52 protein-coding genes and 1 tRNA gene (1 of these 53 only partly in view) are annotated in these 56,234 nt (G+C 66.9%); 25 read left to right on the top strand and 28 right to left on the bottom strand.

Going from position 1 to position 56,234, the window contains the following annotated elements; translation table 11 throughout:
• The first annotated feature begins 45 nt into the window (after nt 1-45).
• The 3 genes from HNO88_RS15595 to HNO88_RS15585 are packed head-to-tail and all read left to right on the top strand — an operon-like array spanning nt 46 to nt 2,743.
• Nucleotides 46-1,470 (top strand): sigma-54-dependent transcriptional regulator, encoded by a 1,425-nt coding sequence (locus HNO88_RS15595; RefSeq protein ID WP_184247525.1) that lies wholly within the window; start codon nt 46-48, stop codon nt 1,468-1,470.
• 38 nt (nt 1,471-1,508) lie between these two features.
• Nucleotides 1,509-1,970, top strand: coding sequence for a nuclear transport factor 2 family protein (locus HNO88_RS15590; RefSeq protein WP_184247522.1), 462 nt, complete (start codon nt 1,509-1,511; stop codon nt 1,968-1,970).
• Nucleotides 1,967-2,743 carry an SDR family NAD(P)-dependent oxidoreductase gene (locus tag HNO88_RS15585; RefSeq protein ID WP_184247520.1) on the top strand — a complete coding sequence of 259 codons (777 nt, stop codon included), beginning with the start codon at nt 1,967-1,969 and terminating at the stop codon, nt 2,741-2,743. Before HNO88_RS15590 ends, HNO88_RS15585 begins: the two co-directional genes overlap by 4 nt.
• Before the next feature lie 91 nt (nt 2,744-2,834).
• On the opposite strand, the gene HNO88_RS15580 is transcribed toward HNO88_RS15585, so the two are convergent.
• The 5 genes from HNO88_RS15580 to rnhB form a co-directional block, all read right to left on the bottom strand.
• Complete coding sequence (locus tag HNO88_RS15580) at nt 2,835-3,179, bottom strand: hypothetical protein (protein ID WP_184247517.1); 345 nt, start codon at nt 3,177-3,179, stop codon at nt 2,835-2,837.
• A gap of 185 nt (nt 3,180-3,364) precedes the next feature.
• Complete coding sequence (gene folP, locus HNO88_RS15575) at nt 3,365-4,480, bottom strand: dihydropteroate synthase (RefSeq protein WP_184247514.1); 1,116 nt, start codon at nt 4,478-4,480, stop codon at nt 3,365-3,367.
• 10 nt (nt 4,481-4,490) lie between these two features.
• Complete coding sequence (locus HNO88_RS15570; protein ID WP_184247511.1) at nt 4,491-5,624, bottom strand: site-specific DNA-methyltransferase; 1,134 nt, start codon at nt 5,622-5,624, stop codon at nt 4,491-4,493.
• A gap of 97 nt (nt 5,625-5,721) precedes the next feature.
• A complete protein-coding gene (locus tag HNO88_RS15565) occupies nt 5,722-6,636 on the bottom strand; it encodes an oxidoreductase (RefSeq protein WP_184247508.1) in 915 nt (304 codons plus the stop codon).
• Nucleotides 6,633-7,283 (bottom strand): ribonuclease HII, encoded by a 651-nt coding sequence (gene rnhB / locus HNO88_RS15560; RefSeq protein WP_184247505.1) that lies wholly within the window; start codon nt 7,281-7,283, stop codon nt 6,633-6,635. The genes HNO88_RS15565 and rnhB overlap by 4 nt, the downstream gene beginning before the upstream one ends.
• A 14-nt stretch (nt 7,284-7,297) precedes the next feature.
• Between rnhB and HNO88_RS15555 the strand changes: the two genes are divergently transcribed.
• From HNO88_RS15555 to HNO88_RS15530, 6 genes are all read left to right on the top strand, one after another.
• Nucleotides 7,298-8,467, top strand: coding sequence for a PQQ-dependent sugar dehydrogenase (locus HNO88_RS15555; RefSeq protein ID WP_184247502.1), 1,170 nt, complete (start codon nt 7,298-7,300; stop codon nt 8,465-8,467).
• 41 nt (nt 8,468-8,508) lie between these two features.
• Nucleotides 8,509-9,024: a GNAT family N-acetyltransferase gene (locus HNO88_RS15550; protein WP_184247499.1), complete on the top strand. Its 516-nt coding sequence runs from the start codon at nt 8,509-8,511 to the stop codon at nt 9,022-9,024.
• A 138-nt stretch (nt 9,025-9,162) separates the two neighbouring features.
• The gene (locus HNO88_RS15545; RefSeq protein ID WP_184247497.1) at nt 9,163-9,708 is read left to right on the top strand and encodes a DUF1285 domain-containing protein; all 546 of its coding nucleotides are present in this window, start codon (nt 9,163-9,165) and stop codon (nt 9,706-9,708) included.
• On the top strand, nt 9,705-10,298 hold the full coding sequence (locus HNO88_RS15540; protein WP_184247494.1) for a CoA pyrophosphatase: 594 nt from the start codon (nt 9,705-9,707) through the stop codon (nt 10,296-10,298). The genes HNO88_RS15545 and HNO88_RS15540 overlap by 4 nt, the downstream gene beginning before the upstream one ends.
• Nucleotides 10,291-11,457 carry a CCA tRNA nucleotidyltransferase gene (locus tag HNO88_RS15535; protein WP_184247491.1) on the top strand — a complete coding sequence of 389 codons (1,167 nt, stop codon included), beginning with the start codon at nt 10,291-10,293 and terminating at the stop codon, nt 11,455-11,457. Before HNO88_RS15540 ends, HNO88_RS15535 begins: the two co-directional genes overlap by 8 nt.
• 341 nt (nt 11,458-11,798) lie before the next feature.
• Nucleotides 11,799-12,485 carry a retropepsin-like aspartic protease family protein gene (locus HNO88_RS15530; protein ID WP_184247487.1) on the top strand — a complete coding sequence of 229 codons (687 nt, stop codon included), beginning with the start codon at nt 11,799-11,801 and terminating at the stop codon, nt 12,483-12,485.
• A gap of 145 nt (nt 12,486-12,630) precedes the next feature.
• Here the strand turns inward: HNO88_RS15530 and parC are convergent, their stop codons facing one another.
• Nucleotides 12,631-14,913, bottom strand: a complete 2,283-nt coding sequence (parC, locus tag HNO88_RS15525; protein ID WP_184247485.1) for a DNA topoisomerase IV subunit A — start codon at nt 14,911-14,913, stop codon at nt 12,631-12,633.
• Between the two features lie 101 nt (nt 14,914-15,014).
• On the opposite strand from parC, the gene HNO88_RS15520 reads away from it, so the two are divergent.
• Complete coding sequence (locus HNO88_RS15520) at nt 15,015-15,563, top strand: type 1 glutamine amidotransferase domain-containing protein (RefSeq protein ID WP_184247482.1); 549 nt, start codon at nt 15,015-15,017, stop codon at nt 15,561-15,563.
• A gap of 162 nt (nt 15,564-15,725) precedes the next feature.
• On the opposite strand, the gene HNO88_RS15515 is transcribed toward HNO88_RS15520, so the two are convergent.
• Genes HNO88_RS15515 through HNO88_RS15505 form a run of 3 tightly spaced genes read right to left on the bottom strand, consistent with a single transcriptional unit; the run spans nt 15,726 to nt 18,173 of the window.
• Nucleotides 15,726-16,055, bottom strand: a complete 330-nt coding sequence (locus HNO88_RS15515) for a 2Fe-2S iron-sulfur cluster-binding protein (protein ID WP_184247479.1) — start codon at nt 16,053-16,055, stop codon at nt 15,726-15,728.
• 4 nt (nt 16,056-16,059) lie between these two features.
• Nucleotides 16,060-17,136, bottom strand: a complete 1,077-nt coding sequence (locus tag HNO88_RS15510; protein WP_184247475.1) for a cysteine desulfurase family protein — start codon at nt 17,134-17,136, stop codon at nt 16,060-16,062.
• Nucleotides 17,133-18,173: a cysteine desulfurase family protein gene (locus HNO88_RS15505; RefSeq protein WP_184247472.1), complete on the bottom strand. Its 1,041-nt coding sequence runs from the start codon at nt 18,171-18,173 to the stop codon at nt 17,133-17,135. Before HNO88_RS15505 ends, HNO88_RS15510 begins: the two co-directional genes overlap by 4 nt.
• A gap of 124 nt (nt 18,174-18,297) precedes the next feature.
• On the opposite strand from HNO88_RS15505, the gene HNO88_RS15500 reads away from it, so the two are divergent.
• The 4 genes from HNO88_RS15500 (at nt 18,298) to HNO88_RS15485 (ending at nt 21,713) form a co-directional block, all read left to right on the top strand.
• Nucleotides 18,298-18,954 (top strand): alpha/beta hydrolase, encoded by a 657-nt coding sequence (locus tag HNO88_RS15500; protein WP_184247469.1) that lies wholly within the window; start codon nt 18,298-18,300, stop codon nt 18,952-18,954.
• Between the two features lie 95 nt (nt 18,955-19,049).
• On the top strand, nt 19,050-20,276 hold the full coding sequence (gene argJ / locus HNO88_RS15495) for a bifunctional glutamate N-acetyltransferase/amino-acid acetyltransferase ArgJ (protein ID WP_184247465.1): 1,227 nt from the start codon (nt 19,050-19,052) through the stop codon (nt 20,274-20,276).
• 4 nt (nt 20,277-20,280) lie between these two features.
• A complete protein-coding gene (locus HNO88_RS15490; RefSeq protein WP_312857091.1) occupies nt 20,281-20,892 on the top strand; it encodes a glutathione S-transferase family protein in 612 nt (203 codons plus the stop codon).
• On the top strand, nt 20,889-21,713 hold the full coding sequence (locus HNO88_RS15485) for an inositol monophosphatase family protein (RefSeq protein WP_184247458.1): 825 nt from the start codon (nt 20,889-20,891) through the stop codon (nt 21,711-21,713). The genes HNO88_RS15490 and HNO88_RS15485 overlap by 4 nt, the downstream gene beginning before the upstream one ends.
• A 288-nt stretch (nt 21,714-22,001) precedes the next feature.
• Here HNO88_RS15485 and trxA read toward each other — a convergent pair whose 3' ends face one another.
• The 9 genes from trxA to HNO88_RS15440 all read right to left on the bottom strand — a co-directional run bounded on the left by trxA (nt 22,002) and on the right by HNO88_RS15440 (nt 36,062).
• Nucleotides 22,002-22,322, bottom strand: a complete 321-nt coding sequence (gene trxA / locus HNO88_RS15480) for a thioredoxin (RefSeq protein ID WP_184247455.1) — start codon at nt 22,320-22,322, stop codon at nt 22,002-22,004.
• Between the two features lie 77 nt (nt 22,323-22,399).
• A complete protein-coding gene (gene addA, locus HNO88_RS15475) occupies nt 22,400-25,897 on the bottom strand; it encodes a double-strand break repair helicase AddA (RefSeq protein ID WP_184247452.1) in 3,498 nt (1,165 codons plus the stop codon).
• The gene (locus tag HNO88_RS15470) at nt 25,894-28,884 is read right to left on the bottom strand and encodes a PD-(D/E)XK nuclease family protein (RefSeq protein ID WP_184247449.1); all 2,991 of its coding nucleotides are present in this window, start codon (nt 28,882-28,884) and stop codon (nt 25,894-25,896) included. The genes addA and HNO88_RS15470 overlap by 4 nt, the downstream gene beginning before the upstream one ends.
• A 170-nt stretch (nt 28,885-29,054) precedes the next feature.
• Nucleotides 29,055-29,777 (bottom strand): nucleotidyltransferase family protein, encoded by a 723-nt coding sequence (locus HNO88_RS15465; protein ID WP_184247446.1) that lies wholly within the window; start codon nt 29,775-29,777, stop codon nt 29,055-29,057.
• Nucleotides 29,774-30,754 carry an aminoglycoside phosphotransferase family protein gene (locus HNO88_RS15460; protein WP_184247443.1) on the bottom strand — a complete coding sequence of 327 codons (981 nt, stop codon included), beginning with the start codon at nt 30,752-30,754 and terminating at the stop codon, nt 29,774-29,776. The genes HNO88_RS15465 and HNO88_RS15460 overlap by 4 nt, the downstream gene beginning before the upstream one ends.
• A gap of 178 nt (nt 30,755-30,932) precedes the next feature.
• Nucleotides 30,933-31,379, bottom strand: coding sequence for a tRNA (adenosine(37)-N6)-threonylcarbamoyltransferase complex ATPase subunit type 1 TsaE (gene tsaE, locus HNO88_RS15455; protein WP_184247440.1), 447 nt, complete (start codon nt 31,377-31,379; stop codon nt 30,933-30,935).
• On the bottom strand, nt 31,376-33,730 hold the full coding sequence (locus HNO88_RS15450; RefSeq protein ID WP_184247438.1) for a sensor histidine kinase: 2,355 nt from the start codon (nt 33,728-33,730) through the stop codon (nt 31,376-31,378). Before HNO88_RS15450 ends, tsaE begins: the two co-directional genes overlap by 4 nt.
• 293 nt (nt 33,731-34,023) lie before the next feature.
• Nucleotides 34,024-35,442, bottom strand: a complete 1,419-nt coding sequence (ahcY, locus tag HNO88_RS15445) for an adenosylhomocysteinase (protein ID WP_184247435.1) — start codon at nt 35,440-35,442, stop codon at nt 34,024-34,026.
• Between the two features lie 128 nt (nt 35,443-35,570).
• Nucleotides 35,571-36,062 (bottom strand): S-adenosyl-L-homocysteine hydrolase, encoded by a 492-nt coding sequence (locus tag HNO88_RS15440; protein WP_184247432.1) that lies wholly within the window; start codon nt 36,060-36,062, stop codon nt 35,571-35,573.
• 173 nt (nt 36,063-36,235) lie between these two features.
• On the opposite strand from HNO88_RS15440, the gene HNO88_RS15435 reads away from it, so the two are divergent.
• Complete coding sequence (locus HNO88_RS15435) at nt 36,236-36,715, top strand: peroxiredoxin (RefSeq protein WP_184247430.1); 480 nt, start codon at nt 36,236-36,238, stop codon at nt 36,713-36,715.
• A 69-nt stretch (nt 36,716-36,784) separates the two neighbouring features.
• A complete protein-coding gene (locus HNO88_RS15430; RefSeq protein ID WP_184247428.1) occupies nt 36,785-37,465 on the top strand; it encodes an SDR family NAD(P)-dependent oxidoreductase in 681 nt (226 codons plus the stop codon).
• Between the two features lie 32 nt (nt 37,466-37,497).
• Here HNO88_RS15430 and HNO88_RS15425 read toward each other — a convergent pair whose 3' ends face one another.
• From HNO88_RS15425 to HNO88_RS15415, 3 genes are read right to left on the bottom strand one after another with little or no spacing between them, the layout of a single operon-like run.
• Nucleotides 37,498-38,955, bottom strand: coding sequence for a hypothetical protein (locus tag HNO88_RS15425; RefSeq protein WP_246381862.1), 1,458 nt, complete (start codon nt 38,953-38,955; stop codon nt 37,498-37,500).
• Nucleotides 38,956-39,010: 55 nt separating this feature from the next.
• Nucleotides 39,011-39,619 carry a GTP cyclohydrolase I FolE gene (folE, locus tag HNO88_RS15420; RefSeq protein ID WP_184247425.1) on the bottom strand — a complete coding sequence of 203 codons (609 nt, stop codon included), beginning with the start codon at nt 39,617-39,619 and terminating at the stop codon, nt 39,011-39,013.
• A complete protein-coding gene (locus HNO88_RS15415) occupies nt 39,616-41,157 on the bottom strand; it encodes a phospholipase D-like domain-containing protein (RefSeq protein ID WP_184247422.1) in 1,542 nt (513 codons plus the stop codon). Before HNO88_RS15415 ends, folE begins: the two co-directional genes overlap by 4 nt.
• 432 nt (nt 41,158-41,589) lie before the next feature.
• On the opposite strand from HNO88_RS15415, the gene HNO88_RS15410 reads away from it, so the two are divergent.
• A complete protein-coding gene (locus HNO88_RS15410; protein WP_184247420.1) occupies nt 41,590-42,234 on the top strand; it encodes a single stranded DNA-binding domain-containing protein in 645 nt (214 codons plus the stop codon).
• Nucleotides 42,235-42,365: 131 nt separating this feature from the next.
• On the opposite strand, the gene HNO88_RS15405 is transcribed toward HNO88_RS15410, so the two are convergent.
• Nucleotides 42,366-44,783 (bottom strand): TonB-dependent receptor, encoded by a 2,418-nt coding sequence (locus HNO88_RS15405; protein ID WP_184247417.1) that lies wholly within the window; start codon nt 44,781-44,783, stop codon nt 42,366-42,368.
• Between the two features lie 374 nt (nt 44,784-45,157).
• On the opposite strand from HNO88_RS15405, the gene istA reads away from it, so the two are divergent.
• Together istA and istB are read left to right on the top strand one after the other, a co-directional pair.
• Complete coding sequence (istA, locus tag HNO88_RS15400) at nt 45,158-46,669, top strand: IS21 family transposase (RefSeq protein ID WP_184247414.1); 1,512 nt, start codon at nt 45,158-45,160, stop codon at nt 46,667-46,669.
• Entirely contained in the window at nt 46,656-47,384 is a 729-nt protein-coding gene (gene istB, locus HNO88_RS15395; RefSeq protein WP_184247411.1) for an IS21-like element helper ATPase IstB, read from the top strand. The genes istA and istB overlap by 14 nt, the downstream gene beginning before the upstream one ends.
• A gap of 332 nt (nt 47,385-47,716) precedes the next feature.
• Here istB and HNO88_RS15390 read toward each other — a convergent pair.
• Both HNO88_RS15390 and HNO88_RS15385 read right to left on the bottom strand, forming a co-directional pair.
• Nucleotides 47,717-47,793: transfer RNA gene (locus HNO88_RS15390), tRNA-Arg, on the bottom strand.
• Nucleotides 47,794-47,837: 44 nt separating this feature from the next.
• Nucleotides 47,838-48,305, bottom strand: coding sequence for a (deoxy)nucleoside triphosphate pyrophosphohydrolase (locus tag HNO88_RS15385; RefSeq protein ID WP_312857090.1), 468 nt, complete (start codon nt 48,303-48,305; stop codon nt 47,838-47,840).
• Between the two features lie 73 nt (nt 48,306-48,378).
• On the opposite strand from HNO88_RS15385, the gene HNO88_RS15380 reads away from it, so the two are divergent.
• Nucleotides 48,379-48,540, top strand: coding sequence for a Flp family type IVb pilin (locus tag HNO88_RS15380; protein ID WP_246381860.1), 162 nt, complete (start codon nt 48,379-48,381; stop codon nt 48,538-48,540).
• A 99-nt stretch (nt 48,541-48,639) separates the two neighbouring features.
• Nucleotides 48,640-48,813 carry a Flp family type IVb pilin gene (locus HNO88_RS15375; protein ID WP_159866052.1) on the top strand — a complete coding sequence of 58 codons (174 nt, stop codon included), beginning with the start codon at nt 48,640-48,642 and terminating at the stop codon, nt 48,811-48,813.
• A gap of 69 nt (nt 48,814-48,882) precedes the next feature.
• Here HNO88_RS15375 and HNO88_RS15370 read toward each other — a convergent pair whose 3' ends face one another.
• The 4 genes from HNO88_RS15370 to HNO88_RS15355 form a co-directional block, all read right to left on the bottom strand.
• On the bottom strand, nt 48,883-50,355 hold the full coding sequence (locus HNO88_RS15370; RefSeq protein ID WP_184247597.1) for a M48 family metalloprotease: 1,473 nt from the start codon (nt 50,353-50,355) through the stop codon (nt 48,883-48,885).
• 80 nt (nt 50,356-50,435) lie between these two features.
• On the bottom strand, nt 50,436-51,317 hold the full coding sequence (locus tag HNO88_RS15365) for a tyrosine recombinase (protein WP_184247405.1): 882 nt from the start codon (nt 51,315-51,317) through the stop codon (nt 50,436-50,438).
• 46 nt (nt 51,318-51,363) lie between these two features.
• Nucleotides 51,364-53,238, bottom strand: a complete 1,875-nt coding sequence (locus tag HNO88_RS15360; RefSeq protein ID WP_184247401.1) for a hypothetical protein — start codon at nt 53,236-53,238, stop codon at nt 51,364-51,366.
• Nucleotides 53,235-53,405: a hypothetical protein gene (locus HNO88_RS15355; protein ID WP_184247397.1), complete on the bottom strand. Its 171-nt coding sequence runs from the start codon at nt 53,403-53,405 to the stop codon at nt 53,235-53,237. Before HNO88_RS15355 ends, HNO88_RS15360 begins: the two co-directional genes overlap by 4 nt.
• Before the next feature lie 57 nt (nt 53,406-53,462).
• On the opposite strand from HNO88_RS15355, the gene HNO88_RS15350 reads away from it, so the two are divergent.
• From HNO88_RS15350 to HNO88_RS15335, 4 genes are all read left to right on the top strand, one after another.
• A complete protein-coding gene (locus tag HNO88_RS15350) occupies nt 53,463-54,041 on the top strand; it encodes a shikimate kinase (protein ID WP_184247393.1) in 579 nt (192 codons plus the stop codon).
• Nucleotides 54,032-55,138 carry a 3-dehydroquinate synthase gene (aroB, locus tag HNO88_RS15345; protein ID WP_184247390.1) on the top strand — a complete coding sequence of 369 codons (1,107 nt, stop codon included), beginning with the start codon at nt 54,032-54,034 and terminating at the stop codon, nt 55,136-55,138. Before HNO88_RS15350 ends, aroB begins: the two co-directional genes overlap by 10 nt.
• Nucleotides 55,139-55,231: 93 nt before the next feature.
• Nucleotides 55,232-55,600, top strand: coding sequence for a PRC-barrel domain-containing protein (locus tag HNO88_RS15340; RefSeq protein ID WP_184247387.1), 369 nt, complete (start codon nt 55,232-55,234; stop codon nt 55,598-55,600).
• Between the two features lie 469 nt (nt 55,601-56,069).
• A protein-coding gene (locus HNO88_RS15335) for a peptide MFS transporter (protein WP_184247384.1) crosses the window boundary here: on the top strand, nt 56,070-56,234 show its start. The gene runs 1,203 nt beyond the window's last position; only the first 165 of its 1,368 coding nucleotides appear in the window; it begins with the start codon at nt 56,070-56,072; the stop codon falls past the right edge of the window.

Here is a 56,234-nt window from a genome sequence, read left to right as displayed (position 1 = left end):
CAGGCACCGTTCCGATCGGGGGCGAGGGCGACACCGCACATTACAATGGCCGAATTCGAACCACGCCTCCTCATGCTGATCGACGACGAGCCGGCACAGAGCCGCCTCGTCTCGGCGCTTGCCGCCCGCGAGGGTTGGCGCACGATCATCGCGCGGGATGCGGAGACGGCCATCGCCACGCTCGGCACGCGCCAGGGCATGCAGCTCAACGCCATCATCCTTGACCAGTGGGTGCCCGGCGACGATGCCTGCGCGCTGATCGCCGAACTCAAGGCACGCCGCCCTGCCCTGCCGATCCTGATGCTGACCGCCAGCACATCGCCGCTGCTGGCGGTGGAAGCGATGCGCTCTGGCGCGACCGACTACCTGATCAAGCCCGTCGCTCCGGACCGGCTGATGCAAGCCCTGCGTGTCGCCACCACGCAGGAGGCGCCGCGCGACGAGCTTGCTCCCCTGACCGAGAAGATGCCTTCCACGCCCGACTTCGAATCGATGATCGGCGCGGCGCCTACCTTCCGCAAGGCGCTGGCCGTCGCCGCGAAGGCTGCGCGCGGTCACGGTCCGGTGCTGATCGAGGGCGAGAGCGGGTCGGGCAAGGAGATGCTGATCCGCGCCATGCATGCGGCCAGCCCCCGCGCGAAGATGCCGCTGCGCATCGTCAACATCGGTGGCACTCCGGCGAACACCATCGAGTCCGTACTGTTCGGGCACGAGAAAGGCGCCTTTCCGGGTGCGTTCGACCGCCAGATCGGTGCGCTCCAGCATTGCGATGGCGCCACTCTCGCTCTCGACGAAATCGACCGCATGCCGCTCAGCGTGCAGGAGCGGTTGCTGGAATCGGTCAAGCGCGGCGACGTGCGGCCGATCGGCGTGCGCCACAGCTTCCGCATCGACGTGCGCCTGATCGCCGCCAGCAACGTGCCGCTGAAGGAACTGGTCGACGAAGGCCTGTTCCTGCCCGAACTGCACGAGGCGCTGTCGCAAGTCACCGTCACCCTCGCCCCCTTGCGCGAGCGGATCGGCGACATTCCTTCGCTCTCGCGCCATTTCCTCGCCCGCATCGGCGAGCAGCCGGGCCTGCGCGGACTGGGGATCACCGATGGCGCGCTCTCGCTCTTGGCCGCCTACGACTGGCCGGGCAACGTGCGCCAGCTCCAGGCCGTGCTGTTCCGCGCGGCGGTGTTCTGCGATGGTGACGCCCTCACGGCGGAAGACTTTCCACAGCTTCTCAACATCCTTGGCCCCACGCAGTCCACATCCTCATCCGCACCTGCGCAGAGCAGCTCTGGCGTGATGCTCTACACTGCGGACGGGAACCTGCGCCCGCTGGAGGAGATCGAGGCGGACGTGATCCGGCTGGCGATCGGGCTCTATCGCGGTCGCATGACAGAGGTTGCGCGACGCCTCGGCATCGGTCGGTCGACCCTGTACCGCAAGCTAAGCGAACTGGGCATCGACAACGCCGCCTGAGCCGTCCAGACCTTCCCGCAAGAGCAAGGAAGGGATGCATGGACACAAGCGAGCGCCTCGCTGCGACCGAGGCCATCCGCCAGGTCAAGTCGCGCTACTTTCGCGGCGTCGACAGTGGCGACGGCCTGCAGGTCCGCTCGATCCTCGCCGAGGATTGCGTGCTCGACTACATGGGCTGCTGTACCGACCCGGTCACCGGGATCGACCACATGCCAGCCATGAATGTGGTCATGCGCGGCCGAGAGAGTTGGCCGGTGCGTGAGGCGGTCGGCATGCAAGTGGTCTCGGTCCACCAAGGCCACGACCCCGACATCACAATCGAGGATGCTCGAAATGCGCGGGCAATCTGGTCGTTCACCGACCGCTTCTTCATGCCTCCAGGCGGCGCCTTTGCGCGTCTGACCGGCTGGGGACGCTATCACGAAACCTATACCGACCGCGGCGATGGCTGGAAGCTGCAGACCACCCGCATCGAGCGGCTGCGCGTGGAAGTCGCATGACGGCGGGCACGAGCTTCAACGGCCGCTCGGCGCTCGTCACCGGCGCGGCTTCGGGCATCGGTGCTGCGGTGGCTTGCGCCTTGAACGATGCCGGTATCGAGCGGCTGGTCCTGGTAGACCAGGACGCGGACGGACTGGATGCGCTGCCTCTCCGCTGCACGGTGCAGCGTTGGATCGGCGACGTCACCGACGAGGCGCTGTGGAACAGGATAGACCAATCCATCGGAACAATCGACCACGCGGTGCTCAACGCCGGGGTCGCAGATGCTGCACCGATCACAAGCCTGGGGTTCGACGAGTGGCGGCGCATCCTTTCGGTCAACCTGGATGGCATGTTCCTCAGCCTCCGGTCGGCCCTGCGCGCGATGACCCTCGACGGCGAAGCGCGCGGTCGCAGTGCGGTGCTGACCAGTTCGGTCGCGGGCCTGAAGCCGATCGCCGGCACCGCCGCTTACGGGGCGAGCAAGGCCGCGGTCGCGCACCTGGCTAGGATCGCGGCAGCCGAGCATGCGGGCGACGGCATACGCATCAACGCGGTTGCGCCCGGCCGGGTGGACACGCCGATCTGGACCCGCAACGCGCACTTCGCGCAGATGGTCGAGGACCTCGGCAGCCGGCAGGCGGCTCTCGACGTACTCGCCGCGGAGACGACGCCGCTGGGCCGTCCTGCCACAGCCGCAGAGATGGCCGCGCAGATCGTGTTCCTGCTGTCGGACGCGGCGTGGAACGTGACCGGGACAGTGCTTGTCAGCGACGGGGGCTACAGCCTCTGACGTCGTCTCGTGACCGTCGAACGCAATGAGGGGGAGGACTTGCGCCCTCCCCCTCCTCCCGCCGCCCGATGGGCAGCGCGTGACAACCCGTTCAGTCACCGACGTAGACCTGGGGAATGCGATAACCCCTCTTCGCCATATGCGAGATGTACGTCACGCGCTCATGGCGCAGTTCGGTGCCGTACTCGTCCCAAGCGTCGCGGCGATCCTCGGTGTCGGTGGCATGGCGCAAGTCGCTCGCGAGTTCCTTGCGCGTCTCGTTGACGTTGGTGCGGTAGTCGAACCAGCGGCTGTTCTGGATGCCGCCGATCGGCGCACGGATGATGCGGCTCTCTTCCTCGTGCGCCGCCTGTTCCTCATACATCATCGGCAGCGCGATGGCAGTGGTCGGCGCGGCAACGAGGGCCAGGGCGGCGAGCACATGGTTCTTGTTCATGGTCGGTCTCCTTTGCTTTCCGGGTCGAACCCGAGCATCGAGCGAAGAACGTACCGACCTGCCAAATGCCTCCCGACGAAAAGACGAACGGCGCCTGCCAGACGGTCAATAGAGCCATGTGTCGCCTAGTAGACGCATGGGTCCGGCCTTGTTCATCCCGCAGAAATGCGCGGTTCATCCGCGGTTTAGCTTGAGGGTAGCTGCGCAAAGTCGGTGAGCGCCGCGTCGCGCAGGCCGCGCCAGACACGCACGGCCTGCACCGTCTCGAACACGTCGTGGACGCGCAGCAGGTGCACGCCGGCATCCAGAGCCTTGAGCGCCAGTGTCAGCGATCCGCCGAGCCGCTGGTGCGCGGGCGCTTCGTTGGACAAGGCGCCGATCATCCGCTTGCGGCTCGCCCCGACCATCAGGGGATGTCCAAGGGCGTGAAACAGCGGCAGTGCGTTCATCAGCGCCAGATTGCCGGCGACCGACTTGCCAAAGCCCAGTCCGGGGTCGAGCACGATCCGTTCGGGTGCGACACCCGCCGCGATCGCAGCGTCGCGCCGGTCCGCCAGCCAATCGAAAACGTCGAGCACGATATCGGCGTAGGCGCCACCGGCATGCAGGTCCTCGCCCTCGCCCGGTGCATGCATCAACACCACGGACGCGCCGGACTGCGCCGCGAACTCCAGGCTGCGGGGATCGTGGCGCAGCGCCGAGACGTCGTTGATCAAGTGCGCGCCCGCCGCCAGCGCCGTCTCCATGACGGCGGGTCGGCGCGTGTCGACGCTGATGGCCGCACCCATGGCTGCGAGCCGCTGCACGACCGGCACGACGCGCTTGATCTCGTCCCCCTCCCACACGGCGGCGGCGCCGGGCCGGGTGGACTCGCCGCCCACGTCGACGATCGCCGCACCCGCCTCCAGCATGGCGGCGGCATGATCGAGCGCCGCCTGCGGATCGTCGAGGAACTGTCCGCCGTCGGAGAAGCTGTCCGGCGTCACGTTGAGGATGCCCATGACTTGCGGCTGATCGAGCCGCACCGTGCGCGCACCCAGCACCAGCGGTGCGTGGACCTTGCGGAACGCCGCCAACTGCGACTCTCCTTGCCGCGCCAGATCGTCGGGAAGCGCGGCGAGCGCAGAGGCGATGTCTGCCACGCAAACCCGCTCGCGAGACGTAATCCTTGAGCCCTCGCGCGTGATCAGCGCGAAACGGCTTGCCCAGACGAGCGATCCGCCGAGCCGCACAGTTTCACCGTGCTCGCTCTGCGGGCTCTCGGCGAAGGCGATCGGGCGCAGGTAAAGGCGTTGTCTCACCAGACTGGCCTCAAGGCTCCGTCGCCAGCAAGTACAGCTGGCGGATCGCGTCGATGGGCTTCAGTTCGCCCTCGTGCTGTAAGTGCCAGAAGGTCCAGCCGTTGCACGATGGCGCACCCTGCAGCGCCGCCCCCAGCCCGTGGATGGAGCCGCCTTGCGTACCGCTTACCAGCGAGCCATCGGCGCGTACGCTGGCGGTGTGCCGGCCCTTGCGGTCGGTCAGCACCGTGCCTGGAGCGATCCAGCCGGTTTCGATCAGCGTGCCGAACGCGACCTTGGGCGCAGTGCGCTTGCTCTGCATGGTCTTGAGCGCGCTCTCGTCCAGCGGCAGGGCCATTTCGATCCGCTCGCGCGCGGCTTCGCGATACGTGCCATCGCGCTCACAGCCGATCCATTCGCGGCCGAGGCGCTTGGCCACCGCGCCGGTTGTGCCGGTGCCGAAGAACGGGTCGAGTACGACATCGCCCTTCTCTGTCGTCGCCAGCATGACCCGGTAAAGCAGCGCCTCGGGCTTCTGCGTGGGGTGCACCTTGTGCCCGTCCTTGCGCAGCCGCTCCGGCCCGCCGCAGATCGGCAGCACCCAGTCGGAGCGCATCTGCAGCTCATCGTTCAGCGTCTTCATCGCGCGGTAGTTGAAGGTGTACTTCGCCTTCTCGCCCGTCGAGGCCCAGATCAGCGTCTCGTGCGCGTTGGTGAAGCGGGTGCCCTTGAAGTTGGGCATCGGATTGGCCTTGCGCCAGACGATGTCGTTGAGGATCCAGAAGCCGATATCCTGCAGCATCGCGCCGACGCGGAAGATATTGTGGTACGATCCGATCACCCACAGCGAGCCATCGGGCTTCAACACGCGCCGCGCCTCGGTCAGCCATTCCCGGGTAAAGCGATCGTAGGCGGCGAAGCTGTCGAACTTGTCCCAAGCCTGGGTCACCGCATCGACATGGCTGCCGTCCGGCCGTGCGAGATCGCCGCCGAGCTGCAGGTTATAGGGCGGATCGGCGAAGACCATGTCGACGCAGGCATCGGGCAGCGAGCGCATGGCTTCGATACAATCGCCATCGAGGATTTGGCCCAGCGGCAGCAGCTCGCGCGGGATCGGCGCGGGCGTCCTCAACCGAATTCGCTCCTTGAGGAGAACCTGACTCATCACCCACTCCGACGCCACTGACAGCGCCTAGGGTGAGTCATCCGGGACTCGCCGTCAAGAGGCGACTCGCCACCTTCTCGCGAGTCGCCTTAGTTTCTCATGCAGCGTCCGGCAGTCGGGGATCGACGCCGGTCATCTCTACCGACACGTTCCAGAGGCGTCTCGCCGCCTCTCGGTCGAGCGCGACCTTGCCGATCTTTGCCAAGCCTGAGCTGCCGCGCATGCCGAAGATCTGCTGCGGGCCATAGTAGCCGCCCGGCTTCACATCAGGCTGGGTCGCGGCCTGAAGCGTTGGCGCGGCGCCCTGCTCCGCTGAATTGAAGAGGGTACCCGCCAGTGGCCAAATCAGCCTGCCGAAAGCGCCAAGGTTGCGGCCCAAATCGGTCGCCGCCACGCCGGGATGACAGGCGACGGCGATGACGGGAGAACCGGCAGCTCGAAGTCGGCGGCCCAGTTCCAGCGCGAACAGCAGGTTCATCAACTTGCTGTCCGAATAGCGGCGATCAGTATAGCTTTGGTGGGCGTCGAGGTCGTCCCATTCGATCTTTCCACCATGATGCGCGAGGCTGGACGTAACCACCACCCGGCCGCGCGGCGCCTGTGCCAACTTCGGGAGCAGACGGCAACTCAGCGCAAAGCAGCCAAGGTGGTTGATCCCGAACTGCGGTTCGTGCCCTTGGGCGGTCCGCTCCAGCGGAGGCATCATCACCCCGGCGTTGTTGATCAATGCATCGATCCGGTCTTCGGCTTGCAATTGCTCTGCGCACGCGGCGACGCTGTCGAGGTCGCCCTGATCGAGCTTCGCGAAGCCGAGGTTCGCTTGCGGCACCAGGTTGCGGATCACCGCCATGGCCGCCGTGGCCTTGGCTTCGTTGCGACAAGCCAGGACGACCCGCGCCCCGTGCATCGCCAGCGTCTTGGAGATTTCAAGACCAAGGCCGGTGTTCGCACCTGTCACCACGAAGCACTTGCCCGTCTGGTCGGTCACGTCAGCAACAGTAAAACCGTTCATGACAGCGTCTCCAGTTCGAGGCTCAGCTGCGATACCGGTGCGAAGCTGCGGCGGTGGTGCGGCGTCGGCCCATGGCGGCGCAGCGCCGCCAGGTGCTCGGGCGTACCATAGCCGGCATTGCGCTCCCAGCCATAGTGCGGGTGCGCCGATGCCAAGTCGCGCATCAGCCGGTCGCGATGCTCCTTGGCGATGATCGAGGCAGCCGAGATGCATGGCTCGATCGCATCGCCCCCCACGATCGGCCGGGCCTGCCAGCACCATTCGGGCCGGCGCCCGGCCGGCGTCAGGTTGCCGTCGATCAGCACCTCGCGCGGGGCGGTCCCCAGCTGTTCGCACAACCCCCGCACGGCGAGCGTCATCGCCAGCATCGTGGCGCCGAAAATGTTCAGCTGGTCGATCTGGTCGACATCGACGACACCCACAGCCCAGCGGCACCGGCGCTTGATGCTCGCCTCCAAGGACGCGCGCCTGTCCCGCGTGAGCTTTTTGGAATCGTCGAGCCCGGCAGGGCGCGGCTTGCACAGCACGACAGCTGCAGCGACGACAGGTCCGGCCAGCGGGCCCCGCCCCGCTTCATCTACCCCGACGACATAATCGGCCTCAGGATACCACGCGCGGGGAACCGATGGTGAGTTGTGCGTTACCAAGGACTATGACCGACATGCACGGCACTGGCCGCTATCTCGCCCTTGTATCGCCCCTCGTCATCGGCCTCGCAAGCTGTGGCGCCTCGTCCTCGGGGGAAAAGGCCTCGCCCGCTCCGGCCGACGGGTTCAAGACCGAGGCCATCGCCCAGTTCGACGAGCCATGGGCGATGGACTTCGACGAAGGCACCGGCATCCTGCTGGTCACGGAGCGCAAGGGCGCGCTGAAATTCCGCCTGAAGGACGGCAAGATCGGCTCGGTGAGCGGCGTGCCCAAGGTGGCCTATGGCGGCCAGGGCGGTCTTGGCGACGTGGTGTTTGGGCCTGATGTTGTCGCTGGCGGCACTTCGCTGGATGGTCGCACGGTCTATCTCAGCTGGGCAGAGGCAGGCAGCGGCGACACGCGCGGCGCCGTCGTCGGGCGCGGCAAGCTGGCTTGCGCCACCCCGCTCGCCTGCTCGCTGCAGGACCTCAAGGTCATCTGGCGCCAGGAACCCAAGGTGACCGGCCAGGGTCACTACTCGCACCGGATCGCCTTCTCGCCCGACGGCCGGTACCTGTTCGTCGCGTCGGGCGAGCGCCAGAAGTTTACGCCCGCGCAGGACCTTTCCGTCAACCTGGGCAAGGTGCTGCGCCTCAACCTCGACGGCACTCCGGCGAACGGCAATCCCTTCGCGGCCAAGGGCTCGCCATCGAACCAGATCTGGACTTATGGCCATCGCAACGTGCTCGGCCTGGCGTTCGATGCGCAGGGTCGGCTGTGGGATCTGGAACACGGGCCCGCGGGCGGCGACGAGTTGAACCTCGTCAAGGCCGGCCAGAATTATGGCTGGCCGCTGGTTTCCGACGGCGACCACTACGATGGTCGGCCGATCCCGCGCAACAGCACGCGGCCCGATCTCGCGAAGCCCGCGATCAGCTGGAACCCGGTGATCGCGCCGGGCGACTTCATGTTCTACTCCGGCACCATGTTCCCCTCTTGGCGCGGGCAAGCGCTGATCGGCGGCATGAAGCCAAACGTGCTGGTGCGGGTCGCCATCGATGGCGAGACTGCTCGGGAAGTCGCCCGAACGCCGGTGGAACACCGCATCCGCGACATCGCACAGGGACCCGATGGCGCTGTGTGGCTGCTGGAAGACGGCAAGGAGTCCGGAGCGGGACGCCTGCTCAAGCTGACGCCGCAATAATCATCGACATTCGCGAGCCCGGCCCCTATCGGCGCGCGGCCATGTCCGAAGCCGCGATCATCCCGCTCGACAACGTCGATCCCGCCCTCGTCGAGGAGCTGCTCGACCGCGCCTTCGAACCGATGCGCCACCAGCGCACCGCCTACAAGGTGCGCGAGGGCGTGGACTGGTTGCCCGCGCTCAGCTTCGCGGCGCTCGATGCGCGCGAGATGCTGGTCGGCACGATCCAGTGCTGGCCTGTCGCGCTCAATGCCGAGGACGGACGCGCGCATCCGATGATCATGGTCGGCCCCGTCGCGGTACTGCCGGAGCAGCAGGGCAGTGGCTTCGGCAAGGCGCTGGTGACGGCCAGCCTCGCCGGCATCGACGAACGCGCGCCCTTGCCGCAGGTGATGATCGGCGATGCGGAATATTACGGCCGGTTCTGGGGCTTCACCAACGAGCACACCGGCGGCTGGAGCCTGCCCGGCCCGTTCGAGCAAAGCCGCCTGCTGGTGCGTAGCAGCAACCCGGCGGTATTGCCGGAACGCGGCACGCTGGGGCCGTGGCTGCGTTGATCGAGGCCTCTCCTGGATGGGGGAGGCGTTAGCCCGCGCCAGCGGCTGATGGAGGGGTGTCGCCACGGGTCGAGTGCTCTACCGAGATCTGCCACCAACCCATTGTTGCCCCGCCCCTGATCTGGCATCGCCATTGCAATGCCGTACGAACCCCCGCCCGAGCTCGCCAGCCTTTCCCTCGCGCAGATCGCCGACCTGGTAGCGGCGCGCAAGTTGCCCCCGCTCGACAAGTGGTCGCCGGCCGAGAGCGGCGACAGCGAGATGCGGATCGCCGCTGACGGGCGCTGGTACCACCAGGGTGGGATCATCGGCCGCCCGGCGATGGTGCGCGCGTTCGCCTCGCTGCTCCTGCGCGACGAGCAGGGCCAGCACTGGCTCGTCACTCCCACGCAGAGGCTCTCGATCGCGGTGGAGGACGCCGCGTTCGTCGCCATTGATGTGCGACAGGACGGCGACGCGCTGGCCTTCAGGCTCAACACCGACGATCTGGTCATCGCCGGCCCAGACCACCCGCTGCGAGTAGCGGGCGATGCCGACAACCCGGCCGTCTATCTCTCCGTCCGCCATGGCACCGAGGCACGCCTCAACCGCAGCACCTGGGCGCAGCTGGCGGAGATCGCGCTGTCCGGCGACGGTGCCAGCGTGTCCAGCCAGGGCGTGACCTTTCCGCTGGTGGCCGAATGACCAGGCTGTTCGACCGGGTTTCCTGCCTGTTCGAGGAAGGCCATGCGGCGGCACCCCCGACGCTGTGGCTCGATCCGCGCATCGACGACATCGAGAGCTTCACCCCCGCCGCGGTGCTGATCGCGATGACCGACCGCGAGCGGCCCGGCTTGCTGTTCCTCCATCGGCCTTCCACGATGCGCGCGCATGCAGGCCAGATCGCCTTCCCGGGCGGTCGCATCGACCCGGGCGAAACGCCGGTCGAAGCCGCTCTGCGCGAAGCGTGGGAGGAACTCGGCATTCCACCCGAGCTGGTGCAGGTCATCGGCACCAGCGACCTCTACCGCACCGGCTCCGGCTATGAGATCACACCTGTCCTGAGCGTGATCCCGGCCGATGTCGAGATCGTGCCCAACCCCGCCGAAGTCGCCAGCTGGTTCGAGGCGCCGGTCGACTTCGTGCTCGACCGAGCCAACCAGAAGCAGAAGACCCTGGAGCACGAGGGTCACACTCATTCCTTCATCGAGATCGACTGGCGCGGCCATGCGATCTGGGGCGTCACCGGCGCCATTCTGCATAACCTCGCCGGACGGCTGCGCTGGCATGGCTGAGCGGCTGTCCGATGCACCCTGGACCAGACGGCCTGCACTCGCGGCCCTGATCGCGACGCTGGGCGAGGGTCAGGCGCGCTATGTCGGCGGCGCGGTGCGCGACACGCTGCTGGGTTTGCCGGTCAAGGACATCGACGTCGCCACGCCGCTCCGACCCGAGCAGGTCATAGAGCGACTGACGGCAGCCGGCATCCGCAACGTGCCCACAGGCATCGAGCATGGCACCGTGACCGCCGTGCTGGCCGACGGCCCGGTCGAGATCACCACCTTGCGCCGCGATGTCAGCACCGATGGCCGCCGCGCCACCGTTGCCTTCGCCTCGGACTGGCGCGAGGATGCGGCGCGGCGCGACTTCACCATCAACGCGCTCTACGCCGATCCGATCACCCACGAGATATCGGACTGGTTCGGCGGCCTGGCAGATCTTGCCGCGCGGCGCGTGCGCTTCATCGGCGAAGCCCGCGAGCGCATCCGCGAGGATCACTTGCGCATCCTGCGCTACTTCCGCTTCCAGGCGCGCTTTGGGAGCCTGCCTGCCGATCCGGAGGCCGAGGCTGCCTGCAGCGAACTTGCCTCGACGCTGAAGGGCCTTTCGCGCGAACGGATCGGCATGGAGACGATGAACCTCCTTGGCCTGCCCGATCCCGCGCCCACAATTGCCCGCATGGCGGAGCTGGGTGTTCTGGCGCAGGTCCTGCCGGAGGCGCGGCCCGATGCGTTGGCGGCCCTCGTCGCGCAGGAACGCGCGCAGGAGGTGGCACCAGATGCGCTGCGCCGCCTGGCGGCACTCTTGCCCGCCGAACCGGCGCTGGCGGAGCACGTGGCGGCCCGCTTCCGCCTATCGGCCGCGCAGAAGAAGCGCATCGTCACGGCGGCGGCGCGCACCGACGCAATGGAGAACCCTCGTGCCCTCGCCTATCGCCTGGGCCGCGCCGAGGCGATCGACCGCCTGCTGCTCGCCGGCGCGTCGGCAGCGCCGCTGGAAGGGTGGGACGTCCCGCAGTTCCCGCTGAAGGGCGGCGAGATCGTGGCGCGCGGGATCAAGGCCGGACCCGAAGTCGCCAGCACCTTGCGCGCCGTGGAAGAACGCTGGGTCGCGGAAGGCTTTCCGGCGCGCGGCAGAGTCCTGGAGATGCTGGACGAGGTGTTCGGCGGTTGAGACGCGCCGGCGCCGGCCGACATGCGCCTCCTCAACCATCGTCATCCCCGCGAAGGCGGGGATCCATCTCCTGAGGTGTCAGCCAACGCAGCAGGCGCTTGACGCATGTGGGCGGCGGATGAACGTTTTCCAACGACCATGGCGCTAACGGACCCGGCCGGAGATGGATTCCCGCTTTCGCGGGAATGACGATGGTGAGAGGTGGGCATTTAACTCGTTGCAAGACAATCAGACCGACGAGGAAGGAAACCTCCACCTCTCATCCCGATGAAAACCGCACTTCGGCTCCCTACATCCGGGTGGACAGCAAGCAGTCAGCTTGCCCCTGCTAGGGCCAACACGTGGACTTCCCCGGACTGATCCCATTCCTCACGCAGCAGCCGCTGCTCGCGCTGGCGATCGTCTCGATCCTGGTGGCGACACTGGGCGGCATGCTGCGTCGGCCGCTGCCGATCTTCGGTGGCTTCGTGCGTGGTCTCGGCAACCTCGGGCTCGTGGGCGCCCTGCTGCTGACGATTGCGCAAGTGACCCGCTTCACCACCGGCAACGATCTTGCGTTGCCGCAGCTGGGCATGCCCGCACAGTCGGTCGAGGGCGGAGAGACTCGCGTACCGATGGATCGCGACGGACATTTCTGGCTCACCGCGAAGCTGAACGGGGTCGAAGGACGCTTCCTCATCGACACCGGAGCCACCCTCACCGCGATCTCGCCCGCCATCGCCCAGACCGCCGGGCTCAAGCCCAAGCCGCTGCCACAGGCAGTGATGATGCGTACCGCCAACGGGACCATCCAGGCGCAACTCACGACCGTGGACGAGCTGCGCTTCGGCAACGTCGTCGCGCGCGATCTCGACGCGGTGGTGGCGCCGGGCCTGGGCGAGGCGAACGTCATCGGCATGAACCTGCTTTCCCGCCTTGCAAGCTGGCGGGTCGAAGGACGCACGCTGATTCTGGTGCCTCATCATCCACAGGACCCCAGCATCGAACCGACCGGCTCCAAAGCTGCGCGTGGCAACCGCGGGGCATGACTCGCAAGGGTGAGCGAAATGGCCGGGATGCGGCTGCCGCTCGGCCGGTAGGCGGAACTGAGGCGCGTCACCCGATCGCCTCCCAGCTTCGCTCGCCCCGCAAAGGCGAGGGTCTATGTCCAGAGCTTGCGCAACAGTTCGCGGGTTAGAACTTGTTGTCCCGCGGGAACCCCTGCGGCGGCAGGCGTCCAGCCGCTCCCCGCGCGACTTTCCAGGGCAGCAGGTCCTTTTCCACCCGCACCCTGCCGCTGTCCCCGCCCATCGTCCAACTGAGACCCTCCTCCAGCTTGAGCGTGATCGCATCGGACATCCCGCCGTCGCGGTAGCGCTGGAGCGTCACGCCCTGGCCCTTGGCCAGCACCGGCAGCTCGGCGAGGCTGAACACCAGCAGCTTGCGGTTATCGCCCACCACGGCGAGGTGGTCGTGCTCGGGGGGGATTTCGCGCACGACGGCGAGGCGGACGCCGGGCTTGGTGCTCATCACGCCCCGGCCCTTGCGCGTCTCGGCCAGGATCTCGTCCGCCTCCGCCGCGAAGCCGCGGCCGAGGTTCGATGCCAGCAGCAGCTGGCCCTTGGGCTTGTAGAGCAGCACGGCGACGATCTGTGCTTCGGTATCGATGTCGAGCATGGTGCGGATCGGCTCGCCGAAGCCGCGCGCGCCGGGCAACTTGTCGGCGCCGAGCGTATAGAAGCGGCCGTTGTCGAGCGCGATCAACAGCTTGTCGGTCGTCTGCGCATGGAGCGCGAAGGCAGGCCCGTCGCCTTCCTTGAACTTGAAATCGCCATCGAGCGGAACATGCCCGCGCGCCGCCCGCACCCAGGCACGCTGCGAGACAATGACGGTGACCGGCTCCTTCTCGATCATCGCGTCCATGCTGAACGCGACGGTCGGGGTCGCTTGCGCGATCGTCGTCCGGCGGCGACCCAACGCGGTGGTCTCGGCATAGTCCTTGCGCAAATTGGCGAGATCGCGCTTGAGCCGCGTGCGCTGGCGGGCCGGGCTGTCTAGCAAGGCTTGCAGATCGGCCTGCTCCTTCAGCAAGTCCTCGTGCTCGCGGCGAAGCTCCATCTCCTCCAGCTTGCGCAAAGATCGCAGCCGCATGTTGAGGATCGCTTCGGCCTGGCGGTCCGTCAGCTCGAACTCGGCCATCATCACTGGCTTGGGCTCATCCTCGGTGCGGATGATCTCGATGATACGGTCGAGGTTGAGGTAGGCGATGATATAGCCCGAGACGAGCTCCAGCCGTGCTGCGATCTTCTCCAGCCGGTGCCGGGTGCGGCGCAGCAGGATGTCGATCTGGCTGTAGACCCATTCCTGCAGGAGCAGCTTCAGGCCCAACACGCCGGGCGTGCGGTGAGCGTCGAGCACGTTGAGGTTCAGCGTGAACCGGCTCTCCATGTCGGTAAGCCGATAGAGGCTTTCCTTCAGCAGCTCCGGATCGACGTTGCGGCTCTTGGGGATGAGGACGATGCGGATCGCCTCGTCGCTCTCATCGCGCACGTCTTCCAGGATCGGCAGCTTGCGGTCGCCGATCAGCGCGGCGATCTGCTCGATCAGCTTGGCCTTGGGCAGCATGTAGGGGATCTCGGAGATGACGAGCTGCCACTGGCCGCTCCCCAGCTTCTCGATGCCGGTATCCTCCCAAGCGTCACCGATGCGCCCGGTCGAGAACCGCCCACGCACCCGGAAGGCGCCTTTGCCGGTCTCGTAGGCGTGGCTGATGATCTCGGGGCTGTCGACGACCAGCCCGCCGGTGGCGAAGTCCGGGCCCTTGAACACCTGCATCAGCTCGGCATGGGTGCTCTCGGGCTTGTCGATCAGCATCAGCGTCGCGTCGATGATCTCGGCGACGTTGTGGCTGGGGATCGAGGTCGCCATGCCCACCGCGATGCCGGTGGCGCCGTTGGCGAGCAGGTTGGGGAAGATGCCCGGGAAGATCTCGGGCTCTTCGTCCTCGCCGTTGTAAGTCGGATGGTACTCGACCGTACCTTCGTCCAGCCCGGCCATGAGCTGGATCGCGGTCTTGGTCAGGCGCGCCTCGGTGTAGCGGTAGGCGGCGGCGTTATCGCCGTCGATGTTGCCGAAGTTGCCCTGCCCTTCGACCAGCGGATAGCGCAGCGACCAGTCCTGAGCCAGGCGTACCATGGCATCGTAGACCGAGGCGTCGCCATGCGGATGGTACTTGCCGATGACGTCGCCGACGACACGGGCCGACTTCTTGTAGGCCTGGCCCGGATCGAGCTTCAGCTGCCGCATCGCCCACAGGAGGCGCCGATGCACCGGCTTCAGCCCATCGCGCAGATCGGGCAGCGAGCGGGCGGTGATGGTGGAGAGCGCGTAGACCAGATACCGCTCCGACAGCGCGGCATCGAACGGTGCATCGACGATGGCGTCGAAGGGATCTTTCTCGTCGGTTGGGCTCACCATGGCCGGAACGCCCTAGCAACACCGTGAGCCGAGCGGAAGCGCAGGAACCGATGTTTTGCGCCGTTCATTCCTGTCTCGAACCCCGAACACAGGAGAATACCATGGCCAAGAAGGTCCTCATCATCGCGACCGACGGCTTCGAGCAAGTGGAACTGACCGATCCGAAGAAGGCGCTGGAGGATGCCGGCATCGAAACCACGGTCGCCAGTCCGACCGAGACGACGAAGCCGGGCGAGATCAAGGGCTGGAAGTTCACCGACTGGGGCGACAGCGTGAAGGTGGACCAGACCCTCGACCAAGTGAGCGCCGAGGAGTTCGACGCGCTGCTGCTGCCCGGCGGCCAGATCAACCCGGACAAGCTGCGCCTGCAGTATAAGGCCGTTTCGCTGGTCAAACAGTTCGTATCGGCGGGCAAGCCCGTGGCGGCGATCTGCCACGGTCCGTGGCTGCTGGTCGAGGCGGACGTGGTCAAGGGCAAGACGGTGACGAGCTGGCCTTCGATCCGCACCGATCTTCGCAATGCCGGCGCCAACGTGGTCGATCAGGAAGTGGCGATCGACGGCCAGCTCATCACCAGCCGCAAGCCGGAAGATATCCCGGCGTTCAGCAAGGCGCTGATCGAGGCGGTGAACGCGAAGGTGGAAGCCTAGTTTAGATCCTGCCCTGCAAGGGGAGGTGGCAGTCCGCAGGACTTATGGAGGGGTGCAACCCTATCGCCCGATCACTACGCGAGCGGTGACACCCCTCCACCACCGCTTCGCGGCGGTCTCCCGCCCCTTAAAGGGGAGGACCTCAACGGCGGATCGGCAAGTTCACCCGAACTGCATATCCCGCGACACTCCGGGGATCTTCACCGTCAGCCCGTCAAGCTCGCCCGAAAGTTCGATCTGGCACGACAGCCTGCTGGTGCGCGCAACTCCCGCGGCCAGGTCCAGCATGTCCTCTTCATCCGCCGAGGCGGGCGAGAGCTTTTCGAACCAATCGGGCGAGACGATCACGTGGCAGGTGGAACAGGCCATCTGGCCCTCGCACGTGCCTTCCAGCGGCATGCCGGCGGCCTGGCCCACTTCGAGCAGGCGAGCACCCTCGCGCGCATCGGCCGAGATGATCTCTCCTTGAGGAGTCACGAAGCGGACGTTCACACTATCATACTCCCTGCGCCGCGGTTGCGGCCTCTATGCGTGCGCAGGCATCCTCTAATTTTTGTAGCTCAGTATATCGACCGAAGCCGAGACGGATAGAGGATTTTGCTTGATCGGCGTTTAACCCGATTGCGGTGAGCACATGACTGGGCCGCCCCGAGCCGCTGGCGCACGCCGAACCTGCCGAGAAGGCCACGTCGCGCACGTCCGACATCAGCCTGCCGACATCCAGTCCATCGAGCCGCAGGTTCAGATTGCCGTGCCAGCGGGCATCGGCGGAACCGTTCAGCGTCCAGCGAGACAGCCGGGAGCGCGCCGCCTGCCACAACGCGCGGACATGCGCGGCATCGGCGTCCATCCGCTCTCGTGCCAGCCTGGCCGCGACGCCGAAGCCGGCGCACAGGGCCGGGCTCAGCGTGCCAGAGCGCAAGCCGTGCTCCTGCCCGCCGCCGTGGATCAGCGGCGCCAGCGACAGTCCATCTCGTAACCAGAGGGCGCCGATCCCCTTCGGACCGTAGAGCTTGTGCGCCGACAGCGCGATCATGTCGGCATCGGCGGGCGCGGCGAGCTTGCCCGCGCCTTGCACGGCGTCGCATACGAACAATGCGCCTGCTCGCCTCGCAGCCTGCGCCAGTTCCGCGATGGGTTGCACCGTGCCGATCTCGTTGTTGACCTGCATGACCGCGACCAGGTCTACGCCGCGTATCGGTGTTTCACCATCGAGCACGCCGTCGCCGTTCACCGGCAAAATCGTCACGCCCGGATCTACGGCGCGTGCGGTGTCGAGCACTGCGGCATGCTCGATCGCGGACACCGCCAGGCGCTTCGCTCCGCTGCCGAAGATCGCCAGGTTCAGCGCCTCGGTCGCACTGCCGGTGAAGATCACCTGCCCGCCCGGCGGCAAGAGGGCCGCAACCTCGTCGCGGGCGACCGCCACCGCCGCCGCCGCCGCGCGACCGGGGCGATGGGGGCTGTGCGGATTGGCGAAGCCGGTCGTGTCCGGACCTCCCAGCCACGGCAGCATCGCCTCGCGCGCTTCGGGTGCCAAGGGCGTCGTCGCCTGATAGTCGAGGTAGATCATGCCGCCGCGCGCCCCTGCGCCATCGCGCTCCACGCGCCGAGGAAGCGGTCGATGTCGGCGCGGGTCGTCTCTCGCCCGATGCTGACACGCACCACCTCTCCTGCCCCTTCCACGGCCATCGCGGTGAGCACGTGGCTGGCCTTGAGGCTGCCCGACGAGCAGGCGCTGCCCGCGGAAATGGCGATGCCCTGCGCGTCGAAGCGGATCAGCTGCACGGCGGAGGACACGCCCGGCATGCGATAGGCGCCGATCGTCGCGAGCCGGGGCGCTGCGGCCGCAATGACTGTTCCGCCGGCGGCAACGATGCCTTCTTCCAACACACGGCGAAGTAGAGCGGCCTGATCCAGCCAATCGCGGTCCGCCTCCAGCGCCGCGACCATCGCGAGCACGCCGGGCAGATTTTCGGTGCCGCCGCGATAGCCGCGCTCCTGCCCGCCGGAGGGCGTGAGCATCGACCAGTCGCGCACCAGCAGGGCACCGACGCCGATCGGGCCGCCGAACTTGTGCGCCGAAATCGCGATCATGTCGGCGTCCGGCAGCGAGAGCTTGCCGGCGCTCTGCGCGCAATCGGCGAGCGATCGGCCACCGCTCTGCTTGATGGCAGCGCACAGCGAGCCGAGTGGCTGGATCACACCCGTCTCGTTGTTGACGTGCTGGATTGCGACCAATCCTGGCCCGGTCACTTCGCCAAACACCTGGCCGTCACGATCGACATCCAGCCTCCGGACGGCTCCCCCAGCGCGCAGTACCGCGTCATGCTCCACTGCCGAGACCGCGCACAGCGGCACGGTCGACCGCCCCATCGCCATGCTCAACGCTTCACTCGCGCCAGAGGTGACTACCACCTCGCCGTGCCATCCAAGCGCCGCCTTCAACCGCTCGCGCGCATCTTCCAGCGCTGCTCGCGCCGCGCGCCCCGCCGCATGCGGGCTCGAGGGATTGGCCCAAAGCGCCATGCCTTCCAGCCACGCGTCGCGGGCCGCAGGAAGCAGCGGCGTGGTGGCGGCATGGTCGAGATAGAGCGGTTTCGGGGCCATTTGCGACTAAGTTGTTTTCGGGAGCGTGAGTTCTATATAGCGAACACCCATCATTTGGCACCCCCGAGCCGTCGGCGCTGCTATGGCGCCGCGCTCAGGTCAGCAAGTCAGGTTCACGAATCACATGCCCGCAGTCATTTTCCCCGGTCCCGAAGGGCGCCTCGAAGGCCGTTTCCAGCCCGCCTCGCGCGCTCGTGCACCCGTCGCCATGATCCTCCACCCGCACCCGCAGGCGGGCGGCACGATGAACGACCGGATCACGCAGCACCTCTACAAGACCTTCGTGAACCGCGGCTTCGCCACGCTGCGCTTCAACTTCCGTGGTGTCGGCCGTAGCCAGGGCAGCTTCGACAACGGCATTGGCGAACTCTCCGATGCCGCTGCCGCGCTCGACTGGGTGCAGTCGATCCACCCCGAGGCCTCGACCACGTGGATCGCCGGCACCAGCTTTGGCGCGCTGATCGGCATGCAGCTCCTGATGCGCCGCCCAGAGATCCGCGGCTTCATCTCGGTGGCACCGCCTGCCAATATGTACGACTTCAGCTTCCTGGCCCCATGCCCGGCCTCGGGTATCATCATCCAGGGCACTGCGGACACGGTGGTGACACCCAATGCCGTGCAAAAGCTGGTCGACAAGCTGCGCACGCAAAAGCACATCACCATCCACCACGATGAAGTCCCACGCGCGAACCACTTTTTCGAGAACGAGATGGAAGACCTGATGCGCTCGGTCGACAACTACCTCGACATGCGACTGGCGCCGGATTGCCCGATCAAGTGAGCTGACATTGCCGACGTGCGTCGACCCGGGTCAATCCAGGGTCGACGCTGGCCGTCAGCGTTGCGCCGATTAGCGCCTCGGACTAGAGCCCCACCATGTCCGACGCCGTCTCCCCGCTCGCCACGCCGTTCCCCGATTTGCCCGCCATCTCCGGCGTCACCCCGCGCGTGGCTCGCGCCGGGTACAAGAACTGGGGTCGCTGCGACCTGACCTATGTCGAGCTAGCCGAGGGCACGACCGTCGCCGGCGTCTTCACCCGCAACGTATGCTGCTCCAGCGAAGTCGAAATCGGCCGCGCGAACGTCGCGCAGGGCCACGCCCGCGCGCTGGTCGTCAACGCCGGCAACTCGAACGCCTTTACCGGGTATCGCGGACGCGAGGCGGTGGAGCAGATCATGAGCCAGGTCGCCGAACATCTCGGCTGCGCAGCGAACCAGGTGTTCGTCTCCTCGACCGGCGTAATCGGCGTGCCTCTGCCCAAGGATAAGGCGCGCGAGGGCGTAAGCAACGCGCTCGCCGCATCGGAGTGCAGCTGGGAGGAGGTCGCCCGCACGATCTCCACCACCGACACATTCCCCAAGGGCGCGACCGCCACCGCCATGATCGGCGACACCAAGGTCAACATCAGCGCCGTCATCAAGGGCTCGGGCATGATCGCGCCGGACATGGCGACGATGCTGGGCTACCTGTTCACCGATGCGGCCGTCGCCCCGGGGTTCCTGCAGGAGTGCCTGGCGCAAGCCAACCGCCGCACATTCTCGTGCATCACCGTCGATAGCGACACTTCCACCAGCGACACCGTACTCGCCTTCGCGACCGGCAAGGCGGGCAACGTCCCGCTCGCCTCGTTCGACGATGCCGGTGCCGATGCCTTTGCCGCCGCGATCCACGACGTCTGCCGCCAGCTCGCCCACCTGGTCGTCCGCGACGGCGAAGGCGCGAGCAAGTTCATCGCCGTCACCGTGACCGGCGCCGTCTCGGACGAGAGCGCGCACCGCGTCGGCCTTGCCATCGCCAACTCGCCGCTGGTCAAGACCGCCATCGCCGGCGAGGACGCCAACTGGGGCCGCGTTGTCATGGCGGTGGGCAAGGCCGGAGAGCCTGCCGACCGCGACAAGCTCTCGATCGGTTTCGGCGGCATCTGGGCCGCGCGCGAGGGCCTGCCGCTCGCCGACTACGACGAAGCGCCGGTCGCCGCGCACCTTCGGGGGCAGGACATCACGATCGAAGTCGATCTCGGCCTGGGCCAGGGCCGCACGCAAGTGTGGACCTGCGACCTCACGCACGGCTACATCTCGATCAATGCCGACTACAGGAGCTGACGCCGTGCTGACGATTTGGGGCCGGCTGAACTCGCACAACGTCAAGAAGGTCGCCTGGCTCGCCGTCGAACTCGGACTGGAGTTCGAGCGGATCGACACCGGTGGGCAGTTCGGCATGGACGCCGCCTACCTCGCCAAGAACCCCAATGCGCTGATCCCGACCATCGAAGACGGCAAGGTCACCCTGTGGGAATCGAACGCGATCCTGCGCTACCTTGCCGCTCAGTACGGCGGTGAGCGCTGGTGGCCCGCCGATGCTGGCGCACGTGCGATGGGCGACCGCTGGATGGACTGGCAGTTCGGCTATGCCGACGCGCAACGCGACGCCTTCCTGCACAACGTGCGCAAGCCCGCCGCAGAACGCCGTCCCGAGCTGATTGCAGCCTCGGTCGCCGCGTGCACCAGGCACCTTGCAGTCATAGAGCGCTACCTGACCGAGACGCCGTGGCTCTCAGGGGTGGAATTCGGCATTGGCGACATTCCGATGGGCGTCTACGCGAACACTTGGTTTGCCTTGCCGATCGAGCGACCGCCCTTTCCGGCAATCCAAGCCTGGTTCCAGCGCATCTGCACGCGGCCGGGTTTCGCCGAGCAAGTGGCGATACCGCTATCATGAAGCGCCCCGAACTCAGCGCCACCTTCACCGCACAAGTCGAAGCGGCGATGCGCAAGGCCGCGCAGACCGCTATCCTGCCACGCTACCAGTCGCTCGCCGCGTCCGACATCGTCAATAAGGCGCCGGACGATGTCGTCACCGTGGCCGACAAGGAGAGCGAGGAGATCCTCGGCGCCGCACTCGCCGATCTCCTGCCCGAGGCGACCATCGTGGGCGAGGAAGCCGCCTTTGCCGATCCCGCCATCTTCGCACGTCTGCGAGAGGGGCTGTGCTGGATTGTTGATCCGCTCGACGGGACCAACAACTTCGCGGAAGGCAAGGCGCCGTTCGGAGTGTTGGTGGCGCTGGCGGACGGCGGCGAGACGATCGGTGGCTGGATCCTCGACTGCCTGTCGGGCCGGTTCTGCCATGCGAGTTCGGCCGGCGGCGCCTTCATCGACGGCAACCGAATAAGCGCACGATCATCCGGGGAGGAGCCGCCGGTCGCAGCGCTCGCCACCGGATACATGCAGCCCGAAGAGCGCGCGGCCGTTCAAAAGCACATCGCGCCGCTCTATCGCACGGTCGACATCCCGCGCTGTGCGGCCGAACAGTACCCGCGCCTGGCTCTGGGCACCAACGACGTCTCGGTCTTCAACCGCACCCTGCCCTGGGATCACGCAGCCGGCGTGCTGTTCCTCAACGAGGCGGGTGGCCGCGCCGCGCGCCTGGACGGCACTGCCTATCGGGTCGACGAATGGGAGCGCCGCGGCATGATCGGCGCCTCGACCCCTCAGCTGTGGGATGTGCTGGCCGGGCGCCTCGCCAAGCTGGAACGATAACGTCGACCCGGTCGCCTCGCAGTCAGACAGGGGTCGAGTTCGGCGTGCCTTCTGGGTTGCCCCGCCGACCGCAAGGCCGTTGCTTTCTTGACAGGCGTTACCCCGCAGTCGCCAGCGCGCCTATACGCTTGTCCTCCCCGCACCGGGGAGGGGGACCGCTCGCAAAGCGAGTGGTGGTGGGGATTCGCACCCTGAAGCCGCGCGTTCCGGCAAGCTCTGAGTATGCCGGGACTCCCCTCTACCACGCTTCGCGCGGTCCCCCTCCCCCTTACAGGGGAGGTCAGCAGGTCAAAGCTCGCTTTCGAGCCAGCCCTTCAGAGCGCTCTTGGGCGCGGCGCCCAGCTTCTGCGCGACCGGCTTGCCGTCCTTGAACAGCACCATCAGCGGGATCGACTTGACGCCGATCTGGCCGGGCACCTCGGTGTTGGCCATGATGTCCATCTTGGCGATCGTCACCTTGTCGCCCAGTTCCTCGCTGATCTCTTCGAGCGAAGGGCCGATCATCTTGCACGGGCCGCACCAGTCCGCCCAGAAATCGACCAGCACGGGCTTGTCGGACTTGAGGACATCGGCCTCGAAGCTGGCGTCGGTCACGGCTACGGTGGGCATCTGGTGGTACTCCAAAGGATTGTCGGACAGCAATCTAGGCACGATTGCCGCAGGAGCAATGTGCGGTTGCGAAAGCTTTATTGAGACGCGGCCAAGTGCGGCTTGTGCGTCTCCAGCAGCGCCGCCGGCAGCGCGATCAGTTGCGGCGTCGAGGTGTAGAGGACCGCGGCCTCCACGCGACGGCCCGGGTAGATCTGCTCCAGCGCCGCGACGTAGGCCGACAGCTGGCGCAGCGTAGCCACTGGCACCTCGTCCAGCCCGGAAGGCGGTCGACGCGCCGTCTTGAAGTCGACGATGCGCACCGCGTCCGGGCCGATCAGGAGGCGATCGACGCTGCCTGCGATCACTTGCCCGCCGACCACCGCCGAGAACGGCACTTCGGCAAGGCTCCCCGGCCCGAACAGCGCCGCCCATTGCGGATCGCCGACGATGGCGAGGGTTGCATCCAGCATCGCCCCACGATCGGCCTCGACAAAATCGGCGGCGTTGCGCGCCAGCCACTGCCGGGCGGCCGCCTCGCGGCTCGCCGGCGGCAGCTCGGGCAGGCGCTCGAGCAAGCGGTGCATCAAGGTGCCACGCCTTGCGGCGTCCAGAGCGGCGCCGGGAGGCAGTGGCGGATCGGGCGCGGCCTCTTCCCCGAGCGCCGACGGGGCAAGTGGCCTCGGCGGCAGCGGCTCGGCCGGAGGAGAACGCAGCAGCATGGGCGGGAGCGGATCGGGCAGCGGCAGTTCGGCGGTCGCGGCAAGCGGTTCGGGAGCCATCGCCTCGGGCGGAGATCCCCAGTCGCGACGGCTGTCCCAGATCGTGTCGGTGACACCAGCTTCAGGCGGGAACAGCGCTGCGAGCCGCGCATACCAGCTGTTCGGCGCGGGCTGACCCTTGTCCCTGGGGCCGAGCGCACCGCCGACGAACAAGGCCTCTTCCGCCCGCGTCATCGCCACGTAGAGCAGCCGCCAATGCTCCTGCATCTCGGCGACCTTCACCCGCTCAGCTTCGGCCGCGATGCGCCCGGTCTTCTCCTCCTTGCGCAGCGGCGGCAGCGGGATGCGGCGTTCAGGATTATGCGGATCGGGCAAGTCCAACCCGCGGTCACGGCTCTCGTCGGGATTGCCGGTTGCGTCGGCCAGGATCACGATCGGCGCCTGCAGCCCCTTGGAGCCGTGCACCGTCATCACCCGCACCAGCCCTGCGGCATTGTCCGCCTCACGCTTCAACTCGCCCTCGCCCGCGTCGAACCAGGCGAGGAAACCGGCGAGGCTGGGCGTGCCGGTTGCCATGTAAGCCAGGGCCGCGTTGATCAGTTCGTCGATGGGATCATTCGCCTCTCGCCCGAGCCGCGCGACCAGCTTACGGCGCCCCTGCCAAGGCCCGGACAGCAACCACTGCAGCAGCACATGCGGCGGCTCGAAGTCGGCAAGATCGAGCAAGCCGAACAGCTGCGCCACGCTCTCACGCACGAAAGGGTCCGACGAAGCGCGCATGTGCGCCCACAAGGCGCGCTTGGGTCCTGGCTCGCGATAGCCGTGCGCCAGCAAGGCCTCCTGGCTCCACCCGATGAGCGGCGAGACGAGCAGGTTCGCCAGGTTCAGATCATCGAGCGGCTGCGCGGCGAAGCGGAGCGCGGCGACGAGGTCCTTAACCGCCAGAGGCGCGCCGAGCCGCAGGCGATCGACACCCGCGACCGGCACGCCCAGCGCGTGAAGCCGCGCGACGATCAGCCCCGCCAGTTCCTTGCGCTTCCGCACCAGCACCATGACGTCGCCCGGACCGGCTCGCCGCTCACCGCCCTTGTGGAGGCGAAAGCCGGGCCCTGATGGGTTCATCCAGGCCTTGACCTGCTGCGCGATGCGCTCGGCCAGCTGGCGATCGGGGCGCGACAGCCAGGTTTCGGCGCCTTCTTCAGGTTCGTCCGCCGGCTCATCGGAGGTGACGCCGATCGGCTGCCACAGCGCGACGTAGCCCGGCCGCTCCTGACCGACGTGTCGCTCTGGTGGACGATCGAGCCCGACACCGGCATGGCCGATCTCGATCAGCGCCCCGTCGACAAAATCGAGCACGCCCTGCGCTGTACGAAAGCTGCGATCGAGGCCCAGGTCGCGCAGCCTGCGGGCGCGTTTGTGCGCGGGACTTTCGCGGTCGGCCTCGTGCGCCTCGTCCATCCACGTGCGAACGCGCTCGGCCGCCTTGCGGAAGTTTTCCGGGCTGGTGCCCTGGAAGCGGAAGATCGCCTGCTTGTAGTCGCCCACCACGAACAGCGTGCGCAGGCGGCCCTCGCCCTGGCGGCCGCGTTGGCCCTCCCCGGCCCAGAACTCCTCGGCCATGGCGAACACGATGTCCCACTGCGCCGCATTGGTGTCCTGCGCCTCATCGACCAGGATGTGGTCGAACCGGCGATCGAGCTTGTAGCGGATCCACTCGGACAGTTCCGAGCGCCCGAGCAGCGCGGCGGCCTGGCGGATCTGGTCGTCGAAGTCGATCAGGCCCTCGCGTCGCTTCGCCTCGTCCCACGCCAGCGCGAAGGCGCGACCCAGGCGCAGCGCCGGGACGAGCCGGTCGGCCAGCGCCAGCAGCGCCGCCAGGTCCTGCACCTGGGCGATGCATTCGCCCACCCGCAGGATGTGCTCCTCGTAGTCCGGGTCGCGCTTGAGGATGTTGGCGAGCCGCTTGGGGGCGCCGGTGGTCTTGGTGAACAGGCCCTGGTGGAGGTCGATCAGCGCCTTGGCCCGCACCTCGGGCTCGGCGGCCAGCCAGGCGGCGATCGCCTCGGCACCCTCGCGGCCGGTGTCGGTCGGCCAGGCGCTGAGCGTCGCGTGACAGCGGCGCAAGGCGGCGACATCGAACGCATCGTCGCTGCACATCCGCGCCAGCATACCGATGTCGGCGTCGCTCGGCAGACCGAGCAGGCGCAGCACGTTGGGGCGCATCGGCTCCTGCCATCCGCCCGGACCCAGCCAAGCCTCGCGAGCAGAGGCGCAGCGCAGCAGGAAGCTCTGCACCGCATCCGGTCCCATCCGGAGCGACAGGTCCGCCACCGCGCCGAGCAGCTGCGGATCGCCCAGCGGGTCCGCCTCGGCGGCAACCAGCAGGTCGGCGAGGACCTGGCGCGCGAGCAGCACCTTTTCGCGATCCTCCATCGGCCGCGTGCCCGGCAGCAGTCCGGACTCGAGCGGGAACGCCGCCAGCAGCCATTGCGAAAACGCGTGGATCGTGTCGATCCGCAGGCCACCACCCGGGCTGTCGAGCACGCTCGCGAACAGCGTGCGTGCGTGTGCGCGATCGTCCGGGCCGAAGACCGCGCCGATGGCCTGGAGTTCACCGGTCAAGGAGATGTCGTCGAGGCGCACCCAGCTGGCCAGCTTCTCGTTAATGCGCGCCGCCATTTCGGTCGCGCCGGCCTTTGTGAAAGTGAGGCACAGGATCTGCGAGGGTTCGATCTCGGGCCGCAACAGCAGGCGCAGCACGCGGCTCGACAGGACCTGCGTCTTGCCGGTGCCTGCCGACGCCGACAGCCACACCGTATCCTCCGGCGCGACGGCGAGCATCTGGCTGCCTTGCAGGCGATGCGGGCCGCTCATGCCGCGTCCTCCCCGCCCAGTTGCACGATCCACTCGTCGAGCCGCATCAGCTGGTCGTAGTCGGCATATCCGGGCAGGTCCGGATTGAGCCGCGCGGTGAACGGCTCGCCGCCCAGGATCCAGCGATCAAGCGCATCGTCGAGGTAGCGGATCGTTTCTGGCAAAAAACGATCGCGCGCGATGCCCGACTTGCGATTGCCCTCCAGCACCGGCTCGGTCCAGTATCCGAACTGCTCCTTGCCGGCTTGCTTGGCAAGCGACCAGTACTCGAAGCGCTGCGCCTCTCCGGTGATTGTCTCACCGACGGCGTCCTTGAACCCGCCATGGCTGGCGATCAGACCAATCAGCCCGAGTTGGAGCGCAAAGCCCTCCTGCACCCGCCGCGCCGAGGGCGGTTGGCCGGTCTTGTAGTCGATCACCGCCAGAGCGCCATCCTCGCAAGCATCGATGCGGTCGGCCCGGGCCTGCAGGCGCACGCCGCGCCACTCGATCCTGCCATCGACCTCGGTGGCGAGCACACGGCGGCCGCTCGCGCGCTGTCCTGCGATCTCCTCGCCTACCCAGTCGAGCGCGGCGAGCAGACGCGGACGCCACAGCGCGCGCATCAGCGGGTGAGCGCTCAGCTCGTCCATCACCTCTTCGGCGATGTTGCGCAGCATTGCCGGCGGCTCGCCTGCCTTGTGCCAGCGGTCGAGAATGGCGTGCACCGCCGTGCCCTTCCACGCCGCGCTCGGCTCGGCATCGAGCGGGTCGAGGGCTCGCAACCGCAGGATGGCGTTCGCATAAAACTGATAAGGGTCGCCGCGCAGGCGATCGAGTCCGGTGACCGACAGTGCGACGCGGCGCTGCTCGGCCGTCGGCATCGGCTTGGGACGGGGATAAGGCGAGGCGGCCGGAGCTTCGTCGATCAGGCGCGCGAGGCGAACTGCGTCTTGCTCGACCAACTCGGCCGCCGCCTTGTCGCCCAGCATCGCCTTGACCCGCAGCACGAAGCGCGAGGGGATCACGGGCGAACTCTCGTCCCGCCGTGCCCAGCTCAGCACCACCTCGGGCGCGCCGAGCGCCGCCGCAAGATCGTGCGCGGAAAGGCCGATGCGAAAGTCGGCTCCGGGCACGCCGAGCGCGCGCAGCAAGGCGGGCGGCAGCAGCGCATCGGGGCTGGGACTGGCCGGCCATACACCTTCCACCAGTCCACCGCAGATCACGAGATCGGCGCGGCTCATCCGCGCTTCCAGCAGGCCATAGATCGCCACGCGCGGATGCCCGCCCCAAGGCGGACGGACGGAGACGCGTTCCATCGCATCGCGCAGAACGGCATGGAGTTCCGCAGGGTCGAGGCGGCTCTGCGTCTGCCGAGCCGCCTCGCGCAGATCCTCGACGAACTGCGCGAGCGCGCGGCCGTCGGGTCGGCTCCACAGCCCCTCACCACACAACGCCTCGCCGCCGGCGGCAACGGCGTCGATCAATTCGGAAAGCAACGCCTCCTCGCCGTGCACGAACAAGGGCGCGAGAGTGGCTTCGACCCCGGTCCACCACTCGCCCAGTCTCGCCTCTTCGGCCTTGGCTCGCAGCGGCTCCAGGCCGGGTCCCGGCCGTGGACCGCGCAGTGCCAGATCGAGCGCACGGGCCTGCTCGAGCCACATCGCCCGCTCCTCGCCCGCAGCGACCAGCGGATGGGTAAGCAGCGCTATCAGCGGCACCGGCGCGGCCTGTTCGGCGATCAGCTCGGCCAGCAGCAGCAGCACGCGCGCAGCGGCCGTCTGCGGCAGGGGCCGTCCTGCGGTATCGTCCGCCACGATCCCCCAGCGGCCGAGCTGCACGACCACGCGGCCGGCCAGGTTGCGGTCGGGCGTCACCAGCGCGACGCGGCGCTCGGGCACTTCCAGCGCCTGGCGGATCAGCACCGCGATCGCCTGGGCCTCGGCCGCGGGCGTCGCACTCTCCATCAGGCGAACGCCCGCAAGCCGGCGATCCTTCGCCGCCAGCTGCGACCAGCGCGCCGAAGGTGTGGGCGGCAGGAACAAGTTGGAGATCGCGCGGCTGCGCTCGGGCGGCGAGGCAGCTAGGCCGGCGCGATGCCAGGTCTGCACCTCATCGCGGGCGATGCCCATTCGGTGCAGCAGAAGCTTGAGATGGTACTGCGGGTGCGTCACCGCGTCATTGCGCCCGAACGGCGGATCGCCCGGCTCGACCGGAGCGCCTGCGGTGCCGAGCGCATCCCATACCTCCTTGTCGAGCGCCAGGTCGAGATCGGGCAGAATCACACTTCCGCGCGGCAGTTCCGAAACCACCCGCAGCAACCTCGCCAGCGCGGGCGAGGCGCTCGTCACCCCTGCCGCGACAACCGGGTTTGCCGGCGGCGCCTTGACCCAATGCTGCGCAGCATAGTCGAATAGCCGGTTGCGCCGCTCAGGGGCATCGACTTCGCCGCAAGCGGCCAGATCGGCGATCCAGTGCTGCTGGACCATCAGGAACGTGCGCGTCGCCTCCCGCCAGTGCTCGGCGAGTTCGCCCACCAGGCCGATCACCTCGTCCGACATGAGATCCACGGGGGCAATGCCCTCGATCGCGAGGCGATCCATGCTGCGCCCGATCTCGAAGGCGCGACGCAGCAGCACGGCACCGGCGCCTGCCGCCTCGCCCTCTACGGTGCGCAGGTGCTCGGCAAGGCGGAGCCAGCGGCGCGTGGGGTCGGCCGCAGGCGGGATGTCGGCAGCGCCGAGCGGGTCGAGCAAGGGGCCGAGCGTCTCGTCGAGGTCGATGTCCCCGACGACGGTCATGCGCGGCAGCAGCATGCCGGCGCCCGAGTGCCGGACCATCGCCTCGGTGACGATGCGGACCGCGCGGCGGCTCGGCAGCAGCAGGGTCAGGCGTGCAAGACCGAAATCCGACTCGGCATAGCGAGGAACCAGACCCGCGACGAGCGCATCGGCGAAGCCACGGTGCGCGGCGATCGAGTAGACTTGGGGGCCGGGGCGGTCAGGCATGGGCGAGATGACACACTCGCCGGTCAAGATGCCTTACGACGTCCTTCTCCTCGCCGCCCCCGCGAAGGCGGGCGCCCCGTCTATTCTTCAGCCGAACACCAGAGCCCCAAGGAAGCGGGGCCCCCGCCTGCACCGAGGCAACAAAGGTTTGAAGCGGCGGCGCGCCTGGCTCACACACGCGTCAGCCAGTCCTCCGTCACCCGCACCGCTTGCGGATCGCCGACCTCGAACCACACGCCGGTGTGCGACACGCCATGGAGCCGCCCCTCCTCGATCGCACGGTTCCACAGCACGTTGGTCGAGAACGCACCTTCGGGCGCCTCCCGCATCAGGCGGTGGGAGACCAGCTGGATGCCCGAGTAGATGAACGGCGCAATACGGCCCGAGCGCCGGCGCGAGACGCGGCCCCGGCCATCCAGGTGGAAGTCGCCCTTGCCCTTGTAGTTGAGCGCACGAGCGTGCGGCACAAGCAGCAGCAGCGCGTCCATTTGTTCCGGGTCCCACGCGGCGGAGAGCTCGGCGAAGGCGTTGCGCGGACCTTCCAACCAGATGTTATCGCTGTTGAGCGCGAAGAACGGATCGGGCAGCAGGCCAAGCGCCTTGGTCATGCCCCCGCCGGTTTCCAGCAGCAGGTCGCGCTCGTCGGAGATCGTCACCGCCGGCCCGCGATCGCGCTTGCGCAAGTGCGCCTCCAACGCATCGGCCAGGTAGTGGACATTGACGACCGCCTTGTCGATGCCCGCCGCATCGAGCTGGTCGAGCGCGTAGTCGATCAAGGGCTTGCCCGCGACGCGCACCAGCGGCTTGGGCTGCGTCGCGGTGAGCGGGCGCATCCGCTTGCCGAGCCCGGCGGCAAGCACCATGGCGGTGTCGCTGGCAAGAGTGGTGCTCATGCCGGGAAGCTCCCCCCGGATGCTTGACGCAGGTGCGCAGGGACATTGACCTCGAACCAGGCCGCGACCGGAGCGAGGGCTGGATGCGCCAGATCGCGTTCCAGCTGGCGCCATACACGCGGGATGAGGTCGAGGTAGCGCGGCTTGCCGTCGCGCTTCCACAGCCGCACGAAGATGCCGACGATCTTGGTGTTCCGCTGCGCACCGAGCCGGGCGTAGTCCGCCAGGAACGTGTCGCGATTGTCACCGGTCGCGGCGATGTAGCGATCGATCATCGCCGCTTCCACCTCGGGCGAAACGTCGCGCCGGGCATCCTGCAGCAGCGAGACGAGGTCGTAGGCTGGGTGTCCGACCAGGGCATCCTGGAAGTCGAGCAGGCCCTGCTTGTGGAGCGCGCCCAGCAGCATGATGTTCTCGGCATGGTAATCCCGCAGCACGGTGACGCCGGGGCGCTGGCGCGGCAGCAGCGGGGCGAGCGCCTGCTCCCATGCGGCGGTGTAGCCCGCTGCGTCGGCATAGAGGTTCTGCGCCGGGCAGTACCATTCTGTGAACAGCCGCACCTCGCGCAGGTACTCGCTCATCGAGTAGTCGAGGAAGGGACCGGCAGGCAGCGCCCGCAAGGCGACGAGTGCGTCGATCGCGCCCTTGTAGACCTCGATCTCGTCGGCCGGGTACTCGTCGAGGTAGTCGCGCATGCGGGCGGTGCCGAAATCCTCCAGCAGCACCAAGCCCTGCTCGGCCTTGTCGGCCAGGATGCGCGGTGCGCGCATGCCGTTTGCGTCCAGCCAACGGGCCGCGCGCAGGAACGGTTGCGGATCCTCGTTGGGGGGCGGCGCATCCATCAGCAAGGCCGTCTCCTCGCCGCGGCTGACGCGGAAGTAGCGGCGGAACGAGGCATCACCGGGCAGCGGCTCGATCGCGGCATCGCGCCAGCCGGCCGTGGCGAGGAAGGTATCGACGCCGGCAGGGAGGGTCATCGCGCAGCCCTCGCGAAGGATACTGCGAGACGATCGGTGCCAGACATGCTCGTCGCCCCCGCAAAGGCGGGGGGGCCGCTCACTTGCGACATTTCGCCCCCTGGCAGAAGAAAAGCGGGGTCTCCGCCTTCGCGGGGACGACGGAGTTCTTGTTCGGCTTTCGAGCGCGAAAGGATCGTTACCATGGAAGCCGCCCTAGCCAATCCGTCCCCGCTTCGACAATGGCGATCCGCCCATCATCCTCAGCTTCCAGCCGGATCGAGAGGCAGCCCGGCTCATGCGCGAAGCCACCGGCCTGCTCGGGCCATTCGGCGATCAGGGCCGCGCCCTCGCGATAGTCGTCGAGGCCGATCTCCTCGGCTTCGCTGGGGCGCGAGAGGCGGTAGAAGTCGGCATGGACGACCGGCAGCCGCACCGTGGGCGGCTCGTACAGCTCGATGATGGCGAAGCTCGGCGACGGCACTTCGCCCGCGTGCCCCAGCCCGGAGATGATCGCGCGCGCCAGGGTCGTCTTGCCCGCGCCGAGATCGCCGGACAGCGCCACCACGTCGCCGGCGCGCAACTCGTGGGCGATCCGCGCGCCAAGGTGCGTCATGGCGGCCAGATCGGGAAGCTTGACCCTCACGGCAGCTCCACGATGGCGGCAGTGCCCTGCCCCGGCTCCGACAGCAGCCGCAGCGTGCCTCCGTGCGCCTGGATCAACTGCCGCGCGAGGGGCAGGCCCAGGCCCTGCCGGCGCTCTACAGTGGCGCCATCGACACCGATCTTCAGCCCGTCGAGCGCGCGGGCGAGCGACTCCCTGTCCATGCCCGGCCCGTTGTCGGACACGACGATCTGCGCGACGCTGCGCCCGCCCTGCTTCTCCCGCGCGACCTGGACGAGGATGCGCCCGCCTTGCGGGGTCGCGGCGATGGCATTGTCGACCAAGTGCCCGATCGCACGCACAAGACGGCGTCGATCGCCCTTGATCGAGCCCATGAGGTTGCTGCCTTGCAGGTCCAGCGAGAGGCCGGCACGGGTGATGCGCAAGGATCGCTCCTCCACCACCGCGCGCACCAACGGCATCAGTTCGATGTCCTCGCTGGCGAGCGGCAGCAGACCCGCCTCGCTTTGCGAGAGGTCCAGAATCGTCTCGATCTGCTCGCCCAGGCGCTCGGCCGAATCGATGATCGCCTTGACGTAGTCGCCGCCCGCCTCGCTCAACTCACCCCCAACGCCGGCCTGAAGCAGTTCGGCAAAGCCACCGATCGAGGTCAGCGGCGTGCGCAGCTCGTAGCTCATGTTGGCCAGGAACCGCGTCTTGATCGCGTCGGCTTCCTCCAGCGCGCTGTTGCGCTCGCGCAGTGCCGCCTCGGCGTTCTGGGATGCGGTGATGTCGAGCACGGTGAGCAGGCCGTTGCCATCGGGCAGCGGCACTCCGGCAAATTCGAGCACGCGCCCATCGGCCAGAGCGATGCGGCCGCTGGTCTGCGCACGGTCGAGCGTCGCGGCACGCACCACGTCGCCCACCGTCTTGGCCTGGTTGGGATCGCGCAGGCGTGGCGAGATCTTGCCCAGCAGCGCCTCGATATGCGGATGGGTGTCGAGAAAGTCGGTCGCGAGCCCCCAGTCGGTGGCAAAACGCCGGTTCCACAGCTGCATGCGTCCATCCGGCGCGAAGACCGCGACGGATTCGAACAGGCTGTCGAAAGTTGCGGTGCGGGTACGCAGCAGGGTGTCGCGCACGGCCGATAGCCGCAGTTGCTCGGTGCGATCCTCGGCGATCAACAGCAGGCCGCCATCGGGCACCGGCTGCGCGACAATGCGCAAGTGGGTGCCATCGGCGAGCGGCCAGGCCTCTTCCTGCGTTTCGTTGGCGGCGAACCAGGCCGCCCGCTCGCGGCGCCATGCGGGGAAGTCACGGACTTCGGGAACCCGACCCATGTCGCGCGCCGCGTCGAGCAGGCGCTCGAACGCGGGCGGGTCGATCATCGAGGTCGGCGAGAGCTTGAACAGGCTTTGGAACGGGCGGTTGGCGAAGGTCAGGCGGCGCTTGGCATCGAACTGCGCGACGCCGGCCGAGAGCTGGTCGAGCATCGAGCGCTGCGCTTCGCGGAAGGCGCGGAAGGCGCGCGCCATCTCCTCCAGGTCCTCGACATCGACGGCATAGCCCGCGATCCCCTCGGTGCCGAGCGGCAGATCGTGGACGCGATATGCGCGTCGCTGGTTGTCGATGGTGACGGAGACCAACCGCTCGATCGGCGTGCCCTTCACCGCGGCCTGCAGCGCGACCTGGGCGGCGCTGAGACCGTCGACGGTTTCCACCAGCTCGACGCCGCTATCGACGACTTGCGCCGCACTCTCGCCACCGAGCGCGCCGACATAGGCCGAGTTGACCAGCCTCAAGGTGCCGTCGGCCCGACGAAACCACATCGGCATCGGGGCCGCTTCGATCAGCGAGACGAGCGCCGTGAAGTCGCCACGCGCCTGCGCGGCCTCCTGGCGCAGCGTCACGAGCTCGCTCTCGCTGTCGCTGAAATCGAACACCCAGACCAGCGCGGCGCCACCGGGCGAGACTTGCGGGTCGGCAAGGTGCCCGCGCAGGGCGAGGCTGCGATCGGAGCCACGGGGCGTCGCGACCATGCGGAAGGGTGCGGCGGTCTTCTGCGTGCGCAGGACCGCTTGCGTCAGCTCGGCCAGGGCCTCCGACCTCAGTCCCTTGGAGCCGCTGTCGAGTTCGCTGAGGAACTGCGGCACGCTATCGAGGCCGAGCCACTGCGCCAGGCGCGGCGAGGCTTCGATGCGGCCATCGGTACGCACCAGCAGGGGAAGCGCCGGCGATTCCTCGACCATGCGGGCAAGCCGCCGGCCCGAACGCTGGATCGCATCGGCACGCCGCTGGCGCAGCCGCGCCGCGACGATCGTCCAGGCAGCCGCGATCGTCCAGCTCGCAAGCAGCAGGCCGAGCAGAACGGGTACGATGCGATCCTGGTCCATCGCCTGCGGCTATGCGGTGAGAGGGCGGCTATGACAATGGCAGTTGCGCGTCACGATCGTCAGGCCGGCTGCCACATCGTCGTCACCCACGTGCGGACGGGCGCGTCGCGTATGGGGACGAAATTATCTGCTCGTCGGACCAACATAATTCTTCGTCATTCCCGCGAAAGCGGGAATCCATCTCCGGAGCCCTCCGGAGAGACCTCGGTGCGACCTAAAATGCCGACCGTTCAGGAGATGGATCCCCGCTTTCGCGGGGATGACGAAGGTTGTTGTGCGACGGTGAGGCGCGATCAGTACCGGTAGTGATCGGCCTTGAACGGCCCCTGCTGCGGCACGCCGATGTAGTCGGCCTGCTTCTGGCTCAGTACCGTCAGCTTCACGCCCAGCTTCTCGAGGTGCAGAGCGGCGACCTTCTCGTCGAGGTGCTTGGGCAGCACGTAGACGCTGTTCTGGTACTGCTCGGATTTGGTCCACAGCTCGATCTGCGCCAGCGTCTGGTTGGTGAAGCTGGCCGACATCACGAAGCTGGGGTGGCCGGTAGCGCAGCCCAGGTTCACCAGGCGGCCCTTGGCGAGGATCAGGATCTGCTTGCCGTCAGGGAACTCCACCAGGTCGGTGCCCGGCTTCACTTCGGTCCACTTGTAGTTGTCGAGCGCGCTGATCGCGATCTCGGAGTCGAAGTGGCCGATGTTGCACACGATGCTCATGGGCCTCATCGCCTTCATGTGCTCGGCGGTGATGACGGCCTCGTTGCCGGTCGCGGTCACGAAGATATCGGCGCGCTGCACCGCTTCTTCCATGGTGACGACCTCGTAGCCCTCCATCGCCGCCTGCAGTGCGCAGATCGGGTCGATCTCGGTGACCATGACGCGGGCGCCGCCATTGCGCAGCGATGCGGCCGAGCCCTTGCCGACATCCCCGAAGCCGGCGACGCAGGCGACCTTGCCGGCCAGCATCACATCGGTGGCGCGGCGGATCGCATCGACCAGCGATTCCTTGCAGCCGTAGAGGTTGTCGAACTTCGACTTGGTGACGCTGTCGTTCACGTTGATCGCCGGGAACGGCAGCTTGCCTTCCTTGGCGAGATGGTAAAGGCGGTGGACCCCCGTCGTGGTTTCTTCCGAAACGCCCTTGATCGCCTTGACCGAGGCGGTCAGGTAGCCGGGCTTCTCACGCAGGAAGTTCTTCAGCGCGCGGACGAACTCGATCTCCTCGGCATTGCCGGGCTCGAACAGGGGCTCACCCGCTTCGACACGTGCGCCCCACAGCGCGAACATGGTGGCGTCGCCGCCATCGTCGAGGATGAGATTGGCGGTGAGGTCAGGGTCGCCCTCGCTCGACCAGTCGAAGATCTTGCCGACATAGTCCCAGTAATCGGCCAGGCTCTCGCCCTTGATGGCGTAGACCGGAATGCCGGCAGCGGCGATGGCGGCGGCGGCGTGGTCCTGCGTCGAGTAGATGTTGCAGGTGGCCCAGCGGACTTCGGCGCCGAGCGCGACAAGCGTCTCGATCAGCACCGCGGTCTGGATCGTCATGTGCAGCGAGCCGGTGATCCGCGCGCCCTTGAGCGGCTGCGAAGCGCCGAACTCCTGCCGCAGCGCCATCAGGCCGGGCATCTCGGTTTCGGCGATCGCGATCTCGGCGCGGCCATAATCGGCCAGGCCGATGTCGGCGATGGCATAGTCCTTGGTCAGCTCGGCAGTAGCCACGGGCACACTCCTGGTACGTCGTCGGGGCGGCGCGCAGACGAGCGCGCCTCGGATGCCCGTCCCTTAGCGTCGCCGGAGATGAGAGGCAAATATAAAGGTTTCTTTATATGCCATTCCAGAAGCACAGGTCAGTCCCGTGTCGTCGCGAAGCGAGTGGCCTGCCGCTTGGGGAGGATCTGATCCGCCGCCTCGATCAAGGTCGCCGAGCCCTGCACCATGGCGAGACCGCGCGTCACCGTCTGCAGTTCCTCGCAGTCGAGCCACGGATGCCCACCACGGTACTGCGCGGCCAGACGTGCATTCATGCGCTCGAAGGCCGAAGCCGCGGCGATTGAGCCATGACGCTGGACGAGCTGCGCGCGCAACTGCTGCGCAGCCTTCGCGATCGCCGAACGATGCGCTTGCGAGAACGCGGCATAGGCGCTGCGAAAGTCGCTGCTCGATCCGCTGCAATGCTTGCTGGTCACCTGGAGCATGACGTCGAGACGATGCAGCTGTTCGGCGCCATCGACCGTCGGCATGGCGGCGGCCTGGCTCATCCTGGTGGCGATGAACAGTCCGCACGCGAGCACCCCCGCCAGCCTGGGCAATGCCTTCCGGGCACCAGCTACCTTGCGCATTCCTTCAACCTCCCACGCCATTACAGCCGCGAGAGCAGGATTGTCCGCACATGGTTACCGTGGGTTTAACGGCGCGAACTAATCTCCCTTAACCAACAGGGGGCGTTGCCGCCGGGCAACAGGACCGTATATCTGCGCCCCAAGCGATTCACTTTTGCAAAAGGACGAATGCCATGACCATCGCCGTTGGAGACAAGCTGCCCGACGTGAAGCTGACCAAGGTGACCGAGAGCGGTCCCGAACAGGTTCAGGCTTCAGAATACTTCGCGGGCAAGAAGGTCGCGCTGTTCTCGGTCCCGGGCGCTTTCACGCCGACCTGCTCGGCCAAGCACCTGCCCGGCTTCGTGGAGAAGGCGAGCGAACTGAAGGCCAAGGGCATCGACGAGATCGCCTGCACCGCCGTCAACGATGCCTTCGTCATGGGCGCCTGGAACAAGGCGTCGGGCAGCGAGGACGTGACCATGCTCGCGGACGGCAACGGCGATCTCGCCGAAGCGGTCGGCCTGGTCATGGACGGCTCGGGCTTCGGCATGGGCAAGCGCGGCCAGCGCTTCTCGATGGTCGTCAACGACGGCGTGGTCGAGCAGCTCAATGTCGAGCAGCCGGGCCAATTCGAGGTGAGCTCGGCCGACTACATGCTGGGCAAGCTCTGACGATCGACGGAGGGAGCGGTGCACGATCGCTCCCTCTGCCGTTGCGAACATCTATCTGGGGTGAGTGGTATGGCGCGGTCGGTCATCGTGACGGGCGGTTTCGGAGTTTTGGGGCAAGCCGTAGCGGAGGCATTCGCCGCGCTGGGCGACAAGGTGGCGCGGATCGACTTCGCTCCCGAGGCGACCAAGCCTCTGGCGGGTGCGGTGGACATCGGCGGGATCGACCTGACAGAGGCGAACGCAACGCAAGCCGCGCTCGATAAGGTGGCGGCGGCGCATGGCGGCATCGACGTGCTCGTCAACGTCGCGGGTGGCTTCACCTGGGAGACGTTGGAAGGTGGCTCGATCGCCTCGTTCTCGCGCATGCATGCCATGAACCTGCTCACCAACGCCACCATCACCCAGCTTGCCTTGCCCGCGTTGAAGAACTCAGGCGCGGGCCGCATCGTCAACATCGGCGCGGGCGGCGCCGTGAAGGGCGCGATGGGCATGGCGTCCTATGCGGCGTCGAAGTCCGGCGTGCATCGCCTGACCGAGGCGCTGGCTGAGGAGCTGGCCGGAACCAGCGTGACCGTCAACGCGGTCCTGCCCAGCATCATCGACACTCCGACCAATCGCGCCGACATGCCCGACGCCGACACCTCGACCTGGGTCAAGCCCGAGGCGATCGCGAAAGTTATCGTGCTGCTGGCGTCCGCGGATGCAGGCGCCGTCAGCGGCGCGTTGATCCCCGTCTCACGCGGCGGCTGAGCGAGCCGGGCTGAAACCCTGCGACGATCGGCTCAGCGGCGCGGCACCCACACCGCCGCGCCTTCATCCCGCCAGATCCGGCGCCAGCCACTGTCTGGCCGATCCAGGGCATCGCACAACGCCGTGGTATGGCTCGGGCGCAGCAGGAAGGCGGCGGGGCGGTAGCGCCGCTCGATCCGGCGCAGGGTGTAAGTGCCGGCGAGCACGTCGCCATAGCGGCTCCACTCGCCATCCGTGTAGCGGTAGTATCGGCCATCCAGAGTGACGCGCCAGCGGGGATAGCCTGCATCGATCAACACGCCGCCAAACTCGGGCTCCGTGAAAATCGTGCCGCGTACCTCCGTGCCGCGCAGTGTCGCGACGGCTGCGAGGGGCAGGTTGTCGGAGAACCGTGTCGGCCACATCAGCGAGGTGACGACGCTGACCAGCGCCACGCCTAGCCAAGTCGCCACACGATACGACTGACCGAAGCGCTGACGCCCCACGCTGACGGCGATGACGGGAATGGTGGTGATCGCCCAGAACAGGACGAAGCGATAGGCGGTTACCGTCGCGGCGAGCATGACCAACATGACCGCCAGGTCGCTCCAGGCCACACGATGCCTGCGACGCCAGGCTATCCCCAGCGCGATCAGCGTCAGCCCGCCCACGGGCAAGGCATTGGTAAGGTTGGCAGGTATCCAGAGCGGCAGCCACTCGCTGGCGCCCACTGCGATGCTGGCCTGCGCATTGCGTGCCGAAACCGCGAGGATGTTCAAGCCATCCGGCGTTGCGAACATGCTTACCAGGGCGACCGGGACCAGCAGCGCCGATGCCCAGGGCGGAGCGCTCCGACTGTCCTCGGCGCGATGACGTAGCCAGGCGGCCCAGCCACCTGCCGCATGTGCCGCCAAGGCCATGGCGCCGATGCTGGCCGACGGGTGTAGGTTTTGCCACAGGACCAGCAGCGCCGTCCCTGCCGCCACGGTCTTCCAGGTCCGCAGCTGAAGCTTGAGCAGAGCCAGCAGAGCGCCAAAGCACAGCGCGCCGAAGGTCTGCGGCCGGATGCTGGCGGCGGGAAGCGCCGCGATGAAGCTGAGCGCCAGCGCCAGCGCGACTGCACCAGCCGCGGCGCCCTGGCGGCGGCAGGCGGCCGCGAGCACCCAGAACCCGCCGCACCAGCATAGTGCGTCGAACACGCGCAGCCCGGTCCAGCCGCCCTGCTCCCGAACCCAGGCGAAGACTGCCTGGCCAAGCCACGCCACGGTCGGCAGTGCCTGTCCCAGATGGGTGACCGCGAACGGCTCGTGGCGGATAGGGCCGCCCCGCTGCAGGATCAGCTCGCCCAGCTTGAGCTGCCAGAAGATGTCGACGTCCCAGACCGGGCGCAGCAGCAATACGCCAAGGCACACTGCCGGAACGAGCGCGCAGACCCAGCCTGCGCCCGAGCGTCTGCCTGCCTGCGCGGCGGCCTGCGTTACGTCGTCACCTGGCGGAGGGGGCGGCACCATGCCCCCGCGCTTGCCGGATCAAGCCCGTGCGCTCAAGCCCCGGATGGATGCTGCGTCAATAACCCATCAGCTTGAGCACTTCGGTGCGGCTGCGCGTGTCGTCGAGGAACGTGCCCATCATGCGACTGGTGATCATGCCGACGCCGGGCGTGCGCACACCGCGCGCGGTCATGCAGGCATGGCTCGCCTCGATCACGACGGCGACGCCGTGCGGCTTGAGGTTCTCCCAGATGCACTGCGCCACTTCCGCCGTCAGGCGCTCCTGGATTTGCAGGCGGCGCGCGTAGCCGTGCAGCACGCGGGCAAGCTTGGAGATTCCGACCACGTGGTTGCGCGGCAGATAGGCAATCGCCGCCTTGCCGATGATCGGCGCCATGTGATGCTCGCAGTGCGACTGGAACGGGATGTCCTTCAGCAGCACGACCTCGTCATAGCCGCCGACTTCCTCGAAGATACGCTCTAGGTGGATCGCCGGATCCTCGGCGTAGCCCTGGCAATACTCGCGCCAGGCGCGGGCGACGCGCTTGGGCGTGTCGAGCAGGCCCTCCCGCTCCGGATCGTCGCCGGCCCAGCGGATCAGCGCGCGGATCGCATCCTGCACATCTTCCGGCACCGGGGGCTTGCCGGTGGGCTCGTCTTCATCAGGACCGACCAGGCTGCTCATCCCACTTTGCTCCTTGTGACGCGCTTTCTCGCTGCGGAGAAGCGCTTACGCAATCCTGGTTTCTGCAACACACCGCGACGCCGGAACAGACCTTTCCGATCGATCGGCTCGAAGAGTTCGCCCGGGCGTTCCGCATCGAGCAGCGCACTGTCTGCCAGAGCCTTCTCGGCATCGTTCAACTCCGGCAATTCCAACGGGCGCACGTGCTTGCCGTCGCGCGGCAGGGCGAGCATCATCGCCGCCATCGATCCGTGCTCTTCGATGAGCGACGCGACCCGATCCTCATCGATCCCGCAGTGTTCCGCGATCAGCGAGTGCCGCAGCGCGGTAATCTTAGGCCCGACGTCGCGGTTGGCAGGCCGCGCCACGTCGATGAACACGTCGCATTCGCTATCGAGCCCCATCGACCGGTTGTTCATATTGGCCGAACCGATGCGCAGGATCTCATCGTCGATGATGGTGAGCTTGGCGTGGACATAGATCGGCGTCCCGCCCGAGGTGTGCGGCACGACGATCTGGAACCGGCCGGCATGGTCCACCTCGCCCACGGCCCTGACGAGCCGAGCGCGTGCCGAATCCATCGCCACTTGCTCCAGCCAGCCATCGGCAGTGATGGGATTTACGATCAGGATCTCCGGCGGGTCTTCCTCTATAAGGCGCTGGCAGATGGCTTCGGCGATGCGGCGGGAGGCGAAGTACTGCGTCTCGGCATAGATGAAGCGCTTGGCGCGGGCGATCTGCTCGACGAACAGGTTCTCGATCTCGGCAACCTGCGCGCAGTCCCCCCACTTGGCGCGGGTGCGAGCGATGCCGATCTCCACGTTCTCGAACTCGGCGCGGAGCGTTTCGGGCCAAGGACTCTCGTCCTGCGGCTTGCACGGCGGCATGTCCTCGCCGCCCGCCACCTTCCAGCGGTCGCGGCCGAGTTCGCCCAGCGCGGCAGCCACTTCGCCCTCCATCATCATCGTCACGTCGTGCCAGGGGCCGTAACTGCGCCCCGTCGGGCGGCGGCGGCGCTTGTCCTTGTGGATATGCTCTCGGGTATCCCAGCGGTCGGTGGTCATGTCGATGCCGCCGCAGACTGCCAGCCTTTCGTCGATCACGACGATCTTCTGGTGATGGCTGCACCCGACCGGATGCGCGGAATCGAACTTGAAATCGATTGATCGGCTCATTGCCCAACGCACCAGATCGATGACCATGGTTCCGCGCAGCACCGACTTGAGCAGTGCTACGTTCCACTTGAGTAGGCGGATCTCCAACTCGGGCGTATGATGCGCCAGCCAAAGCATGAATGAGCCGAGACGCGCGGGATACCGCTTTCCCTTCCCCAGGTTCCACCAGCGCCGCCCTGCCGAAAGCAGGATGCGCGTATCGAAGTCCCAGCCGATCAGGAAGACGCGCTGCTTTGCCTTGCACATGGCGTCGCGCATCAGCTCGAAATAATCGGCCGCATCGATCACGACGTGCGCCTTGTCGGCCATGGCATAGCGCCACACCGAGCGAGAATGCCCCTCTTCGCCTGCCGTGTCTTCCATAAGCCCGCCCTGCTCCTCGGCGCTAAAAGCATCAAGGAAAAGCTATGTTCCCTTCGCGGCATTTACCCCCCCCACGGCATTTACCCCCGACAAGGTGCGGATCGTCGTAGATCAATGGCGCGATCAAAAATGGCAGTATCTAAGATGAGTGAGCGCGAATAGCCGATGCCGTTCCGACATGATGCAACGGCAAAGTCGTACCTCACGCAACGAAGCGGATGGTTGTCCTCTCTTCCGTCGAGAAGTCCGAAGTACTCGCCTCCGCCTATCCTTGGCACGGCCCAACGAGCCGTTCATGTAGGCTCCAGCGCAAACCCCTAGGATTGTGGGCAATTGCCGTTGCTCATGCGCCGCCGCCGGTAGACCGGTCGGAACAGCAAAGGCGGTTCGGTGTTATTGAGCTCAGGTTTCCCAACTACGAAGGAGTTCGCAATGAAGAAATCGCTGATCGTCGCTTCGCTCGCCGCCGTGTCTATGACGCCGCTTGCCGCACACGCTCAGGCAGCGCCCGCTGGCGCCGCTCCCGCCGCCGCTGCACCGGCCGCAGCTTCTACGCCGACAGTAGGCGCCAAGGTGTTCGACACGCAAGGTGGCGAAGTCGGCACGATCGAGAAGCTGGAAGGCACGAATGCGGTCGTCTACACCGGCACCAAGCGCGCTACCCTGCCCGTCTCCGCGATTGCGAAGAGCGACAAGGGCCTCGTCATCAGCATGACGCAGGCACAGCTGAACGCCGCCGTGGCCGCCGCCGAGACCAAGACCGCTGGCGCCCTGGACACCGCTCTGGTCGCCGATGCCAAGATCAAGAGCAAGGATGGCCAGCAGGTCGGCACCGTCCAGAAGGTCGAGGGTGACAACGTGACCGTAGCCCTGACCGACGGCAATCCGGTGACGATCACCAAGCAGTACCTCTCGGTCGGCGCCGATGGCGGCCTGGCGCTGACCATGAACTCGGCTGAGTTCAAGTCGGCGGTCGCTGCCGCATCGCAGAGCGCTTCGACCGCGACTGCCGGTGCTGACGCGAAGGCGAACACCAACGCGCAGTCGGCCGCGACCGAGGCGCCTGCCGGTAACTAAGCCGCTCCCGTGAGTGCGCGAAGGGGCCGGGCAGCACACGCTGTCCGGCCCCTTCTTCGTCGTGGTTCAGGCAGGCGCGACCGGTGAGCGGCTTAGCACCGCCGCCGACCGCTGCCCCTCCGCCACGTTGCTTACAGCTTGGCCGAAAGCGTCAGCACCGCCGAGCGCGCATCGCCCGGCGTGGCCCAGCCATTGTTGCGGATGCGGGTGTAGTACAGCTTGTCGCCGATGTTCTTGACGTTGAGCTGCGCCGAAATGTTCGGGCTGAACTCATAGGCGAGATAGCCCTGGTGGATCAGGAAATCGTCCGAGTGGACCGCGGCAGCAGTCGGCGTCGCGGCCGCAAGCAGGAAGCTGCCCTGGTACGTGAAGCCGTATCCGATCGTCAGGCCGAACGGCAGGCGATACGTGGTGAACAGGCTGCCTGAGTGTTTGGGCGTCTGCGGCAGGAACTGGTCGGATCCGGGGTTGGGATTGGCAACGGTGTTGCTGCATGTGAAGCTGCCGCTGGTCGCACCCGGATTGGCAAGGCAGTAGTCCGAAACCGACTGGATCAGCTTGGCCTTCAGATACGTGTAGTTGGCAGTTATCGTCCACGCCGAGGTGATCGCGCCCGACGCACTGAGCGCGATGCCATCGACCCGCGACTTGCCGTCGAGCTGCTGATTGGGCACCGTCGGATCTCCCGAGTTGACCGCGTATTTGTCGCGCTCGTTCCGGAAGGCTGAGGCGGTCAACAGCAGGCCACCGTCGAACAGCTCGGCCTTGGCACCGACTTCATAGTTCTTCGCGGACTCAGGATTGATGTTGCAACTCGTATTGGCAACGATCTGTCCCGGGACCTCGGTCGTGCACGAGCCGTTGACCGAGTTCTTGGACGGCGTGCGGGAGTTGCCGTAAGCGACGTACAGGCTGACGGCCTCCACCGGCTTGTAGTTCAGGCCCACGCGGTACGAAAACAGCGTATCGGCGCTGCGCGCCCTGGCGCTACGTCCGGTCACGGTGCCCAGCGCTGTGCCCGAGGTGGCGATGGTGTCCGTGAAGTTGGTGCCGACGTTGCGCTCCAGTCGACCCCCAGCGCTCAGTTCGAACTTGCCCAGCTTCATCGTGTCGAACAGGTAGCCCGCGACATTGGTCTGCTCGCTCGCGGTATGGCTGCCGGGGGTGAAGTTGACCGCGCCGACGTAGACGTTGCTGCCATAGGTGAAGAACGCAGATGCCGGGCCGGTGATCACTTCGTTTGGATTGGCGATGTTGATCAGCGGGTAGCGCGGAAAAACCACCGAGCCATCGGGGTTGCGCAGCGAGTTGCCGGTATAGAGGTCGTACTTCTCCCAAGTGGCGGCGCCGCCCAGATTGATCGTGTGCTCGATCGCGCCGGTGTTGAACACCGCGCGCAAGTCCAGCTGGTCGAATAGCAGCTGGTTGCGCGTGTCGCGCGTGTTTCCGCGCGGTCCGGTCGGGTAGTAGTAGCCCACCGGAAGGGGCGCGAGGATCGGCGCAGCTGTCGTGCCTAGGTTTACGGTGCAGGCGGCACCGGTTGGCGTGGCGTTGCTGGTCGCGACGCAATACGTACCCTGTGGTGGGGAGACTTGGGTGAGCTGGCGCGAGTCCTGCCAGCGTGCGAGATTGCGGATTGAAACCGTGTCGCTGAACTCGTGCTCGAAGATGCCGGTCAGCTGATCGACATTGATCTTCTGCTTGTCGAAGTTGCGATAGCCGAAATAGTCGCTGCGGTGCACGCCCGGTACGCCGCCACCGTTGTAGTAGGGCACGCCGTACTGCGGAATGTTGTCGTCCTCCTGGTGGTTGTACTGCAGCGTCAGGCGCGTCGGGCCTTCGATACCGAAGGTCACCGATGGCGCGATGCCCCAACGCTTGTAGTCCTCGATATCGCGCCCGGGTACGTCGTTGCGGTGCCACATGGCATTGAGCCGAACCGCAATGTTGTCGCTGACGCGCCTGTTGAGGTCCACGGTCGCACGGTAATAGTCGTCCGTGCCGACACCGCCCGTCGCCAGGTACGCATCCTCCGCCATCGGCCGCTTGGTGACGAGGTTGATGTTGCCGCCGGTCGAGCCTGCACCTGAGATCACCGAGTTGGCGCCGTTCGTGACCTCGAGCTGCTCAAGGTTGTACGTATCGGTGCGGGTGATCTGAGCGCTGTCGCGCACGCCGTCGATCGTGATGTCGTTGCTGGCGCTGTAGCCGCGGAAGGTGATGTTGTCGCCAGGTCCGGTGCCACCCTCGCCCGCCCCGAACGTAATGCCGGGGACGGTGGAAAGTGCGTCGCGCAAGGTCAGCAGGTTCTGCTGTTCGAGCACTTCGTTGGTCAGAACCGTGATCGTCTGCGGCGTATCGCGGACCGTGCGTGTGCGCTTCGGGCTCTCGAGCTTTCGACCGGGCTCCTCGACGATGGCGCTGTCGGTAACGGTGACCCCACCCAACTCCCGCTCGACCTGCTGGGCATGAGCCTGGCACGCAAGCGCCGGCGCGATGCAGGAAAGCGCAAGGAAGGTGCGGCGTGCAGCCGCCGATGACGATGACATAGTGATAAGCCCCTTGGTTCCAGTGAACGCCGCGATCGATATTGCGAGTCGTTTTCATTAGCAACTGGAATGTGGATATGAGGGCGAGAATCCAACTCTGCAGATGCGTGGTTCATGTCCTCCATGCGGGACTTCTTGGCGAACTCCGGCCCGCCAGCTACACGGCCGAGCGACATCCTGCCGGATTGGAGTTTGCGGAGGACAAGGCTGGATCGCTGGGTCCGCAACCACGACAGACCGAGCAGGGGAGCCCCGAAATGTGGATCGGCGTGGAAAAAGGACCCCGTTAGCGGGGTGATCGGCGTCCAAAAGGGACCCCTCATCTCGGTGGTTTAGGCTGCTCGCTTGGCGGTGTGTCGGGCGGCGAGATCGGGATGTTGGTATTGGAGACGGTGTTGAGGGTCCGGCGCGAGCACGCGTCGGGCAAAGCCATCAAGGCGATCGCGCGAGACCTGCATTTGTCGCGCAAGGTTGTTCGCAAGGCGATCCGGGCACCGGATGCGGACATGGCATATCGGCGAGAGGTTCAGCCGCTGCCCAAGCTGGGACCGTTTCAGGGCCAGCTCGACACGATGCTGGAAGAGGATGAGGCGCGGCCGCGGCGCGAGAAACTGCGCCTTACGCGCATCCATGATCTGCTGGTGCGCGAGGGGTTCGACGGTTCGTACGATGCGGTGCGTCGCTATGCCGCCCGGTGGCGCCGGACGCGGCGCCGCGACGTCATGAACGCGCCGGCCTTCATCCCGCTGCTGTTTCGTCCCGGCGAGGCCTACCAGTTCGACTGGAGCCACGAGGACGTCGAGATCGCCGGCAAGCCGATGCGCGTGAAAGTGGCGCATGTGCGGCTGTGCGCATCGCGGGCGATGTATGTGCAAGTCTACCCACGCGAGACGCAGGAGATGCTCTTCGACGCGCATGCCCGAGCCTTCGCCTTCTTCGGCGGGGTGCCAACGCGCGGCATCTACGATAACATGAAGACGGCGGTGACGAGCGTTTTCGCCGGCAAGGAGCGGGTCTTCAACCGGCGCTTCCTGGTCATGGCGAGCCACTACATGGTCGAGCCCACAGCCTGCTCACCGGCGGCCGGTTGGGAGAAAGGCCAGGTCGAAAACCAGGTGCAGACGGCTCGTGGGCGGTTCTTCCAGCCACGTCTGCGCTTTGCCAGCATCGAGGAGCTGAATGGCTGGCTAGAGGCGGAGTGCTGCCGCTGGGCCGATATGCACCGGCATCCCGAGCACAAGGAGCTGACCGTTGCCCAGGCATGGGCTGCCGAGTGCGCCGTGCTCCAACCCATCGTCGCCCCTTTCGATGGCTTCCACGAGAGCGAGCATGCGGTGAGCGGGACATGCCTGATCAGCTTCGATCGCAACCGCTATTCCGTCATGGCCAAGGCGGTTCGCCGTACGGTGCAGGTCCGTGCATACGCCGACCGCATCGTCGTGCGCTGCGACGGTGAGATCGTCGCCGATCATCCCCGCTGCTTTGGACGCGATCGGACCATCTACGACCCTTGGCACTACCTGCCGGTGCTCGTGACCAAACCCGGCGCGTTGCGTAACGGCGCACCATTCCAGGGCTGGGAGTTGCCGCCAGCGCTGGCGAAGTTGCGGCGCAAGCTGGGCACTGGCGATGACGCTGACCGGCGGTTCGTGCGCGTGCTGTCAGCCGTGCTCGACGATGGCCTGGAGGCAGTCGAGGCGGCCGCTCGCGAGGCGTTGCTGGCGGGCGTCACGAGCGACGACATCATCCTCAACATCCTGGCGCGACATCGTGAGCCGCCACGAGCCCTGGCGATCGCCACACCCGAGGACCTGATGCTGCGCCATCCACCCCGTGCTGACTGCAACCGCTACGATAGCTTGCGAGGCCTCCATGCAGCGGCATGAAATGATGAAGACCCTGACGGCGCTCGGGCTCAAGGGCATGGCTGGAGCCTTCGACGAAGCGGTGACCACCGGGCTGCAACGCAAGCGCACGACGATGGAGATCCTGACCGATCTGTTGCGTGCTGAGACGACCCACCGTCATGCAGCATCGGTGCGTTACCGCATGACGGCCGCCCGCCTGCCGGCGGTGAAGGACCTCGACGCCTTCGTTTTCGACGGCACACCTATCAACGAAGGGCTGGTGCGCTCGCTGCACAGCGGATCGTTTCTGCCAGGCCAGCGCAATGTCGTGCTCGTCGGCGGTACGGGCACCGGCAAGACGCATCTCGCCAGCGCCATCACCGCCAACGTGGTGCGAGACGGCGGCCGCGGACGCTATTTCAACACGGTCGATCTGGTGAACCGGCTTGAGGAAGAAACGCGCCTTGGCAAGGCCGGTGCGCTCGCAACCCAACTCTCCCGCCTCGACGTCGTAGTCCTCGACGAGCTCGGCTACCTGCCGTTTGCCCGCTCAGGCGGCCAACTGCTCTTCCATCTGATCAGCAAGCTCTACGAGCGGACCTCGGTCATCATCACAACAAACCTGGCCTTTGGCGAATGGCCGACCGTTTTTGGCGACCCGAAGATGACCACTGCGCTGCTTGATCGCATCACCCACCATTGCGACATCATCGAGACCGGCAACGACAGCTGGCGCTTCAAACACCGTAGCTGACGCTCCAACACCCCCAACAAGATGCCTCGCGCTGCTCGCGCCTCCGGTCGGGCTACGCCCTCCCTACGCCGCGAGCAGCGCGAATGCTGCGTCCGTCATGCCTGTCACGCTACGCCGCAAAGGGGGTCCCTTTTGGACGCCGATAGGGGGTCCCTTTTGCGCGCCGATTGACACCCCGAAACGCTCAGGTGTGTTCGTGATCCGAAATGCACACCGAAAACGTCGGTCTCGGCCGCAAAACCGGCTGCATCGACGTACCCGGCGATGATCGCCTGAGCACGATCGCCTTGACGCAACACCGAAGATTTCGACGCAGCGATGAGGCGTGGATGTGGTGCGCCCGGAACGATTCGAACGTCCGACCCTCAGATTCGTAGTCTGATGCTCTATCCAGCTGAGCTACGGGCGCATTGAAGGCGTGCACATAGCCGCGAATGGACGGGTTGCAAGTGCCTACGACGCCTGGAACCTGAAGAACCTGCCCAGTGCCTCGGCAAGGGGATAGTCCAAGGGCGGCATGTCCAATGTGGCGAGCGAGTGCCAGTCGCACCAGCGCAACGCGCTTGCGGCATGCGGCTGCGGCGTACCCTGCCACGTCCGGCAGGCATGCAGCAGGATGATCAAAGGGCGCCGGGGCTCCGATCCGGTCGTCTCACCCGAAGCGAAGCTTACGGGGATGAGATCGTCCGGCAGGATATCGACGCCAAGCTCCTCCGCCAGTTCGCGGATCCCGGCAGCTTGTGGCGACTCCCCCGGTTCCAGCTTGCCGCCCGGAAACTCCCACAGTCCGCCATGCGCACTTGCATCGGGCCGGCGCTGCATCAGCACCTGACACTCGGAATTAACCAAAGCGACGGCAGTGACCCAGACCGCCTGATGTCCGTCTGTCTGGCGGGAACGAGAGCTTAAGGGAGTCTTCACGCTGCGGTGTCATCCTTCGGCAAATTGGGGAAGTTGCGAGGCGGCGATGCGGATATCTGGATATTACAAGCGCTTGCTTGCCGATCGACGCGGAACGTCTGCCGTCGAATACGGAATCATTCTTGGCATCATCGTCTTCGGCATCGTTCTAGCGGTCGGCGGCGTGGCGAGTGAGACTCTCAAGATGTGGACACACGTCAACACCGAAGCCGCAAAAGCACAGCAGAGCAATTAAACATATTTTCAGGTTTCTCACCTATTCAGCAAGTCGTCCGGGGGGCAGGCGCTGAACGGACCGGGTTACAAGAGACGTTTAGATCCCAGGAGACTACACATGAAGTTCATCAACAAGTTCCGCCGCGACGAAAAGGGCGCGACCGCCATCGAGTACGGCCTGATCGCCGCTCTCATCGCCGTTGCCGCCATCACCGCGATGGCCGGCCTTGGTTCGTCGCTGACCTCGACCTTCACCAAGACCTCGTCGACGCTGCAGGCGAAGAACGGCTAAGCTTCGGCTTAAGCAAAGAGATCGGGGCGGCAGGGCAACCTGCCGCCCTTCTCGTATGCGCGCACCAGTTCAATACGTGACCAGCTTCACCTTTTGACCGGGCGTGAGGCGCGCATCGGATTGCAACCCGTTCAGCACCAGGAAACGGTCGACCGGCGCATCGCGGTAGGCCATGCGCGATGCCAGCGACTGCACGGTGTCTCCCGCCTTTACGGTGACGACGGTCAGGCGCCGCGGCTTGACCGCACCGGCCTCAGCGGTCGTAATCCGGCGCATCGAGCGGAACATCCCGTTGAACACGCCGGCATTCCCGGCCTGGGCGATCGCCGCGAAGTGGTAGGCCTTACCGCCGCCGAAATCGTAGGCGAACACCACAACGTCGACAGTGCCACTATTGGTCTGCGCACGCGCGAGGCCGTAGCGTGCAGGGATGCCGTTGACGGTGGTGCTTTCAAGCTGCGGAGTGCCGCTGCCCGCATTGGAATTGGTGAGGCTGGCGAACACACCGGCGACATAGCGGTCGAGATTGCCATCGAACGCGGCCGATGCGAACTCCGCCTTGCCCGATTGCCCGCTGATCGAGACGGACTTGGCGCCGTTCACCAGATAGAAGCCGTCCGGCGCCTCGAAGCTGAGCCGCAAGTCGGGGTGGGTGAACCTGCGGCCTTCTACCAGGCCTTGCCGCGGATCGTCATCGTAGGTCAGCCCATTGATGCCGGCGAGGAACTTGTCGCGGTTGGTCAGTCCCGTGGCGCCGGCGCCGGCGCGGGTCAAGGCGGTGCGCACTCGCGAGGCGGGATCTGGGTGAGTCGAGGCCCATTGCGGCACTTCGGCGCCACTGCCGCGCAACTGCGAATCCAACGCATTCTGCCGGGCCAGGCTCTCCAGCACTGTCGCCATCGCGCGTGGATCATAGCCGGCGCGGCGCAGGTAAGTGATGCCGAGGTCATCCGCCTCCAGCTCCTGTGTGCGAGAGAACTTGAGGGTGAGCAGCTGCGAGCCTTGCGAGAAGACCTGCTGCCCCAGCCGACCAAAGCCGCTGTCGCCCAGGACCGCGCCGGCCAGGACCGACCCCAGGGCTCCCAGGATCGAATTGCGAGTCGCGGCCTGCTGGCGCTTGGCTGAATGCCGTGCGGCGACATGGCCCACCTCGTGCCCCAGCACGCCGGCAAGCTCCGCCTCGTTGTTCATCAGGGCAGTCAGCTGCCGGGTCACGTAGACGTAGCCCCCCGGAATCGCGAAAGCGTTGTTCACCGACGAGTTGAGCAAGCTGACCGTGAAGTCCTCCCGCGCATTGCCGAGACCCGACTGCAGCGCGATCGTCTTGCCGACCGACTCGACGTAGGCGGCTTGCGGGCCGGTTAGCTTGCCTCCGAACTCGGCCAGCAGGTCGGGATGGGCCTTGGCGCCCTGCGCCTTGTCGGCCGGAGAAATGGCGCGAGCGGCACTTTCCACCGCGGCCCTGACCGGCTCGACGCCGACTGTGGCAACGCCTGCAACAACGGCACAGCTGACGGCGACGGCTGACTTGAGTGCGAACATGCGGCGCTTCTCGGCCATGCTTCTCCCTTTCGCGGACCCTTTGCCGGTGAACGGCAAGCCTGCGGCCTTGTTCCCGTCCGCTAGGCTGAGGCAGGTCTTGCCAGCGGATGGCGGGCATTGACCAGCGCGACCAGGCGCGAACTCTCGACATGCGTGTAGATCTGGGTCGTGGCGATGTCGGCATGACCGAGCAGGGTCTGGAGCACGCGCAAGTCCGCGCCGCCCTCCAGCAGGTGGGTGGCAAAGGCATGGCGCAGGACGTGGGGCGAGACGCGCGTCGGGTCGATGTCGGCACGCGCGGCAAGATCGCGCAGCAGCTGGAACAGTCGGACCCGCGTCATGTGCCCGGCCGCTCCGCGCGAGGGGAACAGGTAGCGGGAGTCGCCGGTGCGGAGCGGCAGCCAGCGGGTCAGCGCCTGGCGCGCTCGCGTGCTCACCGGCACCATCCGCTGCTGCCCGCCCTTCCCGCTCACGTGCAGGAACGGCGCGTCGCGCGGCACGGCCGATACCGGCAAGGACACCAACTCGCTGGCGCGCAGGCCGGAGCCGTAGAGAAGTTCGAGCTGACAGAGCAGGCGCACGGCTTCCGGGCGATCTCCCTCGGCCTCGAGTTCAGCGCGGGCGAAGAAGCGCGCGACGTCATCGTGGCCGAGCAGGCGTGGAAGGGGCCGCCGCGCTCTGGGTCGCGGCAGCGCCGCGGAGGGATCGTCCTCACGCAGGCCCTCGTCGACAAGGAAGCCGTAGAACTGCCGCAGCGCCGAGCAGCGGCGCGCGAGGCTCGATGCGGCGAGGCCCGAGAATGCCTCACCCAGCCTGGCCAGCGCCGCACCGTCCGCCGTCGCCGGGTCGCCGATCGCCTCGCGGGTGGCCGCCAGGTCGCGGCGGTAGGCATCGAGGGTGTTGCGCGAGGCACCCCGCTCGGCAGCGAGCATGGCAAGAAAGGTCTCGACCGGATCGCTCACGAGCACACCATCGCCCCGCGCTCCGGCGTCCGGGACGAGGACCTGCTCAGGCCCGTGCCACGGCTTCGGCGGCGATCATCCGGGCCTCGGCCTCGAGCCCGACCGTGCGCAGCGCCGAGACGATGTGGTACAGGTAGCGCGGCGACATCTGCGACCACCGCGTTCCCTGCATGCCCAGGCCGGCCAGCATGGCGACACTCGCAACGTCGCGGTTGCGTGCGGCGCCGTCGATCACTTGGGTGAAGCGCGTGCTGCTGCCCAGACCCAGCTTCATGTTCGCCGAGTAACTGCCCGCAGTGCCGGTATCGATGCGACCCAGGCCTGCCAGACCCGCGACAAGGAACGCGGACTTGCGCTGGTCCTCGCTGGCGTCCGCATCGACGAAGGTGTCGATATCCGACGAGCTGACCTCGGAGGAGCGCGTCGGGGCGGCGAGAACGAGCAGCGCCCAGCCCTCGCTGCCGGCGTTGACGACATTGGCCCAGCGCATCGCGTTGGCATCCAGGCCAGCCGAGAGCATCGAGGCGATCAGCGGCGCGGCGCTTTCGGCCATGCCCTCGTTTACCGGCAGGCGCGCAGCGGCGTAGGCCGTCAGCACCTTGCGCGAGTAATCCTGCGGCGCGGTCTTCACTCCGTCCCACAACGAGCGGATCGCGGAGAGCCGCCCGGCCGGATCCTCGAGCACGTAGGCGTCGCGCAGCTTCTCGGCACGGTCGGACCACTCGCCGGTGACATCGGGCTCGGCAAAGAGCTGGCCATAGAGGTCCACCATCGCCGCGCTGGACAGCACGCCCAGTGCGGCCGCCCGATCCGCCGCAGCGGCACGGCGGGTCAGGCCGACCATCGGCGTCACGGCGGTCAGCGAGGCAAGTTGCGGATTGCCCTCGATCAGGCGGTCTGGCGGGTTAAGCCCGACGGCGTTGGCAAGGCCGTAGCGCCACGGCGTCATCTCATCGACGTCGTCCCACTCGATCGTCACCGCCCGCCGCGAACGTCCGGCTGCCCCTGCGTACTTCTGCGCCAGCAGCAGGTCGATGCGGGGCATGGTGCCGCGATAGCGATAGCGGTCGAGTTGCGCGATCGCCGCAGCGCCATTGCCGCGGAAGGCGCTGCAGATCTGCCGGGCGACGTTCCATGCCGCGTCGTCGCGTGCGTCGCCCTGAACGGCGAGCACCGGGCACACGCCGGTGAAGTCGCCATTGGCCGCGTACGTGTCGAGCGCCACTCCGCCCAGGTCGGGCGTGTAGTTGCCGGCATCGATGTCCTGCAGGATCGCACGCGCGGCCTCGGGCTCGCCCATGCGCAGCAGCAGTCCGACGCGCAGAGCCAGGAAGTCCTGCGGGCTCATGCCGCGCGGGGCGTCGAGCCGGGTGGCCAAGGCACGGCGCAGCAGGATGTGCCCCCAGCGCGACACCAGCGCACCGCGGTTGGCGGCCAGCGCCAGACGGATCAGCCGTCCGTTCTGTCCGGCGAGGGCGCTGCCATCCAGCCCGCCTTCCTGCGGATCGATCAGACCGACTTGCGACATGGCGCGGCGTGCACCGGCGGGCATGTCGAAGTCCGGCTTGAGGCCGAGCAGGTTCTGGAAGTCCTCCGGCGTCATGCGCGCCAGTTCCTCCAGCGAGGGCAATCGCTTGAGCGTACCCTCGGCCTCGACGGTGCTTGTCGAGGTCGCGAGCGGCAGCGAGAAGCCAGGCTCGCCCGGCAGCGCCTGGATCACCGGAGCGGAGGTCGCGGCCGCCGCGGGTCGGGCCGGCGCCCCCTGCCTGGCCGAGGTTGCACGCGGCGAAGGCGTCGGCGCAGGGGCGGCGGTGGGCTCGTTGAAGCCCGGTGGCAGCAGCGATTCCGGCGCGCCTTGCGCCAGCGCCAGCGCCGAGGTGAGCGCCAGCGCAGTGCCGGCGACGAGGAAGGATGCTCTCACTTGGCGTTTCCAGAATGCGGGCCAGGAACGGGAACCGGCTCGACGATGTCGCGCAACGGCTGGCGCCCGCCATCGGTCCAGGCATAGCCGAGCAGCGCCAGGACCGGCACGGCCACGACCAGGAACACCACTCGCTTCACCTTACGCTTGCCCGCGCGACCCTTCACTCGACTTCCTCAAGGATGCTTGCGCGCCGACCTAGCGCATCTATAGGGGCGCCTGCAATGGACCATCCACAGCCCCGCTTTTCCGAGACGGAGATCGCCCAGCTCGTCCGGCGCATCGATCGTCCCGTGGTGCTGGTGGGAATGATGGGCGTGGGCAAGTCGAGCGTCGGCAAGCGCCTGGGCGCCATGCTGCACTGGCCTTTCGTCGATGCCGACGACGAGATCGAAGCCTCTGCACGCATGACGATCCCCGAGATTTTCGCGACCTTCGGAGAGGAGTATTTCCGCGATGGCGAGCGCCGCGTGATCTCGCGCCTGCTGTCCGACGACAAGCGCAAGCGCACCGTGATCGCCACCGGCGGCGGCGCGTTCTGCAACGAGGCAACGCGCGAGCTGATCCTGGAGCGGGCGCTGGCAGTGTGGCTCGACAGCGATGTCGACACGCTGGTCGAGCGCACGGCGCGAAAGGACAACCGCCCGCTGCTGCGCGACGGGAACCCGCGTGAGATCCTCTCGCGACTTCGCGACGAACGCACACCGCACTATTCTCTCGCGCCCGTGCACGTGGTCAGCGCCAGCGGGCCGCACACCCAGACCGTCAATCGCGTGCTGCAAGGGATCGCGCAATGGCTGTGATTTCCGTGGACATCGCCGGCCGACCCTACGAGGTGCGCGTGGGCGCGGGGCTGTTGCCCGACATCGCAGCGCAATGTGGCAGTCGCCTGCGCAAGGCAGCGGTGCCGATCGTCACCGACGTCAACGTCCATGCGCACTGGGGCGCGGTGGTCGACAAGGCCTTGCGCGAGGCGGGGCACGAGCCGCAATGGCGCATCCTCCCGGCGGGCGAGCAGACCAAGAGCTGGGAAGGCCTCGCCGCCACCGTGGACTGGCTGCTTTCGCTGGAAGTCGAGCGAGGCGATCATGTGATCGCACTGGGTGGCGGCGTCATCGGCGATCTCACCGGCTTCTGCGCGGCGATCCTGAAGCGCGGCTGCAACTTCATCCAGATCCCGACCTCGCTGCTGGCGCAAGTCGATTCGAGCGTCGGGGGAAAGACCGCGATCAACACGCCGGCCGGCAAGAACCTGGTCGGCGCCTTTCACCAACCCTCGCTGGTGCTGGCCGATCTCGACGTGCTCGCGACATTGCCCGAGCGCGAGCTGCGCGCAGGGTATGCCGAAGTCATCAAGTACGGCCTGCTGGGCGACACCGCGTTCTTCGCCTGGTGCGAGCAGAATGCGTCCGCCATGCTCGCCGGCGACGCGGCGCTGCGCGAGTATGCAGTGGCGCACAACGTCGCCGCCAAAGCGCGCATCGTCGCCGAGGATGAATTCGAGCGCTCCGGAACCCGTGCGCTCCTCAACCTGGGGCATACCTTCGGACACGCTTTGGAAGCGCAGACAGGGTTCTCCGATCGCCTGCTCCACGGCGAGGCGGTCGCGCTCGGCATGGTGCTGGCGGCGCGCTACTCGGCGCGAAAGGGTCTGATGTCCGCCGAGGATGCCGAACGCGCGGCACACCATATCGAAGCTATCGGTCTGCCGGCGCGGCTGCAGTCGCTGAGACTCGACTGCGACGGCAGTGTGCTCGTCGGGCACATGCTGCACGACAAGAAGATGGATGCGGGCACCCTGCCATTCGTGCTGATGCGCGGGATCGGAAAGGCCTTCCTCGATCGCGACGTCGATCTGGCCGACGTGACCGCATTCATGGACCAGGAACTCGCCCGCTAAGCCGTGCGTCTGGCGCGCCCAGGTGCTTCAATCGTGCAACCCGGATCAAGGCTGGCACGTTGTTCCCGTGTAAGCAGCGCCAGGGAGCACGCCATGACCGAGCCCGTCGCGATCAGCGAAACCGAACGCCTCATCTCCTCCGACAAGGTCGAAGGCACCCGTGTCTACAATCGACAGGGCGAGCGGCTCGGCACGATCCGCAACTTCATGGTCAACAAGCAGAGCGGCCGAGTCGAGTATGCGGTGCTCGAGTTCGGGGGCATCCTCGGCATCGGCAACGAATACTACCCGCTGCCATGGGAGCTTCTGACCTACGACGCGAAGCAGGCCGGCTACTGCGTCGATCTCGACAAGACCCGCCTCGAAGGCGCACCGCGCTACCGCGATCGCGATCCGCTGTGGGATGAGATCTACGGCCAGCAGGTTTACGGTTATTATGGCGTGACATACCCGCTGTTCTGACGGCAGCGTGGCAAGAGTTGCCACCGGGGGGCGGCCTTGTGCCTCCGGACCGGAGGCGCATGGGGCGGCAGGTTTCATCGGGACCTGCCGCCTTTTCTTATTGCGCTTAGGCTCACACGTCGTCCTGGACCGGCTTCGGCATGCTGCCGGTTGCTCTCCCGAGGGCCATTTCGCTGCGGGAGGAAAAGAGCACAGCACCTTAAGTCCCACCCCGTCGCCCGCGCGCAGGCGGGGGCCCCGCTCTCTTCCGGGATGTGCACTCCTCAAGGAGGAACAAGCGGGGCCCCCGCCTGCGCGCGGGCGACGAGAGAGTTTGATGAGAGCTCGCGCATGAAAGATGCATGCCCCTCGAACATGCACCGCGCGCATCCCCCACACGCTGCAAATGACCAAACCCACCGCCAACCACGATGACAACCCGCTCTCATCCGCTTAGACCCGGTCGCTTCGACCAGCATCCGGACACGACATGACCGCCGCCGAAGCCACGCCCGAAATCGAACTCGACAAAGCCGACCGAGCCTTCCTCGGCCACCCAAAGGGCCTCGGCTTCCTCGCCTTCGTCGAGGGGTGCGAGCGCTTCTCCTACTACTCCATGCAGACGCTGCTGGTGCTCTACATGGTCAAGTACCTG

This window comes from Novosphingobium chloroacetimidivorans (genome assembly GCF_014204535.1).
Lineage (GTDB): Bacteria > Pseudomonadota > Alphaproteobacteria > Sphingomonadales > Sphingomonadaceae > Novosphingobium > Novosphingobium chloroacetimidivorans.
Note: the sequence above shows the minus strand (reverse complement) of the source record. Positions and strands in the feature narration are given on the sequence as shown.

What these genes read in the sequence shown, in the direction of transcription:
- HNO88_RS15595 (WP_184247525.1), top strand. Translation starts at nt 46, where the DNA reads ATGGCCGAATTCGAACCACGCCTCCTCATGCTGATCGACGACGAGCCG.
- HNO88_RS15590 (WP_184247522.1), top strand. Translation starts at nt 1,509, where the DNA reads ATGGACACAAGCGAGCGCCTCGCTGCGACCGAGGCCATCCGCCAGGTC.
- HNO88_RS15585 (WP_184247520.1), top strand. Translation starts at nt 1,967, where the DNA reads ATGACGGCGGGCACGAGCTTCAACGGCCGCTCGGCGCTCGTCACCGGC.
- HNO88_RS15580 (WP_184247517.1), bottom strand. Translation starts at nt 3,179, where the DNA reads ATGAACAAGAACCATGTGCTCGCCGCCCTGGCCCTCGTTGCCGCGCCG.
- HNO88_RS15570 (WP_184247511.1), bottom strand. Translation starts at nt 5,624, where the DNA reads ATGAGTCAGGTTCTCCTCAAGGAGCGAATTCGGTTGAGGACGCCCGCG.
- HNO88_RS15565 (WP_184247508.1), bottom strand. Translation starts at nt 6,636, where the DNA reads ATGAACGGTTTTACTGTTGCTGACGTGACCGACCAGACGGGCAAGTGC.
- HNO88_RS15555 (WP_184247502.1), top strand. Translation starts at nt 7,298, where the DNA reads ATGCACGGCACTGGCCGCTATCTCGCCCTTGTATCGCCCCTCGTCATC.
- HNO88_RS15550 (WP_184247499.1), top strand. Translation starts at nt 8,509, where the DNA reads ATGTCCGAAGCCGCGATCATCCCGCTCGACAACGTCGATCCCGCCCTC.
- HNO88_RS15545 (WP_184247497.1), top strand. Translation starts at nt 9,163, where the DNA reads ATGCCGTACGAACCCCCGCCCGAGCTCGCCAGCCTTTCCCTCGCGCAG.
- HNO88_RS15540 (WP_184247494.1), top strand. Translation starts at nt 9,705, where the DNA reads ATGACCAGGCTGTTCGACCGGGTTTCCTGCCTGTTCGAGGAAGGCCAT.
- HNO88_RS15535 (WP_184247491.1), top strand. Translation starts at nt 10,291, where the DNA reads ATGGCTGAGCGGCTGTCCGATGCACCCTGGACCAGACGGCCTGCACTC.
- parC (WP_184247485.1), bottom strand. Translation starts at nt 14,913, where the DNA reads ATGGTGAGCCCAACCGACGAGAAAGATCCCTTCGACGCCATCGTCGAT.
- HNO88_RS15520 (WP_184247482.1), top strand. Translation starts at nt 15,015, where the DNA reads ATGGCCAAGAAGGTCCTCATCATCGCGACCGACGGCTTCGAGCAAGTG.
- HNO88_RS15510 (WP_184247475.1), bottom strand. Translation starts at nt 17,136, where the DNA reads ATGATCTACCTCGACTATCAGGCGACGACGCCCTTGGCACCCGAAGCG.
- HNO88_RS15505 (WP_184247472.1), bottom strand. Translation starts at nt 18,173, where the DNA reads ATGGCCCCGAAACCGCTCTATCTCGACCATGCCGCCACCACGCCGCTG.
- HNO88_RS15500 (WP_184247469.1), top strand. Translation starts at nt 18,298, where the DNA reads ATGCCCGCAGTCATTTTCCCCGGTCCCGAAGGGCGCCTCGAAGGCCGT.
- argJ (WP_184247465.1), top strand. Translation starts at nt 19,050, where the DNA reads ATGTCCGACGCCGTCTCCCCGCTCGCCACGCCGTTCCCCGATTTGCCC.
- HNO88_RS15485 (WP_184247458.1), top strand. Translation starts at nt 20,889, where the DNA reads ATGAAGCGCCCCGAACTCAGCGCCACCTTCACCGCACAAGTCGAAGCG.
- trxA (WP_184247455.1), bottom strand. Translation starts at nt 22,322, where the DNA reads ATGCCCACCGTAGCCGTGACCGACGCCAGCTTCGAGGCCGATGTCCTC.
- addA (WP_184247452.1), bottom strand. Translation starts at nt 25,897, where the DNA reads ATGAGCGGCCCGCATCGCCTGCAAGGCAGCCAGATGCTCGCCGTCGCG.
- HNO88_RS15470 (WP_184247449.1), bottom strand. Translation starts at nt 28,884, where the DNA reads ATGCCTGACCGCCCCGGCCCCCAAGTCTACTCGATCGCCGCGCACCGT.
- HNO88_RS15465 (WP_184247446.1), bottom strand. Translation starts at nt 29,777, where the DNA reads ATGAGCACCACTCTTGCCAGCGACACCGCCATGGTGCTTGCCGCCGGG.
- HNO88_RS15460 (WP_184247443.1), bottom strand. Translation starts at nt 30,754, where the DNA reads ATGACCCTCCCTGCCGGCGTCGATACCTTCCTCGCCACGGCCGGCTGG.
- HNO88_RS15450 (WP_184247438.1), bottom strand. Translation starts at nt 33,730, where the DNA reads ATGGACCAGGATCGCATCGTACCCGTTCTGCTCGGCCTGCTGCTTGCG.
- HNO88_RS15440 (WP_184247432.1), bottom strand. Translation starts at nt 36,062, where the DNA reads ATGCGCAAGGTAGCTGGTGCCCGGAAGGCATTGCCCAGGCTGGCGGGG.
- HNO88_RS15435 (WP_184247430.1), top strand. Translation starts at nt 36,236, where the DNA reads ATGACCATCGCCGTTGGAGACAAGCTGCCCGACGTGAAGCTGACCAAG.
- HNO88_RS15430 (WP_184247428.1), top strand. Translation starts at nt 36,785, where the DNA reads ATGGCGCGGTCGGTCATCGTGACGGGCGGTTTCGGAGTTTTGGGGCAA.
- HNO88_RS15425 (WP_246381862.1), bottom strand. Translation starts at nt 38,955, where the DNA reads ATGGTGCCGCCCCCTCCGCCAGGTGACGACGTAACGCAGGCCGCCGCG.
- folE (WP_184247425.1), bottom strand. Translation starts at nt 39,619, where the DNA reads ATGAGCAGCCTGGTCGGTCCTGATGAAGACGAGCCCACCGGCAAGCCC.
- HNO88_RS15415 (WP_184247422.1), bottom strand. Translation starts at nt 41,157, where the DNA reads ATGGAAGACACGGCAGGCGAAGAGGGGCATTCTCGCTCGGTGTGGCGC.
- HNO88_RS15410 (WP_184247420.1), top strand. Translation starts at nt 41,590, where the DNA reads ATGAAGAAATCGCTGATCGTCGCTTCGCTCGCCGCCGTGTCTATGACG.
- HNO88_RS15405 (WP_184247417.1), bottom strand. Translation starts at nt 44,783, where the DNA reads ATGTCATCGTCATCGGCGGCTGCACGCCGCACCTTCCTTGCGCTTTCC.
- istA (WP_184247414.1), top strand. Translation starts at nt 45,158, where the DNA reads ATGTTGGTATTGGAGACGGTGTTGAGGGTCCGGCGCGAGCACGCGTCG.
- istB (WP_184247411.1), top strand. Translation starts at nt 46,656, where the DNA reads ATGCAGCGGCATGAAATGATGAAGACCCTGACGGCGCTCGGGCTCAAG.
- HNO88_RS15375 (WP_159866052.1), top strand. Translation starts at nt 48,640, where the DNA reads ATGAAGTTCATCAACAAGTTCCGCCGCGACGAAAAGGGCGCGACCGCC.
- HNO88_RS15370 (WP_184247597.1), bottom strand. Translation starts at nt 50,355, where the DNA reads ATGTTCGCACTCAAGTCAGCCGTCGCCGTCAGCTGTGCCGTTGTTGCA.
- HNO88_RS15350 (WP_184247393.1), top strand. Translation starts at nt 53,463, where the DNA reads ATGGACCATCCACAGCCCCGCTTTTCCGAGACGGAGATCGCCCAGCTC.
- aroB (WP_184247390.1), top strand. Translation starts at nt 54,032, where the DNA reads ATGGCTGTGATTTCCGTGGACATCGCCGGCCGACCCTACGAGGTGCGC.
- HNO88_RS15340 (WP_184247387.1), top strand. Translation starts at nt 55,232, where the DNA reads ATGACCGAGCCCGTCGCGATCAGCGAAACCGAACGCCTCATCTCCTCC.